This is a genomic window from Streptomyces sp. NPDC059009 (genome assembly GCF_042740175.1).
Classification (GTDB): domain Bacteria; phylum Actinomycetota; class Actinomycetes; order Streptomycetales; family Streptomycetaceae; genus Streptomyces.
The window spans coordinates 56,190-113,276 of sequence record NZ_JBHYJB010000033.1; the positions used below are offsets into that span (position 1 = coordinate 56,190).

A 57,087-nucleotide genomic window follows, 5' to 3' on the forward strand; every position below is an offset into this window, starting at 1 on the left:
TGGCCTGCGCCGTCGCACGACGCTCCTCGGGTCCGAGGGGCGGGCGACCGGCGTCTTCGTCGGCCTTCATGCGGTACGAGAGCTGTGAGGAGAGCTGTTCGCGCAAGCGGAGGCGCAATTGTTCGGCCGGGGAGCCCGCGTCGTCCACGCTGCCCGGTAGGGCCGCCGGGTCGGTCCGGCCGCGGCTCACCCGCATGCCGTCTTGCCCCGTTTCAAGGGCCAGGAGGTCAGGGCTGTCTGTCGTCGCATCCGTCATTTCTGCGGCGCTCCATTGATCGGTCCGGACATCGGCCCGTGGTCCGAACTCGCCCTGAAAGTCTGCTGGTTCGAGAGGGGAACCATCGAGGACTCCAAGACCGCAGGCTTGCGTCGCGCTTGGAGCGCGATACGCGGGGCGATCTTCGCCATGGCCCGGCCCAAAGCCGAGCGGTCCGGCCCCGAGTGCCTCGCAGGCCGTCCACACAGGGCCCCTGCGCCCTTGGGGTCGTCGGGGATCCGTCCCATGATCCGGAGACCCAGGGTGTCCGCGACCTCTCCGGTCGGGTAGCCATCGCCGACGAGCAGGAAGCAGGCGGTCTCCGACCACCGGATCACTGTCTCGATGCGCGCGGCCACATGGGCGAGAGCGTCGTCTCGCGCCCGGGCCAGCAGCACCAGCGCGTCGGCAGCCCGCACCAAGGGCAGAGTCGGGGAGTTTGGTTCGATGCGACCGCAGTCGGCGACGATCACGGTGCGCGGGCGCCTGGCCGCCGTCTGGAGCACGGAGGCTCGCGCATGGAGGAGTTCACCCAAGGCGGCACGGGACTGTTCGGCACCGGGCGGGCCCGCCACGACAGGGAGCCCTCCCGGCAGCAACTGTGTGTGCTGCCGCAGCAGTTCCATTCCTTCCTCCCGGGACCGCCTGGCCGACGCGGCCAGGCTCACGAGTCCCGGCGCCATGTCGAGACGGAAGCGGGCCAGGAGGTCCCCGCCGGCCGGGTCGCACTCCACGACCACCGGTTCCTGCTTCGCGGGCCAGCGTGCGGCAAGTGCCAGCGTCGCCGTGGTCACTCCCGGCGAGCCTTTCAGGCTGCACAGCGCGATCAGAGTCATCGGGCACCTCGGCGCACCAGAACCACCGAGACCTGCCCGGCAGGCGCCGCGGCGAGTCTCCGTGCGTCGTCCTCGATCATGTCCACCGACACGACGGTGGTCCCCTCGCGCTCGTCCCCTCGTACGTCCGCGACGACGCCGCGCAGGGACTCCGTCGGCCGGGGAGATTCGGCCCGGTCTCCGGCTTCAGGAGCGATGACCACGCGTACGGGGTTGCCGCGCTCGAGTCCCGGCGGGTACTGGCCCGGCTTCAGCCCGATCGCGGCAACGGCACGTCCCGGCTTCGGGAGCTTCGCCGCGCCGAGGACGTCCCGCGTCAGCAGGGCCCCCGCCGGAAGGCTGTAGGCGACCGTCCGTCCTGTCACCCTGGAGGCCGAGCCCGCGGGAATGACCGCGAGTCCGGAGTCCTTGGCAAGGGACACCTCTCGGAGGTCCTTCCTCGTCAGCTCCTGGCCGACGTCGACCGGCCGCGCCAGGGCGAGGACCGGCTCTCGATCCCCCAGCCGTGTCCCCGCCACGACTCCCCCGGTCGCGCAGCCGGCCACCAGCAGGACCCCGAGGAGGAGGTGCGGGACGCGACGACGCCGCCGGATGCTCTCCAATCGTGACGGCGCCTCCCCTGCCTTGATCCTCTTGTTACGGGGTGCCGCGTGTCCTGCCGAGCCGGCCTCGGTGGGCACAGGCAAACGCGTACTCACGTACGTCACCTCCACTGGCTTCAGGCCGTGCTCGGCCTCAATCGCCCATCAGGGCAGGGTCATTCACCGGATGTTCAGGGCCTGGCTCTCGGCGACACGGAAGGTTGCGCTCGCCGTCGTCGTGAGTCCGGGGAAGGTTCCCGAGTCCCCCGCGCCTGACCAGGTCACGGTCCAGCTGATGGTCGCCTTCACCGGGAACGCCTCGTCGGGCTGCCCCGCCGAGGAAGAGCGGTAGGTATGTCCGCAGTCGGGCGACGCGGACTTCGGGTTCATGCCCTTCTTGAAGGGCGTCCCGGGCCCCTTGCACGCGACCTTTCGGCCGTCTCCCATCGACCAGGTCACCGAGGTCGGCCGCGCCGTCGCCGTCACGGAAACGCCGGGCACCGACGCGGTCGCCGAGACCGGCTTCCAACTCCCCCGTGTCATCCAGAGCCAGGTCGGCACGCTCACCATCTGCTCGCCCGGCGGGTTGGTCCGGATGGCAGGAGACGGCAGCCTCAACTGGTTGTAGGCGCGCTGCGCCAGTTCAGCGGGCGACGGTGGCGGCGGCCCAGCGGCGTTCGCCACGCCCTCCCCGTCAGGCATCCACACGGGCGGCCGGTAGAACGCGTCACGGATCCCGTTCCCCCGGCACTTGTAGACGTACCAGGCCCCCTTCGCTCCCGGTTGTGGGTCATCAACCGGTGCGACTCCAGCCTCTGTTGCCGCAGGAGTGGTGCGGGACCACACCACCGGAGCCACCGAGGCCGTTCCCCCCACCGGAGCCTGGTACGAGGCGGGGACGGCCGAGGGCGGCGGTTTGTAATTGCTGCGCTGGTACGAGCACTTGGCGAGGTTCGGATTTCGGGCGCCGCCACTCCCACCCCCGCCGCCACCCCCACCCTCGTGGCCGTTACCTCCACCCCTGCCCGGCACACGATGACCTCCTCCTGAGCCCCCGCCACCCCTGTGCCTGTCTTTTCCCGCCCCGAGGTCGCAGCCCGGCTGAGGGTTCTGCTCGCAGTCCACCGAGCCCCACGGGTCATCCGCGAGTGCGGGCAGCGCGGACACGGCAACGACGACACCTGCTGCCGTAAGGACGACCACCAGTCGCTTCAGCACGACCCCACCGCCTCGACCGCGAACCGGGTCACCCTCCAGTCCCCGTCAGTCTGTTTCTTCACCTCCGCGGTGATGGCGCGACGGCCACCAGGCTTGTCGTCGGCACGTTCGCCGTCCTTGGCCCGGTACTTCAGCCACTTCGTGGAGTCGCCGCAATCCGAAATCATGACGGTCGTCGGGCGCGCGGTCGGCTTCGCCGCAGTCACCTCGGGATGGTTCTTCGGCGCCCCTTTGTAGACGAGGCCGTTCAGATGGTCCGCGTACATGCCGCGTGAGATGGCGGAGAGCGCATCCCCCGCCGCGTACTCGCGCAGCTTCTCCGACTTCCAGTCCATCGTGACGCCCGCTTCGGCCATGCTGCGCCACATTCCCAGGTACGCCTGCGTGGCCTCCCCCTTCTCGGAGTCCACCGACGAAGACGAACTGGACGACGGCCCGCCCGACGGACCATCCGTTCTGTGCGGACTCCCCCTTCCAGGCTCCTTGCCTTGGGACGAGTTCCCATCCGAACTGCACGCCGCGGCCAACAGGAGCGCCGTGGCGGTCGCCACCACGCGGACCCTTCGGGCCACAGACGGTCTGTACGTATCTCCGGACACCGCACCCACATCCTCAGACGCGTGAGACAGAACCCTCGGAATGCACAAGCGCGGAATCACATGTACCGCCTCACGCCGCACTGACTGCAAGGTGCGAGCGGCACATTCAGCCGACAGACTTTGGAGCGCAACCGAAGGTTTCGGGCGATACCTGTCGATAGTGCGGCCACTACCGGTGCGAGCTCCAGAGCACCTCGCGTCAACAAGAGCCGGTTCAGCGCCAAGGAACGGCAGAACGGCGACCGTTCATCCACGCCTTCAGCCGCGTTCCGTCCACCAATTCGATCCCCACGTGTTCAGCGAATCTCTGGGCCGCCGAGGTGAAGTGACTCGTGGTGACGAGAGCGGCACGTGTGCAGCGATGGGCGTCTCGGTAGGTGCCGTTGACCATCTGCACGTGTTCGTTGCCCACACTGTTGCGACGCCCATACCGCTTGGCTTGGATGAGGCAGCGGTCGCCACCTGGGGCCCGGTAGAGGATATCTGCGGCATGGTCATTGGGCCCGCCGACCACTCGCACGTCGGAACATCCATCGCGTTCACACAGCAGCGCGAGAAACTGCTCGAACTCCCCCGCCGTCATGTTGTCGACATCGGCCTCGCTCAGGCTTCCGTAGATTCCGGAACGGATCGCCCGGCGACGCGCTCCCCGTACCCCCAGCGTGATTCCGCCGGCACCGATGGCGAAGGTCAGGACGCCTGCCGTGACGGCCACGTGGTCCAGCGCCATACGGACGAGCGCGAAGGCTGCGAGAGCCAGCAGGACCACGAGTGCGACCGAGACGTCGTGCCTTCCTCTGCTGCGACGCAAGCGGCCCCCGCGACGCGAGCGAGCGTTGGAGGCCATCGTTACCTCCTCATGCCCGTGAGCGAGACTGAGTGATGCGCCACGAGCGGCTTACGAACATTGTGCCGGGACCCTCAGTTGCGTGTGGTCGAGTGCCCCCACCACGAGTTGTGGTTGTGGGTGACATAGGTGTTGCCCCCACGGACGATTCGCTGAGCCGACACACGGGTGACAAGCACCAGGACCGCAAGCCAGAAGAGGACTCCCGACCCAAGACCGGCGAGCCCACCGAGGATCTGTCCGATACCCCAGCCCAGTCCCGCGCCGAACGCCCCGCAGCCCGCACCGGTGGCGAGAATCTTCTGCGCGCCAGGGTCGATCAGCGGGACGGGCTTGAGGTCTCGGGGCTGAGTGGCAGCAGGCGCCTGGAGCTGGGAACGGCGCACTGCCACGGAGAGGCGTGGATCGTAGGGGTCGGGCAGGTACACGATCGGGTCGTGCTCGTCATACATCTCGACCGGCCCACCGCGAGGAACGGAGGAGACGTCCCGCTGCCCGGCAGGGACTTGGTCGGGCAAACCACCAAGCAGCGACGCGTCCATCAGGCACAGACCTCCCGACTACCATCCGTAGGGAACGCGAGCGACGCCGCAGTGAGAGCTGCTCCCCTGCCCTCGTACTGAGCAGTGGCGCTGGGGGTGGGGATCATGGCCATCCTCCCTGTAGTCGCGGGGGTCTACTCGTCGTCCGCAGGAGGAGGGAGCTTGCGGGCGAGCCGTTCGAGGTCGTATGCCTCCTTCTCCTGGTCGTCCACGACCTTCATGTACGCGCCGAACTCCGATGTCCGCGGGGTGACGTTGTAGAGCTGCCGGATGAAGGCGATCTGGCGCGCATGCGTTTCGGGCACGTTCAGCTGCACGCAGTGCACCAACTCGTGCACGAGTGTCTCGTCCAGATCCCGTAGGTTCTTCTGCCTCCAGCCGTTGATCAACATGAGGATGCCCCTGCGATCCAAGACCGTCTGCCCCAGAGCCGACGACTGCAGCGCCACAGCAAGACCATCGCAAAGACTGAGCGAGGGCCGGGCTCCTGAGCCCTCCTCCCCTCCGGCAACCTCCCGGTCGGCGCGCTCCTTCAGCCTCGTCATGCCTGCGTGGTCAGTGAGGATGATCCGCACGTTCGGCATGCGGCTGCCCATGTGGTCCGTGACCAACTGGCCCGCAGCATCTGCGACCTGCTCCACGCGGGCCTTGTAGAGGCCCTGCCGTCCACCGGAGCGGTGGACCGTCACGTACATGCCGAGCTCCTCAGATAGTCCAGATCCATCGATCGCTGGATCGTGGGTTGATGCAGTCGGGGTCTGACAGTCAGGTGGAGTCAGACGACGGTGTCAGGAGGTGTCGGTTCGCCCACGCGCGCGCCTCACCTGGGTCGGGTGGGGTGTCACGCCTCTGACTCCCGCTCTGACACGCCAGATCGGTGTCAGTGCAGGTCAGGTGGGCGTCAGCTCCGGATAGAGCAACTTGTAGACGCCAGGTTCGTCGGTCTCCTCCAATTCCTCGGCCTCATCGGCGAGTTCGGTCAGATGCTCACTGATCCACGGGCGGGAGCGGCCGATGCGGCTGTCCTTGCCGAACGGGGCGAAGTCCTTCGGTCCGAGCAACTGGCGGCCCTCGGCACGCCACTCGTGGAGCATCTGGTGGAGTTCGGCGAGCGCCTCCTCCGTGGTGCGCTCGACGTACTGCGCGGGCTGGTTCCCGAAGCGCCACACGGAGTCGCTCGGCACGGGGGCGATCTCCTTGTCCGGGTCGACGTCAGGCTCTGTACCGGCTCGATCGTCGCCGGGCACCATCGCGTTCACGTCCCGCGCCACCTGTCGTTCGAGCAGCGCTTGCTCTGCCCGGTCCTCTTCCTCCTTCGACATGGCGCCGGCTTTGACGTCAAGGCTGGTCAGAGGCTCATCGGGGGTGTAGATGGAGCGCCTGGCGTAGGCATCGCCTGCCGCGGCCGTCGTGGTGGCATCTGCAGGGGTGTGGATCGCGAACCGTTCGAGGACCGCGCGGATCTCGTCATCGCTGACCGGGTTCCAGGTGCGGGCCTTCACGGCGTAGCGCTCTTCCTCGACGCCGGGTGCGACCAGGTAGTTGTAGCCGGGCTTACGGTTCTCCCACGCTTCCGGTCGGGCGCCGGCATCCCGTACGTCGTCGGGGAGGGCCATGTCGGCGGTCGTGGCTCCCTTGACGCCGAAGCACATGATGCCGCCGAGCTGTTCGCGCACGTCCGTGGGCATGGACGTGCGGCTCGGCCGCTGTTGGCTGACGATGACGGTCATCCCGGCGGAGCGGGCGCCTTCGACGACGGGCTCCAGTTCGGAGCCGTTACGGAAGAGCTTCGCGGACTCCTCCATCAGCACGACGATGTAAGGCATGCCGAGCTGCTCGAAAGCAGCGGGGGTCCAGTTCTTGAAGCCGTGACGGCCGAGCTCGTCGGCCCGGGCAGTGATGACGTGCGGGAGCGCGTCGACCATGGCTTCGCATCCGGCCATCGTCATTTCCACCCAGTCCAGATAGGGCAGCAGCGGCCCGAAGGTCTGTATGCCCTTCGCCGGGTCGCACCCCCACACGATGGCATCGTGCCTGGTCAGCACCTCCATCACCGTGAATGTCATGGCGGTGGATTTGGCGGAGCCGTTCATACCGAACACGCCGAAGTGCGTGGCGTTGCGCTTCTGCTTCTCGTCGGCGGGGAACCAGAGCTTCTCGTCCTCACCGTCTTCGTAGATGCCGACATGGATCGGGTCAACGACGGATCCGCCTGGCGCAGAGGGACCGGGATAGTCGGCGCCATCGACGAGCATGTCCTTGGGCACGAACACGAACTCGCCTTCAGCGGCATTCTCAGGGTCGGGGACGACGCGGATGCTGTTGGGGGAAATGCCCAGCTCAGATGCGATGTGGTCGATGCGAGAGCCCAGATCGGCGTTGGTCAGCTCTCCACCCGTCAGCTTGTACTTCGCGGTGACCTTGTTCGGCTCGACCTTCGGCTCGCTCTTCAACGCGGCCTTCGCCTTGCCCAGCGACTTGACGAGCAAGCCGGTGTGGTCCGCCTGGTCGCTCTTGGTGTCCGGGTTGACGCGAAGGATCTGCCGCATGTTCCAGCCGCCCGCCGCAACTGCCCCACCGATCGCCCACGTTGACGTGAGGAACGGGTCGAGCGGGTCGGTGACGGTGGCGAGCACCAGGTAGGTGGTTCCAGCGGCGGTGGACAGGGTGGCGTGCAGGCGCCGTGGTCTCGTCGTGCCGTCGCCGACCCACCACGTCGTCGCGGTCAACAGGCCCGCGGCGACAGTGAGTCCGGACGCGGCCACCGGCGAGTGACCCCATAGGGCATGCATGCCGACGGAGGTGGGCATGGAGGCGGCAGCGGCCAGCCAGGGCCGCATGCGCGGATGCTTCACGGCCTTCCATACGTTGGCCATCAAGCCGTCAGCCACGGCGTCACCTCACGCGTCCGTCCGGGCGTCAGACCCGCGTCCGGGCTGATAGGAGGGCATCAACAAGGCTTCGGCGCGAACGACGAGAGCCATCAGAACTGCTTCCAGAAAGAGCTGTTCCTGCGCCGGGGCTGGTAGCGCGGATCGCCATGACGGCGACCGCTACTGATCTGCGCCAACTCGGCCTCGTACTCACGCGTGAAGGTCGCCCACAAAGCTGAAGCCTGCTTCGCGATCAGCTTCTCCGCAGCGGCGATCCTCTTCAGATGCCGGGTTACCCTCCGAGCGCGAGCGCGCGAACCACTCATCCTGCCCTGCGTGTCTGGGATGTTCCTGAGGCTCGACTCCAACACCTCGGCGTCGAGGGAGCGCTCCACGGCACGCGGCCTGGCTCCCTTGCGCAGCGATTCACAGTAGGCGCGAATGTCCTCGTCACTCGTGAATCCCGAGCCCGGTGTCTGCTTGCCCCCCGCTCCCCCTCGCGCTCCCTGCACGACGGTCGTCCGGTGGTAGTTGAACGACATCGGCGGCAGCGACACATCCGGGACCAGTCCGACCTTGTTGATGTGCACCTTGGAGCCGCCCTTGCGCCTGGGCACTGCTTCGGACCTGTTCGATGGCGGGTATTCAGGTGGCACCGGAACCTGCTGGGGTTCCCCCTTGGGTGTTCCGTTCGTCGCCATCGCGGCGACCTCCTGTCAGTGGAGCGAGACGGCGTGCGGCCCAGAACACAGCACCATCGCGTCAGCCGGTGAGCGCGGACGGCCGGTCCTTCAAGTGCGGCTCACACGCCTCGATGCGGATCCGTGCAGCACGGGCCGTCGACTCTTTGGGCTCAAGTCCCGCGTTCGTCATGGCGGCCGTCATCTGCTTCGTCGTCGGACGAAGACCGCCGTCGTACAGGGGGCGGATCGCGAGATCCACAGCGTTGGTGTAACTGACGGGCGTCGTGGGCGCGTCACTCGGGCGCTCAGGAACAGACGCCACGTCGTCGTCGCCCGTCACGTCGTCCGCCGCGCAGACTTCGCCGCCCGTCACCACCGTCGTCGCAGAAGCCAGCAGGTGGACCCGCCAGAAGACGAGAGGCGCGATCGCCGAAACAGCAACCACGAGCGGCACGTTGACCCGGAGCAAGCCGGTACTCACCAGGTGCGAGAGACCGTTCACCGCGATCATCGCGAAAACAACGGCCATCACATCGCGTCGCACTCGCATCGCCCGCAGCGCGTAGACGTCGAGGGCAGCCGGGATCCCCGCGGCTATCCACGAGCCGAATCCCGCATGGACGCCCAGTTGGTATTCGCCGGAAGCGGTGACGACGATCGCGGCCAACAACGCAGCCCAGGACAGGAGATCGAACCGCGAACTCCTTCGCTGGTCGGCCTTCGTTCCGCCCGCTTCCGCGCGACGCGAAGCGCCAAGTCCCGCCATCCAGCACGGCGCCATCATGACGTCCACCCACCATCCGCGATGGACCACGTCATGACGGAGTACGTCCGCGTCATCGTCAACGCCGCCCCGAGAACCCACACCACCATCGCGACGGGACGAGCGCTGCAATACAGATCCATGGCCACGTCACCTCGGACGCTCTCGACGTCGGATGCACCGACGAGCCTCATGGCACGTATGCATCGAGGTTGCCGGTATACCTACGAAGTGTCAACATACGAAGGTACGGCAGAGCGGGGCCCGAAGGAGCCCCGCTCGGTGACCCGACTGGGGGTCAAAGATGCATCGGCAACTCGTACTTGAGCTTGTGACGGTCCGCCCTCAGGACCATGACACAGCACTCCAACGGCCGTTCGTCCCGCCCATACACTGTGCGGATCAGAGAGATGACCGCCTCTTCCCCGCTCAGGTTCAGCGCGGACCGCTCACCGGACAGTGCCGGCCGGACGCCGATCTCCTCCTCGTACGTCTCAGGCGAAAGACCTGCCTCGGCCATGGCCGCGTACGGACCTCCACGTACGAGCTGATGCTCGGCGAGCGGCGTGCCGCGCGCGACATCCAACGGGTAGTAGGAATCAGCGAGTTCGACAGGTTCACCGTCCGCGAGCATCACGCGCGGCCGCAGGACCACCGGCTCGCCGGGCTCCAGATCCAGGTAGGGAGCGACCTCATCAGGAACCGGGATCTCCCGGATCTGGCCGGTGCGTTGAGCCCCTTCCATCCCGAGCTCCGCGCACTGCCGTTTCCACGTAAGGCACTTGCCACCCACCTCGCGTCGCGCGAACGAGGCGGTATGCGTGAGTATCGGACGCCGCTCACGGACCTTCGACCTGCGCCCTCGGCCGCTGTCGATCAGTCCTTCGCGCTTGAGGAGATCCAGGGCCGCCTGAGCCACGGAGCGGGCGTACCCCCACTCGTCACGGAACTCGTCGTACGTGGGCAGTTCGCGGCCGGGAGGGAACTCCCCGCTCACGATGCCCGACCGGATGCGGTTCGCGAGTTCGATGTACCTGTGAGTCGATGCGTGACGGTCGATCACGGCCATCTCTCCTCTACTTCTCCGGTTCGCAGGTATCCCGGCAACCACCGTAGCGCCGCACCTTCGAGCCGCGTAAGCGCGGAGAGGCCCCGCACCCGCACGCCTCAGTCACACATGACCGGACGACACCATGCACACCTTCGATGACGAATGCCCGCCAACAGCGCGCTGCAACCAGCAACGGCGGAGCGACATGGTCGCCGATCAGGTGCTCGCGCTCATCACCCACGGGCACTACGCGGCCGGTAGCCGAATCCCCAGCGAGAACTCACTCATGAAGCAGTACGCCGTGTCGCGTACCACGGTCCGCACGGCGCTCGCGCGACTACGAGAGGAGGGCTACGTCGAGCCCCGACGCGGTTCCGGCGTCTTCGTACGCCGAGCCGAAAGAGTGGGGGTTCCAGCAGACGATCCGCACGCCGCCGCAGTCATTCTTGCGAGCCGACTCACAGACGAGGCGCTCACGACACTGACCACGGCTCTGGCTCGATTCGCGAAGTCGCCCAGGCCAGGGCAGCCCTGACCGTTTCACTCCAGAAAGCTGTGGCCGAGCAGTCAGCCTCCGCCCGGCCTCAACAACTCAGCGAGTTCGCAGCTCGCCTCGAACGGATCCCTCTCACTCTCCATCGGGACACGCCGTGAATTCTACCGACCGCACCTCCGAACAGCCTTCCCGCGCCTCAGGCCACTTCTGCGAGACTCCCCTGCCTCAGCTGATCTCCGAACTCAACGTCAAGGTCGTCGAGTTGGACCTGCAGGGCACCGGCTTCTGCGGCTTTGCCGCAGTCAGGCAGGACGGACAGCTCATCTTGGCCATGCCCACCAGACAACCGGCACACATCCAGAACTCCCTGGCGCGCCAGCTGTTGCAGAGCGTGCTGCAAGGACGCCACTGAGTGCCCCATAACCTTTTGCGAGGTGGCCAAGGCTCCCAGTACAGCACTGCGGGCCCACTCCACAGGGCGATGGCAATGTCAGTGTGGTCTTGTAGGTGTGCAGGTCACGGCGCTGTGACGATGTCTGGTGGGTGCGTGCTGCACACCACGAGGCCCCGTTGTGCAGGTGCCCCCTCGACGGTGGAAGACTGGCGGCACATCGAGGCTCCGTTGAGCGAGGGCAACTTATCTATCTGCTGGCCCGGTACACCGGGCCTTGAGCGCGAGACTGCTGGCGATGCCGAGGCCCCGAGGGGCGTTGCTGCATGACAGAAGTCGTCAGGCTCCCCTGCCCTGTTGGCCGACAACGATCCGAGGATCACACACCGGGGACGAGACATCCTGCGGCGAAAGACCGCACCTCGGCTCCTTTCAGCGATGCGCGGCGCCGGTGTCAGTGGCGGTGGCGCGCGGCTTCGCGGAGGCGTTGGCCGGCTGACGCTTCGGCGTGCTCCGCAGCATCAACTTTCACTCCACACGGCGCTGGCGCGCCGCGTGCTTCGCCGCCGCGCTGCTGGGCTGTCTGTCGGGGGCGCCCTGCGTCACGCCGAGGGGGTGTCCAACGTCCCCGCCACACCCAGGAGTTCCTGCAGCAGATGGGATGCGGTGATGACGCCGACCAGGTGCGTACCGTCCTTGGCCCACTCGGCGACCGCCACCAGAGGACTGCGCACCTGCGCCATCAGCGCCGCGACTTCGAGCGCGGTGTCGTCCGGGGCCGCGATGGGGGGCGGGGTCGCCTTGCTGGAGAGGCACTCTCCAACGGTGCGGCCCTTGAGGACGTGGCAGAGCCGGTCGGCGTGCCGCTCGTCGACGACCGCCGCGAGCGTCGGGTCCTCTATGACGTACGTGGGGACGATCATCTTGACCAGCTGGGAGGCCGGCAGGATCGCCTTGGGCTCGCCCTTGCCGTCCAGGACGAGGAGGCCGGGCAGCTTCTGCTCGGCCATCAGTCGGGCCGCCGCCATGGCGTCGCTGTCGACACTCACCGATTCGTATTCGATCGCCAGATCCCGTGCGCGCACGACCCGCTCCTCGCCTGGTGGAGAGTTCCTGTCCTCAGCGTCGTACGCGACCGTGACGCGGGCCAGTTCATTGACGCGAAAGATACGCGGCGGCCCGCACAGTGTGCGGGCCGCCATGCGGAGAGTGTGTCGGCTTCAGCCGGTAATCTTGATCTGCCCGTTGTCCGGTGCCGTTGCGGGCGCCGGGTCCGACGGTTCGCCTCCGCCAGTGATGTTCTTGAGGAGTGCGGGGAGGTCGACTCCCGTGGTGGAGTTGAGCAGTTCGACGCCCTGGGCGACGTTGTCGGCGACCGTGCGGGAGAGCCGGCTTGCCCCGTCCGTGGAGATCACCGTCATCTTGTCCACGGCGGACAGCGGCTCCGACGCCTTGGCCACGACCTGCGGCAGCACCTCGACGAGCATCTGCAGGACGGCGGCGTCCCCATACTGCGCGAAGGCGTCGGCCTTCTTCTGCATCGCCTCGGCCTCGGCCGAGCCCTTGGCCCCGATCGCGGCGGCTTCCGCCTCGCCCTCGATCCGTACGGCCTCGGCGAGCGCCGCCCGGTGCGCCTTCTCGCCCTCACCGGTGAGGCGCGAGCGCTCGGCGTCCGCCTCGGCCTGCTTGACCAGGCCGATGCGGCGGGCCTCGGCCTCCTGCTCGGCCTGGTAGCGGGCGGCGTCGGCGGGCTTGCGGATCTTGGTGTCCAACTCGCGGTCCGTCAGGGCCGCTTGGCGCTCGGCCACCTTCTCCTGCTCGGTCAGCACGTCCTGGCTGCGGGCGGCCTCGGCGAGCGGTCCCGCCGCGTTGGCCTGGGCGGCGGCTTGGTCCGTCTCGGCCTTGATCTCGGCCTGCTTGAGCGCGAACGTCCGCTGGGCGACCGCGATCTCCTCCTCGGCTTTGAGACGGGCCTGCTCGGAGGCGCGGCGTGCGACGGCCTCGGCGATGTCGGCCTCCTGCTTGGCGCGGGCCGCCTCCGGGCGCCCCAGGTCCTCCAGGTAGGAGCCCTCGGTGGTGATGTCCTGGATCTGGAAGGCGTCCAGGACCAGGCCCTGCCCAGACAGCGAGGCTTCGGCCTCCTCGGCGACCTGGCCGGCGAACGCCGCCCGGTCACGGATGATGTCCTCCACCGACATACGGCCCACGATGGAGCGCAGCGCTCCGGACAGGACCTCCTGTGTGAAGCCCACGATGCCGTCCTGCTGCATCAGGAAGCGCTGAGCCGCGGCGCGGATGGAGTCCTCGGTGCCGCCGACCTTGACGATCGCGACGCCTTCGAGGTGCGCCTTGACGCCCCTCAGCGTGACCGCACCACGTACGGCGATGGGGATGTGACGGGAGGAGAGGTCGAGCGTGAACCTCTGCTGGACGAAGGGGACGACGAACACGCCGCCGCCGACAACGACCTTCTGGCCGCTGTTGTCGGTGAAGATCCGTCCGGTCTCAGGGTCCGTGGACTTCTTGCCGCGCCGGCCGGTGATGATGAACGCCTCGCTGGGCCCGGCGACCTTGTAGCGGGTGATGACGACGAGCGCCAGGAGCACGAGGAGTACGACGACCCCGGTGACGGCTATGACGACTGGACTCATGATGGATTCCCCCTCTGCCTCCCGGAAGGACGCAGTTGGTTCAGTGATCGGTGTGCGGTTGAGTGGCTTGGTGGTCGATGGGTGGGACCGTCAGCGTTCGACGGAGCGCACCGCGACCGAGGTGGGTGAGAGCACTTCGTCGACCCAGACGTCGGCTCCTCGGGCAAGCGCCACCTCGCTCTTCGCCGCGAACTTCATCGGCTGACCCGCCAGTTGGAGAAGAACCTCTCCGTACCCGTCGGCCGGGATGGCGGTGACGACGTTGCCCGACGTACCCACGAGGTCGTCGCCGCGCGGTGTCGGAGCCGTCTGGTCCCGGATCAGGGCGCGGCTGAGTTTCCATGTCAGCCAGCCCGCCGCGGCACCAGCACCCGCTCCGACGGTGGTGGCAGGCCCGGCGCCGAGCCCGGTGGTGCCGAGCACGATGGCACCGCCGAAGCCGAGCATCGACACGAAGCCCGCGATGACCGGCAGCGACAGGAGGCCGTCGAACAGTCCGTCCAGCACATCGACGCCGCCGAAGAGCCCTTCGAGCACTCCGTCGAAGATCAGGGAGAGCAGCAGCAGGACGACACCTGTGATGCCGAGACCGAGAAACAAGGCCACCGCGGACACCTCCCTCGACTTGACTCTCACCTCGGTGGGTGAGGATCGTCGCACGCGGTGGCCGCCTCGCACATTGCCGTTCTCCGGCAATCTTTACGCGTCTTTAATGCCTGCATGTTCGCTGCGGCCCATCTCCCGCTACGACCCGGCCCGGCCACCTCTGAGCTGTGGTTGGCGGCCGAGGAGTTCGGCGAGGCCCTGTCGCGTCGCGGCGAGGACCACGCGGTCGGTGGGGCGCAGCACGTAGCCGGGGTCCAGGTTCCAGACCAGGCCGGGTGGATGCGCGGGGTCGTCTTCCGCCGGAGAGGCGGCGAGGTCGGGCAGCCGTTCGTCGGGGGCCGTGGAGTCGACTGCGAGCACACGCCAAGCGCCGGCCCGGAACGACTCGGCGACCGTTCGCTCCTCCAGTTGTGGGTGACCGGCGACGTCGAGGGCGGCGAAGAGCAGCACCTTGCGCTCGACGGGGATCGCACCGAGGACCCGGCGGCCCATCATGGCCCCGGCGAAAGCCGGCGCGGCGAGTGTGGAGACGCTGCGGCTGCGGGTGAGGGCGCGGGAGTGGGCGGCACGCAGGCATGGGCGCGGTGGATTTTGGCTGCTTCAGGCGGACGGGGTGCAGCTCGTCGACTCCGGGGTGGCCACGGCGCCGGACCCCGAGGCGGTGCGGCTCGGGCCCGACGACGTGCCGGAGATGCTGAACCTGGTCGCGCGCACCCGGCCGGGCCCGTTCCTCGAGAGCGAGGGCGGCGGCCTCCCGCACCCCGGCCTCGATCAGGGTGCTCTCGTCGGCTTCCGCTGCCTCCAGGACGCGGGGAGCGCGCGCGGAGGCCGCCCCGTCGACGCTGTCCGCCGCTCCGGCGGCCCGCACCATGGCGGCCTGCATCCGGCCGAGCAGGGCCGCGGCCCGGGCCCGGGCCGCCGGCCCGCCGCGGGCACCGTCGGCCGCACGGACGGTGGGCACGATGGCCGTGACCCGCTCGCCGTACACGGAGCGCAGCTCCGCGGCGAGCCGCTCGGCAAGCGCGTCGTCACCGCACACGACCATGTGGCCCTGGGGCAGCGGGTGTTGGGCCTGCTGGGGCAGTGAGGACATGGTCCCTGAAGTGCTCCCGTTCCGTGGCAGGTTCCGCCCGTTCCAGTTCACCCTGGTCACGGGCGCAACCTGTCGCCGAAGGGCGTCGTGGAATGACGAACGGCACCCGCTCCGTACGTCGTGCGGTCGGTACGCGCCTGAGCGCGCCGCTGCTGCTCGATGAGCAGGCCGTCCGCGTTCTCCGTACGCCTGTTGCCTCGGCGCAGCAGGACCACGATAAGGAGCATCGCCACGGCCGCCAGCAGGCCGAAAGGGATCAAGAGGCTGAGCACGGCTGTTTCCTCCGCATGCTGTCGATGGTTCTACTGGTCGTCGGTACGGGCACCGGCCGCGAGCAGCAGCGCGGCGAAGGCGGTCCAGCCACATCGCCATGTACCGACCCGTGTCCCGGGCCGGGCCCCGGTCTGTCGGCTCATCGGGGCGACATGCCGTGGATAACCGCCGTCAGGCCAGGACGAAGTAGCGCAGCCACACGTACAGGGCCGAGGTGGCCACGGTGACAGCGGTGACGACGAGGCCGTACTTGGTGAACTGCCAGAAGGAGATGGGCTGTCGGTTGCGTTCGGCGATACCGAGGACGACGACGTTGGCGCTGGCGCCGATCGCGGTGGCGTTGCCGCCGAGGTCGGCGCCGAGGGCGAGGGCCCACCACATGACGTGGCCCCCGGCGCCACCCATGTCGTGGACGAGGTCAGCGGTGATGGGCGCCATGGTGGCCACGTACGGGATGTTGTCGACGATGCCCGAAAGGACGGACGAGCCACCCAGCAAGACCATGGAGCCACCGAGTTCGCTGCCGCCGATGACCTCCGCAAGGGCCTTGGAGATCTCACCGATGACGCCGGTCTCGATCAGCCCGCCGATCATGACGAACAAGCCCGCGAAGAAGGCCAGGGTCGGCCACTCGACCTCGCCGAGCACCTCACCGGTCTCCACCGTGGAGACAGCGATGAGCAGGCCCGCCCCCAACAGAGCGACGACGCTGGGCTCGTAGTGCAGCACGGGGTGGAGCACGAACCCGACGACGACGAGAGAGAGGACCACGAGCCCCTGAACGAGCAGGCGGGGGTTCTTGATGGCCTCGCGCTCCTCCAGGGACATGACCTCGTCGGCTCGCTCCTCGTCGTACACGAACGCCTTGCGGAACATCACCCGGCACAGCAGCACCAGGACGACGGTCAACACGGCTGACAGCGGGGCGAGATGGACCAGGAAGTCGTTGAAGGTCAGGCCCGCGCGGCTGGCGATGATGATGTTCGGCGGGTCACCGACCAGGGTGGCCGCGCCGCCGATGTTGGACGCGAACACCTCGGCGATCAGGAACGGCGCCACGGGGAGCGAGAGCCGCTCGCACACCAGGAGTGTGACTGGAGCGATGAGCAGCACAGTCGTGACGTTGTCGAGGAGCGCCGATGCCAGCGCTGTGATGACGATGAGCATCACCATCACACGGAATGGTTTCGCACGGGCCCGCTTGACCGCCCAGATCGCCAAGTACTCGAACATGCCGGTCTTCTTGAGCACACCGACGATCATCATCATGCCCATGAGCAGGAAGATGACGTTCCAGTCGATGCCGGACTCCTCGGAGTAGAAGGCCGACGTGTCGTCCGTCGCTCCGATCGCCAGCATCAGGCCGGCGCCGCCGAGCGCCGCGGCGACCCGGTGGATCTTCTCGCTGATGATCAGCGCGTACGCCCCGACGAAAACGGCGATCGCTGCCCAGCTGTGCCAGTCGTTCACAGTCCTCCGGCCTCTTCGGTGAGTCGTCTCGTCAAGCGGGTCCTCCCGCCGTCGTGGTCGTGGTCGCGAACGGCAGGGCCCTCCGGCACGCCGACGAGGTCCTGGACGTCGAAGAGCCGTGAAATAGGCACGTCGGTGCTGCTGCGCGCGATGATCGAGAAGGCGATGCAGACGGCGATGAGTGTGTACGCCTGTTCGCCCTGTGGAATCCCGGCCTGCAGCACCAACAGTCCGTACACCACCGAGGCGAATCCCTTGGGCCCGAACCAGGCCGCCACCAGCTTCTCCTTGCGCTCGAAGCGCGTGCCGAGCAGGGAGAGCACCAGCGACACGGGCCGGATCAGCACGATGGACAGGATCACGGCGATGTACCCGCCGAAGGACAGGTCCCCGAAGAGGCTCGGTGTCAGGAGCGCGCCGAACACCAACAGGGCCGCGAACTTGGCGAGTTCCGCAAGCGCCTCGCCCAGCGGTTCGAACGCCTCCTTCGCCTCCACCGAGCATGCTGTGAGTACCGCGCCGGCGGAGAAGGCAGCAAGGTAGGGGTTGGCGTGTGTCAGATGGCAGATGGCGTACAGGATGACGCCGATCGCGAGGGGCAGCAGCGGCTGGAGCTTGGGTTCGGCGCCGAGGTGGCGAAAGCGGGCAAGTGCGATGACCGCCTTCGGCAGGATGACACCGAAGGCCAGGCCGAGGACCAGTTCCAGGCCGATCTTCGACAGGGACGCCTCAGCGTGGCCCGAGGTGGGGCCTGCCGCCGCGATGAGAACCAGAACGACCGGGAGTGCGAGCCCGTCGTTGATGCCGCTCTCCACATTCAGCAACTGTCGTAGCTTCGCCGGAACTTCCTTGCGGCCGACGATCGCCGAGGCGAACACCGGGTCCGTGGGCGCGAGGACCGCGCCGACAAGGAAGGACGTCGTCCAGTCCAGGCCGACGAGGTAGTGCGTGACCAGGGCCATGCCGATGAACGCGAGCGGCATGCCGAGGCCGAGCGCACGCGCCGGGTTCTTCCAGTTGGCGCGCAGCTTCGGGAAGGAGACGTGCATGCCGTCCGTGAACAGCACCGCGAACAGGGCGAGATCGGCCGTCACGGACACGATCTCGCTGTCCGGCGTGATGTGGATGAGCCCGAGGAAGCCGTCGCTGACGAGTGCGCCACCGATCAGGAAGAGGAAGGAGGTGGAGAGCACGGTGCGGGCCGCCAGGCCGGACAGCAACACCGCGATGAGCAGGGCCACTCCGAATACCGCGATGAGCACCATGGCCGTAATCCCCGTTCGGCGAAGAGACTTGCAGCAAGACCGCCGACCAGGCTTCCCGGCACACCGCGGGGAACCCTACATGTTCTTTACGCGGCGTTGACAGGTTCTTGATGGGCATTCAGGCGGATACGAGACTGCCGGATCCCGGCAGGGAGACTTGTTCGCGACACCCGCCCTCGTCGCCTCCGCGAGGCTGCACACGACGAGGCCGAACTTCACCGGCCCCGGAAGCAGAACGGGAAAACCGTCGGCCGTCAGCCGCCCTCACCCGGCACACCGGCACCACCCCGCCCGTACCGCACCGCGCCAGTGGGGCCACCGGAGTGAGAACGATCCACTCGACCTCGCCACCGGGAAGGCGCACTCCATCTCGTCACCCATCGCGGCGAAGAACGCCCGCCCGCTCGCGGACTGCTGCGAGGTCTCCCACACGTGGCCGGGCGCCCGCTCCATGGCCAGGTGCAGGGCATCCCGGGCCAGGCCCTGCCCCTGCAGCGACGGGGCGACCCAGACCGTGTCGATCCGGCCCGTACAGCACGCGTCGCAGACTCGGTACTCGACGAGGCCGACGAGTACCCCACGTTCGTCCTCGGCCGCCACTCGTCTCGTACCGCCGGGCTTCGCCGGCTCCAGTCGGCGCATGCGGACAGTCGGCGCACCCCGGCGTCGGCCGCCGTGTCCGGGCAGTCCCCACATCACACGATCTCGCCGCCACTGCTGCGCAGGGCCCGATCCAGGCCGATCCTGCGCATCGTGGACCGTGCTCTGTCGTCGGCGTGAGTGAACACCGGCCGGGCGCCGACCGCGCGGGCGGCGGCAAGGCCCCGGAAGAAGGCGACGCAGCCCTCAGCACTGAGATACGTCACTCTCCGTAGCTCCGCCTCGAACGGCCGGGCGGACGGCCGTTGGGGCCAGAAGTTGGGCATCCAGGGCTCCGGGGCAGGGGGAAGCGACCGCCGACCAGACTTCCCGGCACACCTGGCAATGAGGCTATAGGCGGGACGAGAGAGGCGCCTACCGCCCGGTGCTCGCCGATGAGCACGACAAGCGGGGTCGGATTCCAGCGTCAGTGGTCGCCCTTCGGCATTAAGAGAGCGTCAAGACTGCCGGATCCCGGCAGTGCGACACGATGTGGATCCGCGACATGATGACAGCGGCAGAAACGGGGGCGAGATCTCGGTGCCGGGCCCCGCTACGGGTGTCCGGCACCGAGGCAACGGCGGCAAGGGCGAAGAGCCTCGGACGTCGCCAAACTGTGAGCAGGAGCTGCGCACACGTGTTGGCGGCGCCCCGATACCCCCCGTCGGGCTGCCCCCTCCGGTCCCACATGGCAGAAGGCTCAAGGGCCCCGTGCACCGAGCCGCGCGAACTGCCGCTCTCCGGCAACCCACCGACCCCGCCGCCTGCCTTCACCCCGACTTGCGCTAAGAAGGCGTTATCAGCACATCAAGAACCGGGGGCAGGCGTGGCGGCGGCGATAGAGCGGGACATACCCGAGGAGTACTTGGACGGGTACGTCGGCATCCTCGCCGACGCCTGCGCTACCGGGCGCCGACTGACCCGCGATGAACTCGACTCCCGGCGCGCGCTCGGAGAGCTCGCGGCCGACGCGGGCCTGGGCTTGCGCGCCCTGGTCGCCGCACACCTGGCCTCGACCCGCGCGCACCTGCCCGGCGCCGACGCGGACACCGACAGCGTGCTCGCCGTGGCCGCGCAGGCCGTCGACGCGTTCGCCGAGGGCTACGAGCGGGCCCAGCGCCACGCCGTGCGCCAAGAGGAGGTGGCGAGGCGGGAGTTCATCGACGACCTCCTCTACGGCCGCAGCGACCTGGGCCAGCTGGCCGAACGTGCCGAACGGTTCGGCCTGCGCCTCTCCTACGAGCACGCGGTCGCAGTGGCGCAGGGCGAGAACGCGTACGAGGAGAGCGACCCGGCTCCCCGCGAGGTCGAGCGCGCCCTGATCGCCCGCTTCGGCGACCGCAGCATCCTACTCACCACCAAGGACGGCCGCCTGGTCTGTATCGCCCCCGGCGACCAGACCGACGTCCTCACCTTCTTCGCCAAACAGGCCCACGCCGCCACCGACGGCGGCCGGGTCGCCATCGGCCGCCCCCAGCCGGGCCCCGGTGGCGTCGTCCACTCCTACGAGGAAGCCTTGAACGCCCTCGACCTGGCCCAGCGACTGGATCTGGACGCTCCCGTCCTGCACGCCGCCGACCTGCTCGTCTACCCCGTCCTCACCCGAGACCGCCAGGCCATGGCCGACCTCGTCAGCAGTACCCTCGGCCCGCTGCAGAGAGCCCGCGGCGGCGCCCAGCCCCTCATCGACACCCTCACCGCGTTCTTCGACGCGGGGTGCGTCGCCACCGAGGCCGCCCGCCGCCTGACGCTGAGCGTGCGCGCCTTCACATACCGCCTGGACCGCATCCACCAGCTCACCGGAGCCGACCCGTCCGATCCCGTCCAGCGCTACACGCTGCAGACCGCGGTGATCGGCGCCCGGCTTCTGGACTGGCCAACGCAGCAGTTCTGAGACGGATGCAACTACTCCCGCGAGAGTAGCTCAAAGACACGTCGCCCGCCTGATGCCCCCGCCCCTCTCCCGCAGACATCGTCAGGTGAACTCAACGAACCGGCACGGGAGGCGAGTTCACGGTGCTGCTGATCGACGTCTACGTACCCCAAGGCATCTTCGGCGAACAGGAGCGGCAGGCGCTCGGGCGGCGGCTGATCGACGCGGTGATGGTCGAGGACGACAGCCACGCGATCGAGGTCCTCGACGCCGAGCGGCGCCTGGTGCAGGTCCTTGTCCACGAGCCCGCCGGGTGGGTGCTGGGGCAGCGGCCCGAGGCCGATCCGGCGGACCTGCCACGCTACTTCGTACGGGTGAGCGTTCCTGCGCCGTGGCGCAAGGAGGTGAGCACCCACCTTGTGCACACGCTCACCGTCGTACTGGCACAGACCGAGGCCGCCGCCAGGCGCGACCCGGAACGGTTGCGCCGTGAACCGCACGCCCTCGTCCACATCGTCGGGATCTCCGAAGGCAGCATCGGAATCTACGGAAGGTCCGTGGGCGCCCGGGAAGTGGAAGAGCAGGTCACGCGGCCCTACCGGGATGCCGTCGCCCGGGGCGCGGTACTGCAGGCCCCGGAGGGCAAGCTGATCGATCCGGTGTGCGGAATGACGGTGGGACGGGGCCACGCTCACGCTGGAGCACCAGGGGGCCGTGGTCGGGTTCTGTTCCGCCTCCTGTCGCCGCTTCTTCGCGGATGAGCACGGAGTGGCGTTGCGCGACAGGTGACCCGGGGCGAGGCGCGCGGTGGGGGCGCCGCGTCGAGGTCAGGACGTGTGCCGGCGAGAGGGAGGGCGCCGGGGCAAGGCGGCTCTCCTCGTAGCGCCGCAACACCGCCGGTGCCCGGCCGCCCTGAGCAGGCCCCGGCGTTTTCCCGGAGCAGGGTCGCCGAGTGCAGATTCCGAGGGATCGAGACGTACGGTCCCTCGGAGTCCGCGCGGCCGCCGTGCCCGCCACGGAACGGCGGCCGCGCGTACGTCACAGGGCGGCGCCGCCGTCCACGCGGATCACCTGACCTGTGATGTACTCCGCCCGGTCCGAGAGCAGGTAGGAGACCAGTTCCGCGACGTCCTCCGGGCGCCCGAACCGCTTGAGCGGGATGCGCTCCAACATCTTGTCCCGCATCGGCTCGGGGATGTCCTCCATCATCTGTGTCTCCGTTATCCCCGGAGCGACCACGTTGACCCGGACGCCGTGGGCCGCGACTTCCCGCGCGAGCGACTTGCTCATGCCGATGATGCCCGCCTTGCTGGCGGCGTAGTTGCTCATCGTCACGAAGCCGCTCAGGGCAACGATGGACGAGATGTTGACGCAGGTGCCGGACTTGCGCCGCAGAAAGCGGTACAGGACTGACTGGCACACGTTCCACATGCCGGTGAGGTTGGTGTCGATGACGTCGTCCCAAGACTCGCCGGCCAGCAAGGGCATGGGGCCGTTCTTGGTGATTCCGGCGTTGTTCACCAGCGCCGTGATGGGGCCCAGCTCGCTCTCGGCATGAGCCACCATCTCCTCGACGGCGTCGCGGTCGCGCACGTCGCACTCCATGAACAGCGCGCGGGCGCCCAGGGATTCGACCTCCTCCAGGGTCTCCCGCGCCTCCTTGCTCTCGGACCGGTAGCAGCCGATGACGTCATACCCCTCCGTGGCTAGCTTCAGGGCTATGCTCCGGCCGATCCCCCGGGCCGCCCCCGTGACGAGGGCGCGGCGCCGGGTCTCCTGCTCACCTTTCGTGTCGTGAGTGGTGTGCGGTCCGGCCCCAGCGATGTCGTTGGACAAGATCTCTCCCCAGGTGGCTTCACTGTGGCACCCCAGGAAAGCATCAGGCCATAAAGGGCCACTTAAGCCTCCGAGTGATAGCCCGGCATCGGTGCGCTGCCCTGCTCAGGAGGCTGCGTCGGCCGCCATCTCTCGCGGTTCCGGCTGGCCGTCCTGAGGCGTGGCCGAGGTATCGGAGGCGCTGGGCATGAGGCGCCCTTCAGCCGTTGGCGGCATGGCCAGCCGGTAGAGCGGCACGGCTGCGGCTGTGGTCACCACCGCGACGAGCACCAGGATCGAGAAGACGTCCTGGGAGATGATGCGCTGGCTCAGGCCGATGTTGATGAAGATCAGGATCATCAGGCCCCTCGCATTCATGAGTCCGCCCACCGCCCAGGACTCGCGCCAGGAGAAGCCCACCGCCCGCATCGCGAGCCCGCAGCCAACGTACTTGCCGACGAATCCGGCGACCAGCAAGGTCGCGAGGGCAAGCAGCATGGTGGCCCCGGCCACCCCGCCGAGCTTGGTGTTGAGCCCGGAGAACGCGAAGAAGATCGGCAGCAGGAAGACGCTGACGAAGTCCATCATCTTGCCGTGCAGGGCCTCACGGAAAGCGGCGTCTCGCGGCATCGCGAGCCCTGCGACGAACCCGCCGAAGACCGAGTAGATGCCTATGCGGTCCGTGAACCAGCCGGCTCCGAGGACCACGAATGCCACGATGTACATCTGGCCGAGCGTGAGGCTCTTCGTCTGCGCCACCCGTGCTCCGACAGGGCGTAGCAGACGCGCGACGCCGAAGAGCATCACGGCGGTGAAGACTCCGGCCAACAGGATGCTCTGGAGTGCGCTCATCGCGCCCGAGCCTGCGTGCACGGCGGACAGCACCGCGAGGAAGCACCAGGCGGCCACGTCGTCGATGGAGGCAGCGACCAGTGTCAGCTTGCCCAACGGCGAGTTCTCCAGGCCCCGTTCGTACAGGATGCGGGCGAGCATCGGGAACGCCGTGAGGGACAGTGCGCCGCCAATGAAGAGGGCGAATTCCATGCGGGAGACGTCGTCCCTGGAGAGCTGCGAGTACCACAGCAGTCCCGCTGCGGCACCGAGCACCAGTGAGGGAACTATGCCGGACAGGGCCAACAGCGTCGCGTGCCGCCCCTGAACTCCACTGCTCTCGCTGACCGTTCCCTCTGCATGATCGCTCTTCTTGCTCGTCTTTCCGTGATCGAGTCCCGCACCCACCAGGAACATGTAGAGGGTGAGTCCGATGGTACTCAGCACATAGAGGATCGGTTTTACGTCCGAGGGGAAGAGCGACTTCTGCACCCCGGGAAAAAGGAGCCCCAGAAGCGTGGGTCCGAGAAGTACACCGGCTACCATTTCTCCGAGCACTCGCGGCTGCCTGACCATGAGGGCCAGTTTCCCGCAGAGCGCGGACGCGGCAAGAATGGCGAGTATTGCGGGCAGCACTTTGAGGGTGAGTTCGAGATTAGGGTCACTTGGAGAATAGAAGGCGAGATGTCGCACAGCACCCCTTAACTGACTCGTCGGATACGCTGCACGAGCCTGCCATTCGACGCTGAAGGGCCGCCTAAATTTCCCCTAAGCGACGGACGGCCTCTTGCCAGCCTTCACGCCACCACGAGGCCGCACGTACGGATACTCTCCCCTAAAGCCGCCCATAAGGACGACTTAACTGCGACCGTGCCGTCTGACGTGCGGACCGGCGCCGTCACCTGCTCCACTTTGCGAAGATTTGATCTACCGCCGAGTAGTAGCGTCCGATTCCCGAACCCGTACGCAGTCATGCATGACAGCAGCAGGAATTTTTCTTTCCTTGTGCACATGAATGTCGTGACATAGATAGATTTAAGGTCCAGCTAAAGTTTCGACTATACATCACGACCTTCAAGCCGGAATCACCCGGGCGACTCCGTTTACCTTTAAAGGGCTTGACGCCGCGCGGACGTACATCCATGATTCATTTCGCTTGTCGCACCGATGTTCGATCCAGACGGGTACGCCTTCGGGATTTCAAATGGAGGGCATGTGAGATTTAGAATTCTGGGCCCTATCGACGTGGAAAATGACCTCGGCGAAAAGGTCACCCCGCAGGCACTCAAAATCCGGTCGCTCTTGGCCCTGTTCTGTATGCATGCCGGCCACGTGGTCTCCCCGTCACGGCTCATCAGCGCCCTGTGGGCCGGGACACCGCCGAGGACCGCGTCCACAGCACTCCAGGTCTATGTCTCCAAGCTGCGCGGGCAGTTCACCCGGGCAGGTGCAAGCCCCGCTCTCATCACCACCACGTCGTCCGGCTACATGATGCGGCTCGACGAGCACACCCTCGACCTCACCCTTTTCGAATCCAACGCGGTCAAGATCCAACAAGCTATGGACGCCGACCGCACCCAGGACGCTGCCCGACTTCTCTCCGAGTCGCTCACCCTCTGGCGGGGCACCGCACTCGCCGACGTACGCACCACTCCCGCCCTGGACGGCTTCGCCCAGCAGTTGGACGAGCGACGCAATGCCCTGCACGAACAGCGACTCACCCTGGAACTTCGGCTCGGCCGCCACACGCAGCTCCTCGGCGAGCTCTATGGCCTTACGCAAGAACACCCCATGTGGGAGAACATCCATGCCTGCCTGATGATCGCCCTCTACCGCAGCGGTCGCATACCCGAGTGTCTGGCGGCGTACCAGCGCATCCGCCAGACACTCCACGACGAGCTGGGCATGGAACCCTGCAACCGGCTGCGCAATCTGCATCGGGCGATCCTCGCCCGCGAGCCGTGGCTGGACGACCACAGCCGGTTGCTGTCCTCGGCGTACGCCTCGTGAACATCGCTGGGCAGCGAGGCCCTGGGCGGCCTCAGACCTCAGAGCGGCGCGACCGGCAGGGGCGCGGCGGCCGTCTTTCCTTCGCAGCTTCCGCCTACATCCTCTTCGTGCTGACGGTCGGCACCAACATACCGACCCCCCTGTACGCCCGCTACCAAAGCGAGTTCGGGTTCTCCCCGCTCGTGGTCACCCTCGTCTTCGCCGTGTACGCCGGCACTCTGATCCCCACGGCCATGTTCGCCGGAGCACTGACCGACAGCGTCGGGTACCGCCGCGTGGCCGGCCCGGCCGTCGCCCTCGCGGCGATCGCGGCCGTCCTCTTCTGCTGCGCCGACGGCGTGGCCTGGCTCTTCGCGGCTCGCGCACTGCAGGGCATCTCGGTCGGCGCGGCCTCCGGGGCGCTCTCCGCCGCCCTGGTGGAGACGGAGCCATCGGGAGACCGAGCACGCGCTTCCATGCTCGCCGCCGCCACGATCACGGGCGGTGGTGGCATCGGCCCGGTGCTTGCCGGATTCCTCGGTGAGCACGCGCCGCTGCCCCTACTCCTGACCTATCTCGTGGAACTCGCCCTGCTCGCCCTGGCGGCGGTAGCCGTTACCCAGCTGCCCAGGAGGGCACGTCGCGGCATCTGGCGATTCCACCCACCCCGCATCCCGGTCCCCCTGCGGCGGCGCTTCGCGCTGGCTTCGGCTGTGAGCGTTCTGGGGTGGGCCGTGGTCGCGCTCTTCCTCGCCATGGTCCCGTCGTACGCCACAGCCATCCTGCACCGCCACGACCTCTTGCTCGCCGGGACGGCAGCGGGCATGTTCCTGCTGTTCGCCGCGGGAACGCAGTACGCGGTGGCACGCACGGGCATCGCCGGGCGGCCGACCGCGGGGCTGCTGCTGCTCACCGCCGGCCTCGGGATGCTGGCGGGCGCCGGAGGCACCCGCTCGCTGTGGCTCTTTCTCGCCGCCGCCGCGTGCGGCGGGGCGGGTCAAGGAATCACGTTCAAGGCGGCGCTGGCCAGAGTGAACGAGGTGGCGCCGCCTGAGTCCCGCGCCGAGGTCCTCTCCGCCTTCTACATGATCACGTACCTCGGAGTCGGGCTGCCCGTCATCGGCGTCGGCTTCCTTGCCGCAGCCACCGATCTCCTCACCGCCGTCGTCACCTTCTCGGCGGTGACAACCCCGGCCTGCGTCCTTGTCGCCGCCAAGGCTCGCGCCACCTGGGCCGACACCGTTTAAGAGAAGGTAAGTGCCGTTTAAGCGGCCGTCGTTAAGGTCCACCGAGATCACACGCACATCACACCGACTGATCCCCGCGCCGCCCGCTGTACCGGGACGCACCAGCCGAACGAGGCGATCGCCCGTGGACACCATCAGCCGCGACCCCCAACTGCTCGGCGAGTACCATCCTTTCGGCCACCCGGTGAAGGTGTGGGCTGCACAGGCTCCGCTCCCGCATGCTGCGAGCTTCACGGCGTACGCGGCGGAACTGGCCTCGGACGAACGCGCACAGCTCGCGCGCATCGCCACCGGCGCCGCGCGCGCCCGATTCATGACCGGACGCGCGCTGGCTCGGCGGGTACTCGCTCGCGAGCTCCGGACGCCGGCGTCACACATCCGCTTCGCGGCCACCGAGACAGGACGGCCGTTCGTGACCGAACCACCGTGTCCTGGGCTCGACTTCAACCTCTCGCACTCCGGGCGACTGACGCTGCTCGCCGTCACCTGGAGGGGCCGGGTGGGTATCGACGTCGAACAGACCACAGTGGAGCGGGACTTCGCCGGAGTGGCGGCGGGCTTCTTCTCTCCAGCCGAGTACGAGCAGTGGTCCACGGCCGACACCGCGGACAGGACCGTCCTTTGGTACCGCACATGGACCCGTCGTGAGGCGTATGTGAAAGCCACCGGCTTCGGGCTGCGCGACATCGGCGACGACCATCACGGCCGCGGCTCGGCCTGGATCGACATCCCCCTGGCCCCGGCGCCCGGCCATGTCGGCTGCGTCGTGCTGCTCAACCGTCACTGACCTCCCGGAACTTCACTCCGTTCGACGTTCGAGGTGAACACACATGACGCCCGACACCCCGCTGTGGTCCCCGCCGCATGACGTGCTCGACCGCTCTCGTATCGGCGACTACCTGTGTTGGCTCGACCGACACCGCGGGCTCCGGTTCAACGGCTACGCGGACTTGTGGCAGTGGTCGGTGAGCGACTTGGACGCCTTCTGGTCATCGCTGTGGGAGTACTTCGAAGTCACTCCGAAGACCCCTGCTCCCGCGTTCGTCGACGCGCCCGCCATGGCGGACGTCCAGTGGTTCCCAGGTGCTCGGCTCAACTACGCCCGGCGCGTCCTGAGCATGCCGGGCGTCGAAGGCTCGGCTCCCATGGTGATCGGGCACTCGCAGACGCGAGAGCCCGTCGTGCTCAGCGCCGACGAGCTCCGCGACCAGGTCGCGCGCGCCCAGCGCGGTCTCCGCGGTCTCGGGGTCGGGCGCGGCGACCGGGTGGCCGCCTATCTGCCGAACATCCCCGAGGCCCTGGTGCTCCTGCTTGCCTGTGCGGGCCTGGGCGCCGTCTTCTCGTCGTGCGCCCCGGAGTTCGGTGCCCGTTCCGTACAGGACCGCTGGAGCCAGATCGCACCGAAGGTCCTGGTGACCGTCATGGGCTACCGCTCCGGTGACCGGCTCGTCGACCGCGCGCCGGAGGTCGAGGCGATTCGCGCGGCCCTGCCGAGTCTGCGGCACACGGTGACCGTCCCGTACGCGGGTTCTGACGCGGGCTCCGACATGTCCTGGGGCGAACTGCTCGCCGAGACGGGTGAACTCGCCTTTGAGGAGGTCGAGTTCAGCCATCCGCTCTACGTGCTGTACTCGTCGGGGACGACAGGGCTGCCCAAGCCCATCGTGCATGGCCACGGCGGCATCCTGCTGGAGCATCTGAAAATGCTGGCGCTGCACCACGACCTGGGCCCCGGAGACCGGTTCCTGTGGTTCAGCACCACGGGCTGGATGATGTGGAACTACCTCGTCTCCGGACTCGCCGTGGGCAGCGCGGTGGTGCTCTTCGACGGCAACCCGACGCACCCCGACTTCGGCGCCCTGTGGCGCCTGGTCGCGGAATCCGGAACGACGTACTTCGGCACATCGGCGCCGTATCTGATGGCCTGCCGCAAGGCCGGGATCACCCCCTGGCAGGACCTGGACCTCTCGCGGCTGCGCGGCATCGGGTCGACCGGCGCTCCGCTGCCCGCCGAGGGGTTCCGCTGGGTGTACGAGGCGTCGGCCGACAGTGGGGCACCTGCCCCGCTGCTCACGTCGTTGTCGGGCGGCACCGACGTGTGCACCGGCTTCGTCGGCGGAGTTCCGCTGCTCCCCGTCATCGAGGGCGAGATCAGCTGCCGTTGCCTCGGAGCGAGCATCGAGGCGTACGGCCCCGACGGGCAGCCCGTCACCGGCGAGACCGGGGAGCTCGTGGTGACCCGGCCGATGCCGAGCATGCCCGTAGCCCTGTGGGGAGATGCCGATGGATCGCGGCGTCATGCCTCGTACTTCGCCAGATTCCCCGGGGTGTGGCATCACGGCGACTGGATCAGCGTGACCGACCGGGGCACCTGTGTGATCAGTGGTCGCTCGGACGCGACGCTCAAGCGCGGCGGGGTGCGCCTGGGCACCGCCGAGTTCTACACAGTGGTGGAGGAACTCGACGACGTCGCCGACTCCTTGGTCGTGCACGTGGAAGGGGCGGCGGCCGGAGTCGACAAGCTGATGCTCTTCGTCGAGCTGCGGGGTGACACCAGCCTCGACGCCCGGCTGCGCGAACGGATCAGCCACGCGCTGCGCACCGAGCTCTCGGAGCACCATGTCCCGGACCACGTCGTGCACGTCCCAGCCATCCCCCGCACACTGTCGGGCAAGAAGTTGGAGGTCCCGGTCAAACGCATCCTCGCCGGTGCGGAGCCGGAACTCGTGGCGGCACAGGGTGCCTTGGCCAATCCCGGCTCACTCGCGGCCTTCGAGGCGGCAGCGGTCCGCTACCGTACGCATGATCGTGCACGACGGCTCGCCGAACCGAGCCGTGGAACCGCGTGAGAGGGGACCCATGACAACGACCACCCCGGCCACCACCGACAACTTCACCGCCCCCATCGAAGACCGGTATTTCGAGGACTACGTACCGGGCACGGTGCACGTCTTCGGCAGCATCACCCTCACCGAGCAGGAGATCCTCGAGTTCGCCCACCGCTTCGACACCCAGAGCTTCCACACGGATCCCGAGGCGGCGCAGGCCGGGCCGTTTCAGGGACTGATCGCAAGCGGGTGGCACACCACGGCCGTGATGATGCGCCTGTACGCGGACCACTACCTCAGCAAGGTCGCCTCCCTCGCATCCCCCGGCGTCGACGAAGTGCGCTGGCAGCGTCCGGTGCGGCCGGACGACACGCTGTCGGTCCGGGCCACGGTCACCGGGGCCCGCGTCTCCCGCTCCAAGCCGGACCGCGGTCTGGTCCATACCGATGTTGAAGTGCTCAACCAACACGGCGAGACGGTCCTGACGATGACCATCATGAACATGCTGCGGCGCAGGCCGTAGCAGCAACTACGGCCTGCGCGCGGGCTGTTACGCGAACGTCAGCACGATCTTCCCGATGTGCCGTCCGCTCATCATCGTGCGGAACGCCCGATCAGCTCGTGACACCGGGAACGGCGTGTAGGGCAACGCTTCCAAGGTGCCGGAGGCGAACAACGGCGCCAGTTCCGCCAGGAGTTCGCCAATGAGGGCCGGACAACGGTCGACCAGCAGTCTGAGGTCGACGCTGTGCATGCTGAGGCTGTTACGGAAGGGGCCAAGTCCCAGCGCGGCATCGGCCATGATGTCGCGTTTCCCGATCTCGACGAACCTCCCACGGACCCGGAGCAGTTCCAGACTTCTGCGCAGCAGCTCTCCGGTGAGGGAGTTGAGGACGACGTCGACGCCCTCGCCACCCGTGGCTGCCAGTGTCTCGTCACCGAACTTCACACTGTGGGAGTCCATGACGTGCTGGACTCCCTGTTCGTGCAGGTATGTTCGCTTGTCCGCGGTCCCGACCGTCGCGAACACCTCGGCTCCCCGGAGTTTCGCGACAGCCAGTGCCGCCGTACCCACTCCGCCGGCGGCGGAGTGGATGAGGAGCCGCTCCCCGCGGCGGAGGTCGGCCATGCGGACCAGGCCGTACCAGGCGGTGAGGAACGCGACGGGCACCGTGGCAGCCTGCGCGAAGTCCAGGTGATCGGGCAGGGACATGACCGCTGCCGCCGGTACATTGACCTCGGATGCGAAGGCTCCCTCCGCCACGGCAGCGACCCGGTCGCCGATCCGGAACGCGGTTACGTCCGGTCCGATCGCGGTGACGACGCCGGCGCACTCCAGTCCGGGCCGGGGTGCGTCTTCGAAGTACGACGCGGACAGGCCCATCGCCGTCAGTACGTCAGGGAAGTTGAGCCCTGCGGCAAACACCTGGATGGTCACCTCGCCTAGGCGCGGCGGTTCCGACTCGGCTGCGGCCAGCTCGAAAACCAGCTCGCCGGGGCCGCGTTGACGCAGTTCTACGCGGGCGGCCCGGCGGCTGTCGGCCGCGGTCGAATACAGGTGCTCCATGAACCCTCCTGGGAAACGGCGTCACGCGGTGGTGCGGAAGAAGTCGACGAGGATGCGGTTGACCTCCTCGGGGCGCTCCAGGAACCCGAAATGCCCACACCCTTCGAGTAGTTCGAAGCGGCAGTCCGGGATGACATCGGCGACCGCGCGCCCCATGGCGGGCGGCATGACGATGTCGTGGGCGAAGGCGACAACGAGCGCCGGACAGCGGATATCGCGCAGTCCGGGGAGCCGGTCGCCACTGACGGTGGCCTCGTACTGGGCCGCGTACCCCTCTCCCTGCTGGGGGAAGAGGGAGAGGGTCGTCAGCCAGTCACCGGCGAACTTGTCGTCAGCCAGCGTCTCGGGGGCGAACAGCTGGCTCATCGTGGCCACCGCCGCGTACGCCGCGGGCACCGCGTCTCCGGCCCTCATGGCGCTCGCGATGCCCTGCGCCAGCGCGTCGCGGAAGACGTCCGACCGCCCCCGGGTCGCCAGCAGCGCGACCGCTCCGACCAGGCCGGGATGCTCTCTGGCGAGTTCCTGGGCGATCATCGCGCCGATGGAGACGCCCGCCACCCGGCAGCCGGAGATGCTCAGATGGCGGATCAGCTCTGCCGCGTCGCTGACGAGTTCGTCGAGTGCGTAGGGGCCGGGCGGGACGTCCGAAGGGGCGCTCCCGCGCAGGTCGAAGGTGATGACCTGGAATCCCGCGCATACCAGATCCGGAACTTGGTACTTGTCCCAGACCGCTGCCGGTGAAGCGGCCGGGCCGATCAGGAGCAGAGGGTCGCCCTCACCGTGAACGCGGTAGGAGATCCGGACTCCGTTGACTGCGGCGGTGGGCACAGCTCACCCGGTCTCCGCCGCCGAGGCTGAGGCTGTGGCCGACTCAGCGGGCTCGGCGAAGAACTTCTCCTGAATCGTGCGCAGAGTCTGGAAGTCCTCGGTCTTGATCTGCCGTCGGTCGATGACCTGCCCGCTGGCCCTTTCAATGACCACGACGAATTCGATCAGCGAGAGAGAGTTGACCAGTCGTGTGTCGAACAGGTCGAGGTCGGGATCGATGTCCTCGAAGTCCGGGTTCTGCTCGTAGATCCACGTCATTACCTCGGGTGGCAGCGCAGACATGCTCGTTCTCCTTGCCTCTGAATGGTTGAAGCGGAGGGGACCCGCGGGGAGTCGCAGGTTCAGCGGCCGGCTTCCGCACGGTCGCCCACGGGCTCGGCAGCCGGGCGTACACGTTTGACGCCGAGGGCCGGGTGTGTGACCAGATACAGGCCCGAGGCGTCGTCGTAGAGGTCGCTGGGCTCGATGCGCAGAGCGCTGAGATTGGCGGTCTGCCCCTCCGGGGCGTTCTCGTCGGCACGCTGCCGCGCCTGATCCGCCTCCTCGATCAGCTCCGGCATGGCGCTCGTACCCCGCGCGTCGGCCGCGTCCCTGAGGTCGCTGAGCCCTGCGGAGATCTCGGCGAAGGCCCCGTTCGGGCGGTCATACCGCTCCTTCTCCCGGACCAGGCGCTGGGCCAGCCAGAAGTAGCTCTCGGTGCCCGCGTACTGCTCGTACACCCCGGACACCAACACGATGAGGCGGGCGTAGGCGTTGCGGAACAGGGACTCGTAGAACCCCTGCGCCTCACGCTCGTTGATCTGCCCGCCATCGACGCCGATCACGGACGCGGCCGCGAGCACCGCGCTGTACATCGCCAAGTGCACACCGGTGGACAGCAGCGGGTCGAGGAAGCAGGCGGCATCCCCGACCAGGAAATAGCCTGGCCCGCAGAAGCTGTCGGCCACGTAAGAGTAGTCCTGCTCGACACGCGTGGGGCCGATGAATTCGGCGCCCGCCAATTGCTTGCGCACCGTCTCGGATTCATGGACCAGAGTCAGGAGCATTTCGTCATCGGACGAGAATTCCTTGCGCCGTTCAACGAAGCGCGTCTTGTGCGTCACGAATCCGATGCTGAACTTGCCATCCTTCAGCGGAATGACCCAGAACCAACCATCAGGCGTGGAGACGACGTTGAGGCCACCGGAAGGTGTTCCCTCCAACAGTTCACCACCGTCCCAGTAGCCCCAGATCGCGACGTTACGGAAGATCTCGTGGGCCCGGCGATTACGGAAGTGCTGTGCGGCCATCACTCCCGAGCGGCCGGAGGCGTCGACGAGGAAGTCGAACTCGGTGACCCGCTGGGCGTTGTCGTGCTTCGTGTCCACCCACTCCGCGGACACCGGACGGTCTCCGTCGAAGACGACCCTCTTCACGTGGGCGCCCTCGATGACCTCGACGCCCTGTTCCTGTGCATGCCGCAACAGGATCTCGTCGAACTCGGCGCGCTCCACCTGCCATCCACGCACGTCCGGGCCGAAGAGCTCCGCCCAGTCGATGGTCCAGTCCTCGGCGCCCCACCGTAGCAGCGCCCCTCGCCGACTGGTGAATCCGGCGGCGTCCACCTTCTCCAAGACGCCTGCGATATCCATCATGACGCGACAGGACGACGTGAGCGATTCACCGACGTGATACCGAGGGAATGTTTCCCGCTCCAGCAAAGTGACACCGATACCGGCGCGGGCCAGTAGCATCGCCGTCAGTGACCCACCCGGTCCGCCGCCTATCACCAGAACGTTCGACATGTACGATCCCCTCACTTCGCGCGAATTTCGGGAAGGGCCCTCGGAAGGGCCTCAACACCACGAAATCACGCGGCAGTTAACGAGCGGAGTCATCACCCCTAAAGGCACCCTTAACCCCATCCGTTGGAGACGTGGGTCTGTCGGACACCGCGCCTCAACTCGAACCGGTGTCCTTCCGCGCCCGGTCGAGCTGGGCGGCCAGCTCCCGCGCCGTCTGCAGTCGGAAGAGGTCGACCACGGAGACGGAGAGGCCGAGCCGCTCAGCGAGCAGATCCTGCGCCTCGACGGCGTGCAGCGAAGTTCCGCCGATGTCGAAGAAGTTGTCCTCGGCGCCTACCGACTCCAGGTGCAAGACGTCCTCCCAGACCTCGGTGACAAGCTGTTCGGTGGGTGATCCCGGGCGGGTCGGCGCGGCGTCCTGAAGCCTCTCGAAGACGGCGGGCGGAGCGAGCCGGCGTCGGTCCGTCTTCCCACTTGGGGTCAGCGGCATCGCGTCGAGGACCACATACGCCTCCGGCATCATGTGTGGGGGAAGCAGGTCTGCGAGGTGCTGGTGCAGCCGCCGGGCCGCCCCCTCCCGGCGCGCCTCGTCCCGCAGCACGAGGTGCGCCACCAATCGAGGGTGGCCGTCCAGCTCGTGCGCGAGAACCGCGGCCTCGTGGACGTCCGGACGAGCGCTCAGCAGTGCCTCGATCTCGCCGGGCTCGACCCGCATGCCCTGGATCTTGATCTGATCGTCCTTCCTTCCCAGGCACTCGATGGTGCCGTCCTCGGCGGCACGGCCGAGGTCGCCCGTACGGTAGAGCAGGCCGTCCCCGTAGGGGTCCGGGACAAAGCGCTCGGCGGTCAGGTCGGGACTGCCCAGGTAGCCCCGAGCCACGCCCGCACCGGCCACGCACACCTCACCCTCGGCGCCGACCGGTACCTGCCGGAGCTCCGTATCCAGCAGGTAGACCCGGACGTTGTCGATCGGCCTGCCGATGGGGACGCTCCCGGGCCACCTGCCGGGATCGCCGCTGAGGGTGTGGGTGACAGCGTCCTGGAACTCGGTCGCGCCGTAGTGGTTGTGCAGCCGCGCACCGCTACGCCCGAACAGCTCGGCCATCGCCGCCGTGACCCGGAGCCGCTCCCCTGTTGTGACCACATCGGCGAGCACCAGTGGGGCGGTGCCTCCGGTGGCGGCCTCCGCGAGCTGCTTGAGCACGGTCACCGGAGCGAACAGCCGCTCGATGTGCTGCTCGGAAAGGAATCCCGCCAGCGCGACGGGGTTGCGCCGGACCTCGTCGTCGGCGACGACGAGGGTGCCGCCGAAACAGAGCGTGGAGAAGATCTCGTGGAAAGAGAAGTCGAAGCTCACCGTGCAGACCTGGGCGGTCCGGGACCGACAGGTACCGGGACGGGTGCGGTCGTGCCACAGCAGCATGTTGACCAGCGACCGGTGGGACAGCGCGACGCTCTTCGGGCGGCCGGTCGACCCCGACGTGTGGAGGACATAGGCCGCGGCGTCCTGACCGACCACCCGGTCCCTTCCTCCTCCGCCGCCGCTGTCCTCCCCGGCCGCGGCGCGCCACTGCTCGTCCAGGACGAGTACCCGAGCTGTGCCGATGGGAAGGTCGCGGGAGCCGTCGACGACGAAGGCTCGGATACCGCCGGCCTGGCCCGCGACATGACGCAGCCGCTCGTCCGGATCCGCGCTGTCCATCGGCAGGTAGCAGGCGCCCGCCTTGAGGACACCCAGCATCGCGGCGAAGAGCTCGGGGGACCGGCGCAGGCACAGGCCGACCGCATCGCCGCTGGCGACCCCCTCGTCAAGCAGTCGGTCCCGGACCCGGTCGGCCTGCCGGTCGAGTTCGCCATAGGTCACCGAGCGGGATCCGTGGACCACGGCGACTGCCTCGGGACCTGTGCCGTACTCGGTGCCCGTTCCGCGGACCGCGCGCTCGAAGAGTTCGTGGACGGTGAGCGCGGGTATGTCGACGACGTCTCCAGCCCACCCGCTCAGGCGGCCCGCGGCGTCGGCCGACTGGTCACTGACTGCACTGGTCATGGTGCTGTTCCTCCAGAGGGTGTGGCGGTGGGGTGGTGATCGGTGGCAGGGGCCGCGGGTTCGGGCTGGGCGTGGGGCAGTTGACGCACGGCGGCGGAGGCCAGCGGTAGGACGGCCATGAGCGCGTAGACAATGCCGGAGGTCAACGCCACCCGAAACCCGCCGAAGGCGTGGGCGAGCGGACCGACGCAGAGCTGTCCGACCGGGATGGCGATGTACGAGAGCAGGTCGTCATAGGAGGTGACGCGGGAGAGGACATCACCAGGGACGTGCTCCTGAAGAGAGGTGTCCCAGCTGATGCCGGCGATCGAGCCGCCGAGTCCGGCAACGAACGCGGCCCCGACAAGCCATCCGGCGTTCGCCTGCGCGCCCAGGACGAGGAACGGCAGGGCGCCGAGCGCGCCCATGAGCAGGCCCAGCCTAAGGAAGTGACGGACCGTCAGACGGTGTAGGAGCATGCTCATCACCAGCATCCCGGCGCCCTGCGCGCTGAGCACGAAGCCCCATACCGCCTCGCCGCTGAGTTGCTTGGTGAGCGAGGGCCCGAGGACCTGCCAGGTGCCCGTCTGTACCAGGTTGATCACGCAGAAGGAGAGCGTCACCCGCCACACCCAGCGGATGCGGCGGAACTCCGTCCAGCCGGCCCGGATGTCGGCGAGCAGCGGCGTCGAGCGTTTGGCCGGCGCGCTCGCCGGGAGGGTCAGGCGGGCCAGGCAGCCCGCTGCCAGGAGGTAGGTCAACGCGTCGAAGGCGATGGCGGGGCCGCTGCCGACCACGACGACGAGGACGCCCGACAGGCTCGGCCCGAGGAGCTTGGTCGCGTTCCGCACCGATCCCAGGAGGGCGTTGGCCGGGCGGAGTTGGGCCTTGTCGACGAGTTGCGGGACGATGCCACGCAGGGCCGGCGTCATGAACGCGGTGAGGACGCCGTCGAGCACGGAGAGCGTGGCGACGGCCGGCATCGAGAAGTGGCCGCTCAACACGAGTCCGGCAACGGTGCCCTGAGTCAGCGTCAGCCCCAGGTTCGCGCAGACCAGGACTGTCTTCCGGGAGAACCGGTCAGCCGTTGCTCCGCCGAGCAGGAGGAACGCGAGCAGCGGCACCATGCGGGCGGCCAGCACGAGCCCGAGGTCGGTGATGCTCCCCGTGGAGTCGAGGACGCCGAAGGCGAGGGCAACGGGAGCCATCGAGCTGCCGAGGAGTGAGACCAGACGTCCCGAGAAGAACCACCGGAACTCCTTCTGTCCCAAGAGAGATGAGCGCACCTGCCAGAACCTCCGGAAACGTCGGGGGGAATACACCGCAATCCGCCCCGTGACCTACGAGGACTCCGGCACGAAGTCCTCGGCAGGGTTTCCGCGAAGAACGAGCACGCGGCCTTGGTTGTGAGGTATGGGGATCTTTTCGTTCACGCTGACCTCCAGGGCTCGCTGGAATCCTTCGATCTCCGGAGATTCGATCACTGCGTGGTCGAAACCGAGGGCAGCGTTGTCGATGTCCAATGAAACGTCCACGTCCCCCGGAGCCCAGCTCGCCAGGGCCACTACGGCGTAGCCGGCACCAATCCAGGAGGTGGCCAGGACCTCGTCGTGGTCCGTGGCGACGGGCGCGGAGCCGGACCACCAGCCGACCATACGCGTTTCGGGCAGGTCGACCGAGTCCCAGAAGCTCCACAACGGACGAAGATCGACTCTGGGTGCCCGGGCGGTGGCTCCGAAGAGCAGTCCTTTCCACGGGTTTCCCCCGTTCTCCAGCATCTCGCCGAGGAGGCCGAACGGGACGCCGGAGAGCTCGACGAGCCAGCGAACGGGATCGATTTCGTCGTAGTCGACGTACTCCGAGAACCAGAGCCGGTCCACATACGGAAAGTGCTCCATGTAGAGATTCGCCGAGGAGGCGAAACCGTCGGCTTCCCGGTACTGGCTGGCGGAGTGCAGATCGATCAGCGGGTCGCTGCAGTGCCGCTGGAGGACCTTTCGGACGCGTTTCATCGTGGTGCGGTCGAAACCCGCCTCATCGAGATAGATGCCGTCGATCCCGCACTCCCTGGCGAGCCAGTCGAGGGCGCACACGTACACGTTGAGCCACCTCGACTCGCCGCTGGTCACGATGGGAATGTCGTCGACGTTGGAGGAGGCGTACCCCGGGATGAAGCCCCCGGCCAGATGCTCCTGAAGCCACATGTGGCCGACGTTGGGGCCGCTCGGGCCGATCGCCGGACCCCGCGCGTACACCTCCCCGTCCAGCGCCATCAGAGCCTGACACTCAGGGGCGGCGGACGGCAGTTCCCGCACGGTGTGGTAGATCTTCGCCCGAAGCCCGGCCAGATGGGCGCGACGGACGTAGTTTGCCAGGGAATCGGCGCTGAGCATCGGGTCGTTGATGAAGGGCATCACCTCCGTGGCGTGGTGGATGTTGACCACCGTCGCGCCGTACTCCCGAATTTCTTCAGGCAACCCGGGATGGTTGATCGGGACGGGGCGCGTTCCGACTCCGGAGACCTCTTCCTCCCGGTTCGGCGCGTGGTAGTAACGCTCCGTCGTCTGCCGTCGGGTCGAGACCGTCTTGAACGGCGTCACCAGCACCCTGAAGTCGAAGCGACGCGCCTCACCCGCCTCCAGACGGAGAGGACCGGAGTACGCCTCAACCGTCACGGCATGGTCGGTTTTCCGAACCCGCACCCCGCCGAGCCCACCGTTGCCCCAGGACCGGGGCTCCACCAGCGGCAACCCCCGGTACCAGTTGCTGTTCAACGGGCGCCGGTAGGAGTCGTCCTTCCAGGAGATCTGGAGTCCGGCGCTGACGTCGCCCACCCACACCGAGTCCTGGTTCTTCCGCGCCACGTCCCAGGTCCACTCCAACTCCTCAGGGCAGGGCCCGCCCGGCTGGCCGAGGCCCATCAGGTAGCGGGCGACAGTGCGTCGGACGGGTACGACCAGACGGACGTCCGGGAACGTCACCGGGCCTCCCTCCGCCGTCAACTCGCAGCGGTACTCCAGGCATCCGTCGGCCTCGAGGGCGGCCGAGACACGCACCGCACAACCGTCCCCGGTGAGGGTCTGGCACCAGGTGACGGTGGCATCCCCCGGCTGCTGGATCTCCACGGCCTGAGCAGGCTGCAACTCCCTGCCGACCTCGAGCCGGACGGGACCGTCCAGGATGTCGCGCTCCTCGCCGCCGAGCGTGGTCAGCTCCTCGGAGAAGGTGGAGACGATCCGCTCGGGAAACCCGCCTACGTCCAGCACCACCGAGCGCCCGAGGATCTCCATCCGGCGACGCCCGCCGTCCACCGCCACCGGTCGGAACGGGGCCACCAGGCTGTGGTCCTGCGCGTTTCGGGAGTCCAGCCAGCCAAGCCGGGCCATCGACCGGAGCTCTCGCACCCCTCCGTCGACGACCGCTTCGTCGTCGGTCACGCCGAGGGAGGCACACGCGTGCTCGGGCCCGATTCGGATGCTTCCCTCGTGCATGCCCAACAGGGCGTCCCGGGGTACCTCCGTGACGAACCAGAGCGCCCGGACCTCCCCGCCCGGGATCCGGACCGGACGATCCGTGAACTCCGATCCGTCGGCCCGGACCCCTTCGGTCAACAGCGACCGGGTCGGCCAGGGCATCGACCCGGCGTCGACCCGCACTTCGGCGTCCGAGAACGCATAGACACCGACCTGGAAGACGAAGAACTCCCCCCGTCGCACAGCAGCCTTCAGCGGCGCGTACGCTCCCCGCCTGGTCCAAAGCGCCGGAATGCTCCCCGTCATCTCCACCGGATGCGAGCGCGACTCCGGAAAGAGGAGGATGTCCTGCTCCGGGTGCCGTAGACGCAGCGTCCGGAGCTCATCCGGTGAGGCGGGGAAGCCCATCGGGGCGAAGCTCTCCCGCTCCCCTGCGGCGTGGTAAGCCACTGCTTCGGCCCGCACCATGGAGTCCACCGCTCGGGGGTCGTCCGCCCCGACGGCGAACCGCCACTCAGGGCTCTCCAGCGGACGCCACGGCAGGTAGTACGCCTTCGGGTAGTTGCGGGCGCCCAGGAGAGCGTAAGGGAGGTAGTAGACGTAGTAGTCGCCGATGCCGTCGATGGGCTCGAAGACGATCTCGCCGCTGGTGGGGTCGGAACTCAGGCGCACGACGTTGTGCACCCGCTCAGCGGACCTCGCGGACACCACGATCAAGTCGACCTTGTGCGGGTTCTCGTCCTGGCGCCGCCAGGGCAACGCAACGCGCACAGCCCGCGCGTACCGGGCCACGCGCACGACGATCCGGTGGTTTCCGAGCAGTCGCGCGTCCCAGCGACCGACGCCGCAGTCGAGTTCGGGGTGCGGACTCTCCGGCTCGTCGGTACGGACGTCGCCCAGTGGCGAAACCGTGCTCACAAGGTTCCTTTCCGGTGGTCCGGGAGGGACCACACATCGAGCAGGGCGGCTGGGCGCCGACCACTCATCCGCTCAGTTCGGCGTGCAGTTCACGAGTACGCCGACAGGCGTCCTCGATACGCAGTTCCAGGGAGGCCAGATCCGGTGCTTCGATGAGGACCATCGCGACGCATACCGTGCTGGCCACCGGCTCTCCCATGGTCTGGCCGACTTCGATCTTCATCTGCACATGACGCACACCCTCAAGTGCCTCGATGTCCGATTGCCTGATGCCGTTCCTGGCACCGGGCTGCACCGGGAGACAGGCGAAGCCGACCACCGAGTCCGACACGGGAGTTCGCGGGGTCACCTCCTCGCCGGCCAGCAGCCGTGCGTGCGCTTCCCACAGGTTCACCCCGATGGTGTGCAGCGCGGTCAGGCTCGCGAGCGCACCCGAAGGGCGCCACGCCAGCTCCCCGGCGACGAAGTTCCCGGGGCCGCCGAACACCTCCAGGTGGAAGACTCCCCAGGTCCCCCGCAGGGCGTCGACCGCGGACTGGGCGAACGCCCTCGCCTCGGCGTAGAGCCCCGGGTTCTGGAAAACCGGGTACGCGATCGAGCGGTTGGTGCGCCCTGACTTGGTCTCGATCAACGGCGCCAGGTACCGGGAGACCATGAAGCTCTCGATCCGTCCGTCGACCAGCGTCCCGTCGAAGTGCCACTCGTCCCCTGGCTGCCGCTCCTCGATGACGGCATGGCGCAGCTCCGGGGTGTCCCGGAGTACCTGGAAGACCTCGGGGAGACTCGCGCAGGGAGTCACCAGCCGAGTCCCGCCGAGGGCCGGCGGTTTGACGACATAGGGACCGCGGAGATCTCCCATGTCCGCGCAGAGTTCGTCGAGCGACCGCGGTGTGTTCGTGACCGTCGCGCACCGTGCGGTCGGCACCCCCCGTGCGGACCAGAGGGACTTCTGAAACGCCTTGTCCCGTCCGGCCATCGCCGCCCGCGGATCGACGCGTTCGGCGAGGCCGAGGAGGCGGTTGAGGACCGACGCGGAGACCACCGCCATCTCGTGCAGCGGGATCACCGCGTCGACCTCGTCCGCCACGCCGAGGTGGAGCAGCGTCGACCAGGCGAGCTCCGGGCAGTCGTAGGAGGGCACGAACCCCCGGAGCGCAATGCGGTCGGCGGACCGTTCGACCAGGGCCAGGTTCCGCTCCGTGTACAGCACCGTCAGCGTGTGGCCCAGATCTGCGAGTTCGTCGATCGCTTCGGTCTGCGGGCCGAGGAGAACCAGGTGCACGAATCTTCCCTCTCCCTCATCGCCCCTGGGTCTCAGCCCGACACCGCTTGGGCGAAGAACTCCGCCAGTGGTGCGACGTGTACGTCGGGCCGGTCCCACCGGTTCTCCAGATCGTCCGGCAGGTGCACGGTGCCCACGACCTCTCCGCGGCGGTAGTGCCGAACCACCGGGTGCAGGAAGGTATCGATGTGTTCTCTGCCGAGCACCGAGGACGAGAGCCGGGGGACAAACGGGTCCACGGTGTCGTGGTCCGGACCGAACTCCAAGGTGATGGAGAACGTGTCGTCCACCTCCTCGTCGACCATGTCGTCGGCGAGGTACGGCGCCGGAAGCTCCTCGTAGTACCTCGCGGGTCCGTCCGGCGGGAGGACCAGCACGTCGGCCAGGACTCCGAACTGCTGGAAGAGCCCGGAGGACCGGTTGATCCTCTGGACGACCGCCTCCGTGAGCTCCTGGGGCGACCTGCCCACCTGGCGCCGCGGCCACGGCCTGTCGTGGTGGCGGTGAACCAGCACCCGGGCGAGGGCGCGGGCACCGTAGCGGAAGCCGTGGATGAACCCACTGGTGGACTTCTTGAAATCGAGCTGCTGCGTGAGCGTGCCGGCGAAGTACAGGCCGCTGACGTTGCTCGACTCGTAGGTGCTGGTGAGTTCGGGAAAACGCCCATTGATGGCGAGCCGCGGTCGGCAGTTCTCCTCGAATATGGAGGAGTCGAACCGGAACCCGGTGCAGACGATCACTCGGTCGTAGGTGTGTTCCACCGTTGCGCGGGTGAACTTGAACGTCGCCCGGTATCCGTCCGCGTCCTTGTTGAGTTCCACTAGCTCCGCATCGATGACTGCATTCTGCGACTTCAGTTGGTACGTGTCGAGGAAGTTGTTGTTGACCGCGCGAATGTGACCAACGAAGTGGGTTTTCCATGCCATCTTCACGGGGTTGGGTCCCGCGACGTGTATGGCTGCGGTCGTCTCGATCAGGTTGTCGGCGGTCTCCAGGGCCGAGTTCGCCTTACCGAGGATGAGGACGCGCTGGTTGATGAAGTCTTTCGGGTCCACGGAGACGGTTGCGTACTGCTCTGCGAGCTCGATCCCAGGGATGTCCGGAATATTCGACAGGCTCACCCCAGTGGAGATGACCACGCGGCGCGCCCGGTGGATGGCACCGAAATCGTCGACCGCAGCAAAACCCTCATCCGATCGGGAGATCGAGACGATCCGCCGGTTGTAGGTTATGTTCAGTTCGCGTCCGGAGGCGAAGTCTGCAAGATAGCGGACATAGTCTTCGGCGGCCGGAAAGTACCGCTCGCTGTATCGAGTGAACCTGAGGTCAGGATCGTCCGACAGCAGCGAGTTCCAGTCCATCCGCAGATTGAACTCCGGGTCGTCACTGCCGGTGTAGCGCTTGTTGCTCGATATCAGCTGCCGATGCCGGGGATAGGTGGCGAAGAAGGATCCGGGAATATCTCCCTGCTCGACGACCTCGTAAGTCAATCCCTCTTCCCGTAGGCATGCGGCAACCTGGAGGCCGCCGGGTCCGGCACCGACAATCAGGCAGTCGAGAATCTCCGGTGTCACGTCACTCTCCCGATCAAGGCAGCTGCGCGAACCGGGCCGCGGCGGCCAGCATCGCGTCACTGCTCGGCTTCCCCGTGGTGTGTCCGCCGGGGAGTGTCACCAGCTCACCGTCCGGCCAGGCTTCGGCCAGCAGCCACGCCATGTCGTACGGATTCGCCCTGTCCTGCCGGCCATGGATGATCACGCCGGGTATGCCTGTGAGACGGTGGGCGTCCCGGAGGACCTGATTCTCCGTCAGCCAGGCGTCGTTGCTGAAGTAGTGCGTCTCGATCCGCGCGAAGGTCAGGGAGTAGTCCGGATCGGTCAGGCGCGGCGACGGCCGCCAGCCCGGATCCAGGCTCGATACGGTGTCCTCCCAGGCGCACCAGCGTCGCGCGGCCTCCCGCTGAACCGCTTCGTTCCCGCTTTCGTTCAGGAGGCGGTGGTACGCCGCCACCACGTTCTCCTCAGCGCCTTCCCCCGCACCGGAACAGAACTCACGCCACTCCTTGGGAAAGTAGCGACCCATGTCCTGGTACAGCCACCGCAGGTCACCCGGGCGGTTCAGCATCAGGTAGACCAGCAGCAGGGCACGTACCCGCTCCGGATACTTCTGGGCGTACACCAGCGCCAGGGTCGTCCCCCACGAACCTCCCCACAGCACCCACCGGTCGACGCCGAGGTGCTCCCGCAGCCTTTCGACATCGGCGATCAGATCGTGCGTGGTGTTGTGGGTGAGCGCGACAGCCGGATCGGCGGCGGACGGGGTGCTCCGGCCACAGTTCCGCTGGTCCATCTGGACAATGAGGTAGCGCTCCGGATCCCAGATGCTGCGCAGCCCCGGACTGCTGCCCGAGCCGGGGCCGCCATGGAGGACGAGCGCCGGCACTCCGTCCGGATTCCCACTCGTTTCCCAATAGATCTGGTGCCCGTGACCAACATCGAGAAATCCCTGGTCATACGGTTCGATCTTTGGAAACGGACTCACCCGCACACTCCCCGAAGTACGTTCTGCCTGGGACACCCATTACTGCTGCGGGCCCTCAGTGGGCTCCGGAACCCGTTGCCCGGTCCCGGAGCCCACCGAGCGCCGTCGTTGATCAGTGGTCGTAGCTCATGGCCCCTCCCCTCCCTCCGATCTCAGCGCTCCGATTTCACGGGCGGGCGCCCGTGGCTCCATGAGGTAGCGGCAGCGGGTCAGGCCGGCTGCCGGAAGGTGAGCGGAAGGAGGTCGAGGCTGCGCACCGTCGCGGTGGTACGCCGTTTCGGCGTACCCGCCAACCAGAGGTCCGGGGCTTCGGCGAGGCAGTAGATGATCTCTCGGACGGCGATGCGCCCGAACACTGCGCCGAGGCACCCGTGCAGACCCCAGCCGAAGGCAAGGTGGCGATTGGGCGCGCGATCCAGCACCAGTTCCTCAGGGCGCGCGAATTCGCGTGGATCGCGATTGGCCGAGGCCACGAGGGCGAGGACGACGTCACCACGCTCGATCGGCTGGCCGGCAATGGTGGTAGGACGGGCGGCGACCCTGCTGGTCCCCTGCGCGGGCCCCTCGAAGCGGATCAATTCGTCGACCGCGGTCTCCAGCAGCTTCTCGTCCCTGCGCTGGCGAATCGTCTCCAGCGCTTCGGGGTGCTGAACCAGCGCCAGGGCAACATTGCTGATGGTGGCGAACAGCGTGCCATAGCTGGCGTTGAACATGACGCCCGTGGTGTTGCGGATGTAGTGCTCCGGAACACCGGCCTCGCTGCCCGTGCGCCTGATCATGGAGAGCACCCCGGGTCGGTCCTCGGCCGCGTACCACTGGTCGACCAGCTTGTTGAGCTGATTCTTGGCGTCGTTGCCCGAGGCGGCGCGGCCCGGTTCGAGGCCGATGTCCATCCGCCTCGCGATGCTGTCCGAGAGGGGTACGTACAGCTCCTGTGCCGGCTGTTCGACGCCGAACAGCTCCGCGGTGACCGACAGCGCGACGGGGGCCGCGACCTCGTGGATCCAGTCGAACTGCTCGCGTTCGGCCAGAGTGAGGAAGAGGCGTTCGATGCTCCTGCGGGCCCGCTGCCCCATCGCGTCGAGGTCCTGGCTCCGCAGGGCGTCCGAGAGGACGTTCTTGAGTGGAGTCAGCGCGGGCGGATCGAGTGTCTGTATGTTCTGCAGGAATTCGGGAATCTCGACCCCGACTCGGCGGCGGTCCCGAGCAAAGGTTTCGTTATCCCGCAAGACCTCGCGGCATTCGCGGTAGCGCGTCAACGCCCACGAATTCGATTGCTCGTGCCAGAAAATGGGTGTCTGCTCCCGAAGTTCCGCATAGAGCGGATAGGGATCAGCCAACGTGTCGGGATGCAGTGGATTGTAAACGCTGGTACCGGGCATGAGCTATCAAACCCCTCACGCGCGCCCGCCTCTTAACGGCAGAGGGCCACGCAACAGCTGAACCTGCAAGAATGAGGAAATCCGCTTACCAATCTGCGTGCAGTCAGCATGCAGAGCCTCCGGTTGGGTGTCAAGAGGTGCGCACTCAAGGAGACTTGACGGTCCCACGGGTAATCAACAATTCTCTCACGTTGATCGCGTTTGTCCGAGATGGAAGGGTTCGCACCGCCTGCCAGTAATCGCTTTCTAAAACCTCTTGGAAACGTGTTGTGCTGGCCGACTCCGTCTGGCTAGCGTGCACCCGCACAGCCGTTTCACTCAGCGGCTTTCCTGGATATGCAGCCGAAACGGCATGCGCGCCGCCTGGAACAGGAGGTTCCGTGGATCCGTCGGTCGGTTGGCTGTGGGATGCCTGTGACGTGGTCGGCACAATCGCGCTGTACCGATTGGTTATTTCCCCGGCCATGAAATGGGGCGCATACGCTCTCGGGTCCGGGAAGTTTCCCGCCACCGGGTCGAACGGCCTGTACCCGAATGCCGCCATGCCGGGGCACGGTGCCATCCGTACAGCCCTCGCATTTCTCCCACTGACTGCGATCGCACTTACCTTGGGACGGACCCCAGATGCCCCGGCCTCCTGGGTTTCGACCGCTGCCCTGGCGGCCGTCCTGTGGAAGTGCCTGACCTTCGACTACGACGCTTCCCGTGACCTTTCCTGGCAACGCGCCGATCGCGTACTGATTGCGGCGATCGGTGGTGCGGCGCTCTTCTGGCCGCAATATGACATGCTCGCCCTGGTCTTGCTGTGCGGGCGGCTCGGCGCCTGGACGCACCATTCCAAAGCGGCGATCCGCATCCTTAAGATCACGTTCGCCTGGTCGGTGACGGCAGGGATCCACGAGCACCTGGCGCGGCGGGGCGCGCCGACGGATGACTCCGTACTGCTCGTACTGATCGGAGCGGTCTTCCTGTCGCACTACGTGGTCGCCTGCGTGAGCAAGCTGCGACTGGGGCCACGGCCATGGGACTGGGTGACGAAGAACCGGACCGATCACCTGGTCGCCTCGGCCTACTCCTGGGGCTGGGCCCGCTTCCTGACGGAACGGCAGGTCCGCCGGATCCTCCGGCCGCTCGCCGCAGTCGCCGTCTGGCTCAATGCCGGCACCGTCATAGCCGAAGGTCTGGGGTTCGCGGCTTTCCTCTCTCGCGGGCTGACCATCGCGGCAATCTCCATCGCGGTGGTATTCAACCTCGTGGTCTTCGCTACCTCCGGTATTTTCTTCTGGGAGAACATGACGGTCGGCATCGCGCTCATTGCGGCTCTCGCCGCAACGCCCGCCCCGGCATACGGCGTTGAATCCTGGCTGATCACCATGGCGGTCCTTCTTGCCGTGCTCTCCGGCCTGGTGTGGCGGCCGAGCAAGCTCGGCTGGTGGGACACACCATTCGTGGCGAGGGTCTATTGGACCGGACGAACGTCAACTGGCGAGGTCTACGAGATTCACAACGGCTTCATGAGTCCTTTCGATCGAGAGTTCTCCCGAATGCGCGGATACGTGCTCACGGACGAAGAGTTCGTGACGTTTCCCCTGGGCGGCGTGGAGGACGCAGATATCAGAGACCGCCTCAACGGGCTGCGCCTTGACGGAGAGGACCTGGTCGAAATCAAGCGTGAGTACGGCCGGGTCCACCGCAACGACGAGGATCGCGCCCTGCACGTCTCATACCTTCGAAAACTCTTTGCACGCCTGAACGAAGGGGTCCCGAAGAGCCCGCTCCCACGCTTCCTGCGGTGGCTCAAGGCACCTGGGGGACATCTGTACTACTGGGGCGAACTGCCCGCTTACCGACTGGATCGCGGCCCGCTGGAAGCAGTACAGATCCGCTATCAGGAGATTTACTACCAGAGCGGGCGACAGTCCTGGGTCCGGCTGCGTGACGAGCTGGTCCTCGACGTGAACGTCTGATTCCCCACCGCTGAACCGGTCGTGGCGAGAGCCCGACCGCTTTCCCCTGCATGCGCACAAGGTGATCTGGAGGATTTTCCATGGACAGTCCCAGGCCGGATGTCATCGTAGTCGGCAATGGTGCCGTCGGCTCCTCCGTCGCCTTCGAACTGGTGCGAAAAGGGCACGCAGTGACCCGAATCGGAGCCTCGGCCCGCCCGCTCGCCGCCTCGGCGGCCGCCGGCGCGATGCTGGGGTGCTTCGGAGAGGTCACCTCGTCGATGCTGGCCACCCCGAGCGGCCGGGCGAAGCTGGCGACGGACTACCGGGCCCGCGCGGAATGGCCGGACTGGGACCGCGAACTCACAGCCGCGTCCGGATCCGAGGAGACCCTGTTCACCGCGGACGGCACCGTGGTGGTGCTCAACACCGCCGGAACCGCTGCCGTCGACTCGGCCAACTTCCGGGCCATCGAGGCTGCCCTCCGCGAGTACCAGGAACCCCACGAGCTGGTCGACCCCGAGGAGTTGGACTGGTTCTCCCCCGACGAGCTGGCCCGCGCGCTGCGCGGCATCCACATCCCCGGGGAACATGCGGTCGATGCCCACCGGCTGCTGACCAAGCTCGACCAGGCGTTCACCGCGCTGGGCGGCGAGGCGATCGACGCCGAAGCGGACGCGGTCGAAGTGCAGCGTGGCCGGGTCCGCGGGGTACGCCTCACCGACGGTCGGCTGCTGGAGTCAGGCCAGGTGGTGGTGGCCGCGGGGGCGCGCTCGCTGGACCTCCTGGGTCAGGTCGAGGACCTTCGCCGGCAAATACCCCCGATGGTGAGCGGATACGGGGTCTCGGCACTCGTCGAGACCGCGGACAGAAGTCTTCCGCGCAGCGTCCTGCGCAGCCCCAACCGGGCGTTCGCCTGCGGCATCCACTGCGTTCCGCGGGGTGAGGGGACGCTGTACGTGGGTGGCACCAATGTCCTGTGCGAACAGCCTCGGATGTACGCCACCGTGCGCGACCTCCAATTCCTCCTGGAGTGCGCGGTGGACCAGCTCTACTCGGAACTGCCGCGCGGAGGCGTCCGCGCCGTTCAGGTCGGCAACCGCCCGGTCCCGGTTGACGGATTCCCACTCGTCGGCTCGGCAGGCATGGACGGCCTCTGGCTGGCAACCGGGACCTACCGCGACGGGCTGCATCAATCACCGCTGCTGGCCAAGCACATGGCGACGTTGATCGAGGACAACCGGCCCCTCGTAACGGAGTTGGCCGCCTTCACCCCGGTCCGCGCCCCGCTGCCCTCCGGCACCCGGGCGGAGATCCTCGACGCGGTGGTCGACCAGATGATGGCGTCGGGCTACGAGACCCGGTGGCGGGTGACGCCGGAGTGGCCTGAGCGCATCGAAGGGCACTTGCGCCGCAGCTACGCCGAGACGATCGACGCGCTGCACCCCTCCTTCACACCCCCCGCCGAATTCATCCCCAAGCTCGACGACACCCTGCGGGCCACGCTGAGCGCCTACTACAAAGCGTGGAGCTGATCAGGGTCGGGGACTGCCGCGGTGGCTCATGGCTCCCTCGCCAGTCCCTGCCGCTTCAAATCGTGTATGCATCGGGCCCAGTTCTAGCCCGCTCGGCCGTGCTTCCAGCTGGTGAGAGCCGTCAGCCGCACCGATCTCCCGCGGTCCGCCAGGTAAGCCAGGGGTGAGGAGGCGGCAGCGCTCGGGCCGACGACCTGGCGCTGCCGATGTGGCCTTCCGTGCCTTGCCGGGGAAGGAGCCTTCAGCAGGTCCACCCCGTCGGTGTTCTCGCCTCAGCCCTCCGCCAGCGCCCCGGGCATGCACCAGCAGTGCCACAAACGCCTCACGCCATCCACTCGGCAACGATCCTGTCCATGATCGGTGTGAGATCTCCGGGCTACAGAACACAGCCGAGCGACATCGTCAACTCCCTCCACGCTTCCGCATGCGCCTCGCCATCAGCGAAGAAGATCGACAGGCCGGCTTCTCGTTCAAGTTCCGCCGCCTCGATCTCGAGCGAGTCGTGACCGATGTCTGGTCGGCCGAGAGCTCCTTGAACCGCTTCTCGGCCAAGGCCGCCTCTCCCATCCTCCTCGTCGTCCCCACTCTCGTCACTCCGGACCAACACCCGCCGAGCGGGCGAGGACTCACCCCGACAGCCACGCTCGACGGTCGGCTGACACAGAAGGCACCTTGGAGCACCCCCCACCCCTCGGCTCTTGCTCTCGAATCCCTTCGCTGTAGCGACAGAGCACCAGCTTCCGAGCCCACCTCCCCCCTTTCACGGCCAGCCAAGTCCCACACCAGACTCACACTGGCCTCCCAGGCCCGACCTGGAGGTCCGATGCCCCTGCAGTTCATGGATAGCAAGCAGAGCGCTGAATACCTCAACGTGTCCATCACCTGGACCTATCGCGACGGGCCTCAACTGGGCCTGGCCGCCTACAAGTTCGGTACCGACCGGAACGCAAAGTTGCAGTTCATGATCTCGACGTGGACGCGTGGAATCGACAGCAACGTCTCAGCTGACACGGCGGCCCGGAACAGGGGCCTGGTTCTTGCCTGAAGACTCTCGCCTTTATGGGCGTTGCTACACAACTTCGCCATTCGTGGCGCCGTGATCCATATCTGCAGACCGACCAGATGCCGCGCATGCTTAATTGCAGCTACCACACCCGGAAACCTCCGTGATCACGCGCGCGCTTAAGGAAGTCGATCCAGGAGGGCCACCACGCCAAACCGTCCGTGGCCTGACGACGCCGCTCTCGGCTCGCAGAGGCCCACCAGCCGAAGGCGGCCGAGATTTCGCGTGGGGTAACGAGCCAACCACGGTTGCTGGTCAGCTTGTAGCAGGGGATCCCATCGGGGTGCTCAGCCTCGGACTCAGCCATGGCCACAAGCGCCTTAGCGAAGGTCCGCACATGATCCGGCAGATCAGGGATACGTGTCCCCCTCCATCGCTCCGTCTCGGCCTCGGTGACTCCGAAGTCTTCCGGGCGCGGAGGGTCCGGCCTTGCGGAACTGTGGCTGATCATGCCCAGTGCGTCCAACGCGTCCACGGCCGCTGCCATGGTGCCGATGCCCATGTGCACGTGGGGGTTCGGTTCGCCGGACGATGGCTCTTGGATGATGAGAGTGAAGTCCATGAGTTTCTCCGTGAGTTGTCAGGACCAGGTCGACTGACGAGCCCGGAACGGCTTGTCCGGTCGGCCGCGGAGCGCGAACCCAGGGGTAGCCAGAGGCCGACTTCCTAGACGGCACGGCCGCGGAGGGGCGCTGGAACGTCGCGTAGGACATCGCGGGTTTCTCACATCTGCCGAGGAATCACGAGGGCTGCGTTACGCGGACGTCGCGCCCATGAGGCGTCGAGGACAAGCACCTCATGGGCGCGGTAGGCCATCACGCGCTGGAGGTGACCATTGGTCACTCGCAAGACACATGACGGCCCTCGGCGGCAGCTCACGCCGCTGCGGTTGGGAGGCATGCCCCTGAACGGATACTCGCGGCGCCACCTGGTGCCGGGATCACTTCGCGCCCAGGAGACCGATGCGGTCGCGGGGCGGGCCGTTCCCCCATGCCATGTGGTTCCAATTCTGGTGTTCATGGCACACCCCCTCGGGCCAACTTCCTTGCCCTGCTTCCATCTTCAGGGCAACTGGTAGCCCTGTCAATAGGGCTACCAGTTGCCCTACTATCGTCGACGGTTGGGCCAACATTCCGGCCTACCGACAGGCCAACCTCTTGTGCAACCATGGCCGTCATGGCCCGCACGGACTACACGCCCCCTCAGGACACCAGCCGACTTTTCGCCCGCTACAAGCGCATTCGGGAGCAGGAGGCCGAACTGCGCCCAGAAGTCCATGACATGGCCGTACGAGAGCTCCGCGGCGGCGCCACCGTGGGGCAGCTCGCCAGGCTCTCCGGACTCACCCCCGAATACTTCCGGCGCATCGCCCGCGAGGAGGGCATCGAGCGACTACGGCCGCCGACGGTGCGCCCGCTGAAGGACGACACCGACGCCGATGGCGCCTGAGGGGAATGGGATCCGCCCAGAACACCCAGCTGCCAGGCAAGAGCGACCATGTGGGCGCGGCCATGGCCGCGCAGCTTCCGCATCAGCCGTGCGACGTGCTCCTGGACGGTTCCCGGGTGCAGGAGCAGCATGCGGGCGAGCTCCCGGTTCGACCGTCCGTCCGCGAGCCCCTGCAGGACTTGGCGCTCGAAGGCGGTACACAAGATGGGCTGTCGTGTCTCAGGGACCAGCCCCGTCAAGTACCCGTAACGGTAGGCCCGGTCCACGATCGCGGCCCTGGAGAGGGCACCGGTGACGCGGGCCAGACGCTGCAGATGCGTCTTCACAGTGTAGGGGGACAAGTTCAGTTCCTCGGCGATCTGCGCGTTGGAGTGACCACGCGCGAGACCTGCCACGATCTGCACTTCACGGATGGTCAGACGACGATGTGGGGCAGCAGGTGAACAAGGCATGCCATCTCCTCCTTGAGGAAGTTGGGGGTGTCGTGGTCAAAGCCCACCGGGGAGCGCGGCTTCGCGCTCGCGCTCAGGGTGTATCCCGAGGAGCTCACGCCCGCCGTCGTGGCAGGGGACGCCTGGTGTGACCTGGCAGAAAGGGCAGCAGGCGATCGCTCGCACCCATGCTGTGATCCGTTGCGGATGGGGCATCTGAAGGATGCGTCGGCGCGAGGGCGTCGTGCACGGGCGGTCCGGATGGGCACCGCAGCGGGGGCAGGCGACGGCACGCGCCGGGTGCTGGCGGCACGTGAGCCAGTGGCGCACTTCCGGGGGCATGGGAGCGCCTCGTCCGTGGCAGCTGCTGTTCATTGTTCCGTTCCTTCCTCCTCCATGAGCTCGGTCTCGTGCGGGGGTTCGTCCGAGGCCGCGGTCGCCACCTCGTCCTTCGTCTTGTTCGGGGGCTGCGCGGCCTTGGAGTCCGCCAAGCCCTCCTCTCGTTCGTCTCGTTCGGCGTCCGGACCGAGGGGCTCCATACCGGCTGCGACACGAGGCGCACTTTCGATGCGGCTGGGGTGAAACCCCGTGAGGCGGCGACCGCTCGGGCTTCGGCACACGCGCATGGCCCCGGCCCCGCAATGCGGGCAGGCGACCGATGTCGGGCCTTGGAGCGGTGGTGGTCGGCCGCTCGGGACGGGACGGCCCACCGCTGACGTGAGTTCGTTCACCGGGCGTGGGGCGGCTTCACTTCCTGCTGCCGCTCGTGTGCACTGCGCCCGCACCGCCGCCAGGTACGCGGTTACGTCGTCGGGGTCGGCGTCGGGCACCTGTGCAGCCAGTCCCGGACCCTGCACGTCGCGGGCCACATCGGCGCGCTGTTTCCGGATGGCGGTGATGATCTCCGCAGGGCTCACGAACGGCTGCCGGCGCGCGACCCTCATCGCGGCCTGTCGTGCTTCATCAAGCCCGAACGGTGCAAGGAGGTCGTGCCATGCGTCCGGGGTGTACTCGTCGAAGCGCTGTTGCGGGCAGAGCGCACGCACGTAGCGGGCGAGGACGACGGCCTCCTCGGGGTTCATGAACTCGCCTGTTTCATACGGGCACTGGCGCGGCTCATCGCCCGGTCGAAGAGGTCGGTGGTCGCCTGCTGCCGGCGGCCGCACAGGTCGACGACTTGTGCGACGGGTCCGCCGCGCCGAATCTCGGAGAGCGCGAACTGGAGGGTGGTACCGGTGACGGGCTTGCTGAGGTCGCCGAGACGACTCAGAGCCACCCACAGCTCGTCGACGTCCAGGCCATTGGCGAGGGCTTGTCCGACGGCCTGATGTATAGAGCGCCTGCTCTGGGCCGTTCTCCGGCCGAACCGGTCCCACCAAGCAGCAGTGAATCTCTCGGCTGTCCGGTCCGGGGCACGGACGCCGCGTTGCCCCTGGATGGGCTCCTCGGGTGCCGAGGACAGGGCGGGGAGTGGGGGCTCGGGGAACGAGATGTTGGAGGCAGGGGCAGGGGGATGCACGTGTGACGCACTCGCGCGGGCGCGCGTCATGGATACGCCAGGACTATCGGGAAGGGCATCCGTACCCGTCGCCGAGACGTGCTCCGGGGTATCCGGGAGTCCTGGTGAGGGCGCGGCACGCGCCAAGGTCTGATCCGGGCCTTGGAGTTCCTGGCGCAGGCGATCCACATGGGCACAGACCTGCTGACGGACCGATGGTCCGCGTGCCCCCGGGTCGTCCACGAGCTGTTCGAGCGGCAGCCGGTCCATTTCCACGAGGAGCGTCCGGCGCAACTTCGCGGAGGAGATCTCTTCGGCACCGGAGACCATGGCGGCCATGACCTTCGGCTGCTTCCACACTCCGTCGTTCCGGACGAAGGTGCGGATGAGCAACTCCTCCGTGTCCCGGTCCACGACCACGAAGCGCCGCTGCTCAAGTTCGGCCAGGAGCCGCTCCAGCTCACCGACGGTCAGTCCGGCCGCCTTGCGCGCCCACCGGCGCAGAGTGAGGGGCAACAGCCCGGCGTGGTTGAGGTTCGGCTGGGAGATCAGGAAGAGATAGAGGCGCTGCTCTTCCTGTTCGAGCGTGAGGAAATCGGCGTCTTCCCAGATGGAGGTGAGGATTCTGCCGTGACCGCGTGCCATGGCTGGGTCTCTTTCGTGTGGGTGAGTCCGTTGCGGGCGCAGATCCACCAGGCGTGGCGCAGGGTGCAGCCCGTACGCTCGGCGATCAGCGAGTACGTGAGGCCGTGCAGTCGGAGCTGGATGACTGCGGCTTCGAGTTCGGCGGCGCTGACTCGTTCAGGTCGGTCGCCGGAGACGGTGCGCTCGATCGCGACTTCGTCGATGTCGTGATCGCCGCGGTTGCAGGTGCGGCAGTACCGGCGACCGTCGCGGGTGGGAATGACGTCATGACCGGCGTGTCGATACCTGAACTTCCGCTCATGGTTAGCCCGTTCAGTATCACGTCGGCAGGATCGGCAGTAGCGAACGCGGCTTGCCGTGAAGCGCAGATTCGTCTTATCAAGCCGGTGTCCGTGACTGCAGTGCGAGGGGATGGACCGAACACGTCGGTTCGTGATCCGCCGGGGGGCTTCGCCTGGCGATGGTGGACCGTTGGTGGGGCGTCCGTGGTAAACCCACCGCTGATAGCAGGCCACGCAGTAGCCGTGACCTCGGTGGGCCGCCTGCCTTCCGCACGATGCGCAGGTGACGGTGCGCCGCCGGGCGCGGTCGTTCATCGCCCCACCGCCTCAAAGATGACTCTCATGCGGCCCGCGCCCCCGTCCTGCTGCACCCCTTACGTCGTTGTGCCGCCCGTGCCGCCCGGCACGCAGGGCAGGGTCTTGTCCCCGATCGCGAATGTGCCGCGAAGCCCTGCGGCGTACCGCACATCCCTGTCGAGTCAGGGAGGGAGTTCGGGTCATCAATGGTGTCGTCGTCCCACGCCCCGACGGGCGCCCAGCCGAGTCCGCGGGCGTGATGGCGCGCCCGGCTCGCGGCGTATTGGCTCACGCCGCGGCTCAGCGGATCGGTGCACCACAGCTCGTTGTACACATCCCGCACCGCCCTCTCCGTACGGACCAGGACATGCTCGCGACGGAGCATCGCCGAGAAGCCCGCGTCCGACATGCCAAGGAGCGTGGCCAGACGCGACTGCGGCCACCCTGCGAAGACGAGTGCCTGCAGACGACGGTGGGTCCCGACGGCATCGACCGTCGCGTGCAACGCCTGCTTGCCCTCAGTAACCGAGATAGCGAGCACGGAAGCCGCGAGCGCGGGCCGTACGAACCGCTGCGGATGCCCGCCACGCTCGGCACACCCCTTCAGGATCACCTGGAGACGCTTGCGGTCGACGCCCGCGAGCTCCGCGATGCGCCGCAGCCCCAATCCGGAGCTCTGCAGGTCACGAAGGTGGCGGCGGACCGGCTCGGCATCGGTGTACGGATGCCACTGTCCACGGCGGAGCGCGTATTCACGGGCGTCGTTGTAACGGGCGACAGCGAACGCGCATACGTAGCAACGGCACCCGTCGAGCTTGTAGCGGGCGTATCCGTGAGGACGCGAACTCATGCGACCACCCCCTCCATCCGCGGCGCACCCTTGTTCAGCGCACGGTCGATATAGAAACGTGAGACACCGATCCGGGCGGCTGCCTGATCACGGCTGAGTCCGAAGCCGACCAGCCACTGGGCGTCCTCAGCGACGATCCGAATGCGTGACGTCTTGTCCAGGGCACCTTGGGGGTCTGAGCTCGATTCCGGGACGGCACGCGGATCGTCTATACAGGCATCCCAAGCGCCTGGTGGAGCCCAACCCCTCCTGCTCGCACGTGACTTGGCCCTGCCGTTCGTGCCGGGCCTCGCCACCAGGCCCCGGTAGGCCGCTCGCACGACGAAGTACGTAGCCGCAGTGACGTGCTCCACCCGCTCATGCACGATGTTCTGGATGGCGGCCGAGGACAGGCCGGTGGCGCGCGATATCGCCGAGGCTCCGTGTCCGATCGCGTAGAGCGCCTGGAGACGGCGGCGTGTTCCGTGCGCCGGGAGTCGGTCTGTTCGGCGAACGACCCTCGGTCGTACGGACAGGATCCGCGCGGCCGTACGCCGATTGAAGCTCGCGTTCTTTGCACGTACGGCGTTGGCGACGGAGGAGGTCGACACTCCAGCCGCAAGAGCGATCTGGGTGCAGCTCATGCCAACAGCCACCAGCGTTGCCACATGACCGTGCACCATTGCCGTCGGCACACGGACCCTGATCCCGTTGAGGTGCGCCAGCTCGCGCTCGGCGCAGGCTCGGGAGTGGGCGTCGGTGCAGGCCCGACAGCGGCAGGGGGCGCGACTGCCGGTACGGGTGCCTCGGTAGCGCGCCGGAGTTCCGTGTTCGGGGTGGGGCGCGGAGCGGGTCATCTCTGCTCCTGAGTACGGGCTTTACGCAGGGCGGGGAACGCTCGCGAGCGAGAAAGGGGCGGACCCGCTCTCCCATCGGGGGAGGGAGCTCGGAGAGCGGGCCCTCCGGCGGCGCGGGAAGGGCAGCCCAGCGCCGCGTCCAGGAGGGGCCTTTATCAGCACCCGGGTAAGCCGCTCCCCCACCCATGCTCGAGTCCGTCGGAGCTCGCGAAGCCGGTGGCGGCTTGGTGCCGGACGGCCAGCTGGTTGGTTGCGACACACCACATCTGCGGCCGGTCCCAGTCGGCGTTCGGATAGGCCCCTTGCACCAAGGCCGTCAAGCGGCCCGCTGTACCGGGCGGCGGCGTGATTCGTCGTCCGCTCTGTGCTTGGACGGTGACCACGTACTCGTAACCCAGCGCCTGCCCGCCGCCCCTTGCCCCTGCGGGTTCCACCAGGAGCGTCTGCGCGTTGGGCATGATCTGGCCTATGCGGTAAGGCAGTTGCTTGCGGTGCCGTCGCCGTCGAGACGCCGAGGCCCGCCTGGGGCGCGTGCCGTTCGCTGCCCGGCACGCGGCGCCTTCGGCCACGCTGGTCACTGGGTCGCCTTCGCCGCTCATCGCCATCAGCTCCCGAAGCGCACCATCAGGAACGGGTCGAACGCTGCGATGACCTTGTTCGCCGCGGCGAGGTCCGTCAGGGCATCCTCCCGCTCCGCGCAGTACGCCCCGAACGGGCAGCGCACAAGGTTGAACAGGGC

Annotated in this window: 53 protein-coding genes and 2 pseudogenes (2 of these 55 running past the window's edge); 14 read left to right on the top strand and 41 right to left on the bottom strand. The window is 67.6% G+C overall.

Annotated elements, in window-relative coordinates; translation table 11 throughout:
- From ACFWYM_RS29675 to ACFWYM_RS29730, 12 genes are all read right to left on the bottom strand, one after another.
- A protein-coding gene (locus tag ACFWYM_RS29675) for a CpaF family protein (RefSeq protein WP_384843956.1) crosses the window boundary here: on the bottom strand, positions 1–256 show its 5' end (the start). The gene continues 1,184 nt to the left of window position 1, outside the view; 256 of the gene's 1,440 nt are visible here — the first part of the coding sequence; its start codon is at positions 254–256; its stop codon lies beyond the left edge, outside the window.
- Positions 253–1,092 (bottom strand): MinD/ParA family protein, encoded by an 840-nt coding sequence (locus ACFWYM_RS29680; RefSeq protein WP_384843959.1) that lies wholly within the window; start codon positions 1,090–1,092, stop codon positions 253–255. Before ACFWYM_RS29680 ends, ACFWYM_RS29675 begins: the two co-directional genes overlap by 4 nt.
- Entirely contained in the window at positions 1,089–1,694 is a 606-nt protein-coding gene (locus tag ACFWYM_RS29685; protein WP_384843962.1) for an SAF domain-containing protein, read from the bottom strand. Before ACFWYM_RS29685 ends, ACFWYM_RS29680 begins: the two co-directional genes overlap by 4 nt.
- A gap of 159 nt (positions 1,695–1,853) precedes the next feature.
- On the bottom strand, positions 1,854–2,357 hold the full coding sequence (locus ACFWYM_RS29690; protein WP_384843965.1) for a hypothetical protein: 504 nt from the start codon (positions 2,355–2,357) through the stop codon (positions 1,854–1,856).
- A 527-nt stretch (positions 2,358–2,884) separates the two neighbouring features.
- Complete coding sequence (locus ACFWYM_RS29695) at positions 2,885–3,301, bottom strand: hypothetical protein (protein WP_384843968.1); 417 nt, start codon at positions 3,299–3,301, stop codon at positions 2,885–2,887.
- Between the two features lie 403 nt (positions 3,302–3,704).
- Positions 3,705–4,337: a restriction endonuclease gene (locus ACFWYM_RS29700; RefSeq protein WP_384843971.1), complete on the bottom strand. Its 633-nt coding sequence runs from the start codon at positions 4,335–4,337 to the stop codon at positions 3,705–3,707.
- A gap of 74 nt (positions 4,338–4,411) precedes the next feature.
- Positions 4,412–4,879 (bottom strand): hypothetical protein, encoded by a 468-nt coding sequence (locus ACFWYM_RS29705; RefSeq protein ID WP_384843974.1) that lies wholly within the window; start codon positions 4,877–4,879, stop codon positions 4,412–4,414.
- 134 nt (positions 4,880–5,013) lie between these two features.
- Positions 5,014–5,574 (bottom strand): hypothetical protein, encoded by a 561-nt coding sequence (locus tag ACFWYM_RS29710; protein ID WP_384843976.1) that lies wholly within the window; start codon positions 5,572–5,574, stop codon positions 5,014–5,016.
- A 195-nt stretch (positions 5,575–5,769) separates the two neighbouring features.
- Positions 5,770–7,770, bottom strand: a complete 2,001-nt coding sequence (gene traB, locus ACFWYM_RS29715; RefSeq protein WP_384843979.1) for a plasmid transfer protein TraB — start codon at positions 7,768–7,770, stop codon at positions 5,770–5,772.
- A gap of 92 nt (positions 7,771–7,862) precedes the next feature.
- Positions 7,863–8,453 carry a plasmid transfer protein TraA gene (gene traA / locus ACFWYM_RS29720; protein ID WP_384843982.1) on the bottom strand — a complete coding sequence of 197 codons (591 nt, stop codon included), beginning with the start codon at positions 8,451–8,453 and terminating at the stop codon, positions 7,863–7,865.
- Positions 8,454–8,514: 61 nt separating this feature from the next.
- Complete coding sequence (locus tag ACFWYM_RS29725; RefSeq protein WP_384844124.1) at positions 8,515–9,219, bottom strand: hypothetical protein; 705 nt, start codon at positions 9,217–9,219, stop codon at positions 8,515–8,517.
- 277 nt (positions 9,220–9,496) lie between these two features.
- Positions 9,497–10,267, bottom strand: a complete 771-nt coding sequence (locus tag ACFWYM_RS29730) for a GntR family transcriptional regulator (RefSeq protein ID WP_384843984.1) — start codon at positions 10,265–10,267, stop codon at positions 9,497–9,499.
- A gap of 187 nt (positions 10,268–10,454) precedes the next feature.
- Here ACFWYM_RS29730 and ACFWYM_RS29735 point away from each other — a divergent pair, with 187 nt between their 5' ends.
- Both ACFWYM_RS29735 and ACFWYM_RS29740 read left to right on the top strand, forming a co-directional pair.
- Positions 10,455–10,784, top strand: coding sequence for a winged helix-turn-helix domain-containing protein (locus ACFWYM_RS29735; RefSeq protein WP_384844127.1), 330 nt, complete (start codon positions 10,455–10,457; stop codon positions 10,782–10,784).
- Between the two features lie 115 nt (positions 10,785–10,899).
- Positions 10,900–11,157, top strand: a complete 258-nt coding sequence (locus ACFWYM_RS29740; RefSeq protein WP_384843987.1) for a hypothetical protein — start codon at positions 10,900–10,902, stop codon at positions 11,155–11,157.
- A 581-nt stretch (positions 11,158–11,738) separates the two neighbouring features.
- Here ACFWYM_RS29740 and ACFWYM_RS29745 read toward each other — a convergent pair.
- From ACFWYM_RS29745 to ACFWYM_RS29760, 4 genes and pseudogenes are all read right to left on the bottom strand, one after another.
- Positions 11,739–12,221 (bottom strand): CBS domain-containing protein, encoded by a 483-nt coding sequence (locus ACFWYM_RS29745; protein ID WP_384844130.1) that lies wholly within the window; start codon positions 12,219–12,221, stop codon positions 11,739–11,741.
- A gap of 135 nt (positions 12,222–12,356) precedes the next feature.
- Positions 12,357–13,787 carry a flotillin family protein gene (locus ACFWYM_RS29750; protein WP_384843989.1) on the bottom strand — a complete coding sequence of 477 codons (1,431 nt, stop codon included), beginning with the start codon at positions 13,785–13,787 and terminating at the stop codon, positions 12,357–12,359.
- Between the two features lie 90 nt (positions 13,788–13,877).
- Positions 13,878–14,393: a hypothetical protein gene (locus ACFWYM_RS29755; protein ID WP_384843992.1), complete on the bottom strand. Its 516-nt coding sequence runs from the start codon at positions 14,391–14,393 to the stop codon at positions 13,878–13,880.
- A 138-nt stretch (positions 14,394–14,531) separates the two neighbouring features.
- A pseudogene (locus ACFWYM_RS29760) lies at positions 14,532–14,966 on the bottom strand (potassium transporter TrkA); the annotation flags it as partial.
- Between ACFWYM_RS29760 and ACFWYM_RS29765 the strand changes: the two are divergent.
- On the top strand, positions 14,887–15,480 hold the full coding sequence (locus ACFWYM_RS29765) for a hypothetical protein (protein WP_384843995.1): 594 nt from the start codon (positions 14,887–14,889) through the stop codon (positions 15,478–15,480). The pseudogene ACFWYM_RS29760 and the gene ACFWYM_RS29765 overlap by 80 nt on opposite strands.
- A gap of 62 nt (positions 15,481–15,542) precedes the next feature.
- Here ACFWYM_RS29765 and ACFWYM_RS29770 read toward each other — a convergent pair whose 3' ends face one another.
- The 5 genes from ACFWYM_RS29770 to ACFWYM_RS29790 all read right to left on the bottom strand — a co-directional run bounded on the left by ACFWYM_RS29770 (position 15,543) and on the right by ACFWYM_RS29790 (position 19,360).
- Complete coding sequence (locus ACFWYM_RS29770; RefSeq protein WP_384843998.1) at positions 15,543–15,758, bottom strand: hypothetical protein; 216 nt, start codon at positions 15,756–15,758, stop codon at positions 15,543–15,545.
- A 172-nt stretch (positions 15,759–15,930) separates the two neighbouring features.
- On the bottom strand, positions 15,931–17,229 hold the full coding sequence (locus tag ACFWYM_RS29775; protein ID WP_384844001.1) for an SLC13 family permease: 1,299 nt from the start codon (positions 17,227–17,229) through the stop codon (positions 15,931–15,933).
- Positions 17,226–18,494 (bottom strand): cation:proton antiporter, encoded by a 1,269-nt coding sequence (locus ACFWYM_RS29780; protein WP_384844004.1) that lies wholly within the window; start codon positions 18,492–18,494, stop codon positions 17,226–17,228. Before ACFWYM_RS29780 ends, ACFWYM_RS29775 begins: the two co-directional genes overlap by 4 nt.
- Before the next feature lie 264 nt (positions 18,495–18,758).
- Positions 18,759–19,136: a GNAT family N-acetyltransferase gene (locus ACFWYM_RS29785; RefSeq protein ID WP_384844007.1), complete on the bottom strand. Its 378-nt coding sequence runs from the start codon at positions 19,134–19,136 to the stop codon at positions 18,759–18,761.
- A gap of 53 nt (positions 19,137–19,189) precedes the next feature.
- The gene (locus tag ACFWYM_RS29790) at positions 19,190–19,360 is read right to left on the bottom strand and encodes a hypothetical protein (protein WP_384844010.1); all 171 of its coding nucleotides are present in this window, start codon (positions 19,358–19,360) and stop codon (positions 19,190–19,192) included.
- Between the two features lie 599 nt (positions 19,361–19,959).
- Between ACFWYM_RS29790 and ACFWYM_RS29795 the strand changes: the two genes are divergently transcribed.
- Together ACFWYM_RS29795 and ACFWYM_RS29800 are read left to right on the top strand one after the other, a co-directional pair.
- Positions 19,960–21,027 (top strand): PucR family transcriptional regulator, encoded by a 1,068-nt coding sequence (locus tag ACFWYM_RS29795; protein ID WP_384844013.1) that lies wholly within the window; start codon positions 19,960–19,962, stop codon positions 21,025–21,027.
- 122 nt (positions 21,028–21,149) lie between these two features.
- Entirely contained in the window at positions 21,150–21,767 is a 618-nt protein-coding gene (locus tag ACFWYM_RS29800; RefSeq protein ID WP_384844016.1) for a hypothetical protein, read from the top strand.
- Between the two features lie 277 nt (positions 21,768–22,044).
- Here ACFWYM_RS29800 and fabG read toward each other — a convergent pair whose 3' ends face one another.
- Together fabG and ACFWYM_RS29810 are read right to left on the bottom strand one after the other, a co-directional pair.
- A complete protein-coding gene (gene fabG / locus ACFWYM_RS29805) occupies positions 22,045–22,842 on the bottom strand; it encodes a 3-oxoacyl-ACP reductase FabG (protein WP_384844019.1) in 798 nt (265 codons plus the stop codon).
- Between the two features lie 105 nt (positions 22,843–22,947).
- On the bottom strand, positions 22,948–24,345 hold the full coding sequence (locus tag ACFWYM_RS29810; protein ID WP_384844022.1) for a cation:proton antiporter: 1,398 nt from the start codon (positions 24,343–24,345) through the stop codon (positions 22,948–22,950).
- A gap of 474 nt (positions 24,346–24,819) precedes the next feature.
- Between ACFWYM_RS29810 and ACFWYM_RS29815 the strand changes: the two genes are divergently transcribed.
- The 5 genes from ACFWYM_RS29815 (at position 24,820) to ACFWYM_RS29835 (ending at position 30,239) form a co-directional block, all read left to right on the top strand.
- The gene (locus tag ACFWYM_RS29815) at positions 24,820–25,662 is read left to right on the top strand and encodes a BTAD domain-containing putative transcriptional regulator (protein WP_384844024.1); all 843 of its coding nucleotides are present in this window, start codon (positions 24,820–24,822) and stop codon (positions 25,660–25,662) included.
- Between the two features lie 107 nt (positions 25,663–25,769).
- Positions 25,770–26,888 carry an MFS transporter gene (locus tag ACFWYM_RS29820; RefSeq protein ID WP_384844027.1) on the top strand — a complete coding sequence of 373 codons (1,119 nt, stop codon included), beginning with the start codon at positions 25,770–25,772 and terminating at the stop codon, positions 26,886–26,888.
- Positions 26,889–27,012: 124 nt separating this feature from the next.
- A complete protein-coding gene (locus tag ACFWYM_RS29825) occupies positions 27,013–27,675 on the top strand; it encodes a 4'-phosphopantetheinyl transferase family protein (RefSeq protein ID WP_384844030.1) in 663 nt (220 codons plus the stop codon).
- 43 nt (positions 27,676–27,718) lie between these two features.
- Positions 27,719–29,737, top strand: coding sequence for an acetoacetate--CoA ligase (locus tag ACFWYM_RS29830; RefSeq protein WP_384844033.1), 2,019 nt, complete (start codon positions 27,719–27,721; stop codon positions 29,735–29,737).
- A 10-nt stretch (positions 29,738–29,747) separates the two neighbouring features.
- Positions 29,748–30,239 carry a MaoC family dehydratase gene (locus ACFWYM_RS29835; protein ID WP_384844036.1) on the top strand — a complete coding sequence of 164 codons (492 nt, stop codon included), beginning with the start codon at positions 29,748–29,750 and terminating at the stop codon, positions 30,237–30,239.
- Positions 30,240–30,266: 27 nt separating this feature from the next.
- Here the strand turns inward: ACFWYM_RS29835 and ACFWYM_RS29840 are convergent, their stop codons facing one another.
- The 11 genes from ACFWYM_RS29840 to ACFWYM_RS29890 form a co-directional block, all read right to left on the bottom strand.
- A complete protein-coding gene (locus ACFWYM_RS29840) occupies positions 30,267–31,283 on the bottom strand; it encodes a zinc-binding dehydrogenase (protein ID WP_384844039.1) in 1,017 nt (338 codons plus the stop codon).
- Between the two features lie 21 nt (positions 31,284–31,304).
- Positions 31,305–32,111: an alpha/beta fold hydrolase gene (locus ACFWYM_RS29845; RefSeq protein ID WP_384844040.1), complete on the bottom strand. Its 807-nt coding sequence runs from the start codon at positions 32,109–32,111 to the stop codon at positions 31,305–31,307.
- A gap of 3 nt (positions 32,112–32,114) precedes the next feature.
- A complete protein-coding gene (locus ACFWYM_RS29850; RefSeq protein ID WP_384844043.1) occupies positions 32,115–32,393 on the bottom strand; it encodes an acyl carrier protein in 279 nt (92 codons plus the stop codon).
- A gap of 59 nt (positions 32,394–32,452) precedes the next feature.
- Positions 32,453–33,895 (bottom strand): NAD(P)/FAD-dependent oxidoreductase, encoded by a 1,443-nt coding sequence (locus ACFWYM_RS29855; RefSeq protein WP_384844046.1) that lies wholly within the window; start codon positions 33,893–33,895, stop codon positions 32,453–32,455.
- Between the two features lie 154 nt (positions 33,896–34,049).
- Positions 34,050–35,942: an amino acid adenylation domain-containing protein gene (locus ACFWYM_RS29860; RefSeq protein WP_384844049.1), complete on the bottom strand. Its 1,893-nt coding sequence runs from the start codon at positions 35,940–35,942 to the stop codon at positions 34,050–34,052.
- On the bottom strand, positions 35,939–37,207 hold the full coding sequence (locus ACFWYM_RS29865) for an MFS transporter (RefSeq protein ID WP_384844052.1): 1,269 nt from the start codon (positions 37,205–37,207) through the stop codon (positions 35,939–35,941). Before ACFWYM_RS29865 ends, ACFWYM_RS29860 begins: the two co-directional genes overlap by 4 nt.
- Positions 37,208–37,261: 54 nt before the next feature.
- A complete protein-coding gene (locus ACFWYM_RS29870) occupies positions 37,262–40,345 on the bottom strand; it encodes a glycoside hydrolase domain-containing protein (protein WP_384844055.1) in 3,084 nt (1,027 codons plus the stop codon).
- Between the two features lie 31 nt (positions 40,346–40,376).
- On the bottom strand, positions 40,377–41,594 hold the full coding sequence (locus ACFWYM_RS29875; RefSeq protein ID WP_384844058.1) for an acetyl-CoA carboxylase biotin carboxylase subunit family protein: 1,218 nt from the start codon (positions 41,592–41,594) through the stop codon (positions 40,377–40,379).
- 32 nt (positions 41,595–41,626) lie between these two features.
- Positions 41,627–43,168: an NAD(P)-binding domain-containing protein gene (locus ACFWYM_RS29880; protein ID WP_384844061.1), complete on the bottom strand. Its 1,542-nt coding sequence runs from the start codon at positions 43,166–43,168 to the stop codon at positions 41,627–41,629.
- A gap of 13 nt (positions 43,169–43,181) precedes the next feature.
- Positions 43,182–44,135, bottom strand: coding sequence for a prolyl aminopeptidase (gene pip / locus ACFWYM_RS29885; RefSeq protein ID WP_384844064.1), 954 nt, complete (start codon positions 44,133–44,135; stop codon positions 43,182–43,184).
- A gap of 209 nt (positions 44,136–44,344) precedes the next feature.
- Positions 44,345–45,517: a cytochrome P450 gene (locus tag ACFWYM_RS29890; RefSeq protein ID WP_384844067.1), complete on the bottom strand. Its 1,173-nt coding sequence runs from the start codon at positions 45,515–45,517 to the stop codon at positions 44,345–44,347.
- A 380-nt stretch (positions 45,518–45,897) separates the two neighbouring features.
- Here ACFWYM_RS29890 and ACFWYM_RS29895 point away from each other — a divergent pair, with 380 nt between their 5' ends.
- The 3 genes from ACFWYM_RS29895 (at position 45,898) to ACFWYM_RS29905 (ending at position 50,043) form a co-directional block, all read left to right on the top strand.
- On the top strand, positions 45,898–47,484 hold the full coding sequence (locus tag ACFWYM_RS29895; protein WP_384844070.1) for a hypothetical protein: 1,587 nt from the start codon (positions 45,898–45,900) through the stop codon (positions 47,482–47,484).
- A gap of 80 nt (positions 47,485–47,564) precedes the next feature.
- Positions 47,565–48,998 (top strand): NAD(P)/FAD-dependent oxidoreductase, encoded by a 1,434-nt coding sequence (locus ACFWYM_RS29900; RefSeq protein WP_384844073.1) that lies wholly within the window; start codon positions 47,565–47,567, stop codon positions 48,996–48,998.
- An 823-nt stretch (positions 48,999–49,821) separates the two neighbouring features.
- The gene (locus ACFWYM_RS29905) at positions 49,822–50,043 is read left to right on the top strand and encodes a hypothetical protein (protein ID WP_384844076.1); all 222 of its coding nucleotides are present in this window, start codon (positions 49,822–49,824) and stop codon (positions 50,041–50,043) included.
- A gap of 100 nt (positions 50,044–50,143) precedes the next feature.
- On the opposite strand, the gene ACFWYM_RS29910 is transcribed toward ACFWYM_RS29905, so the two are convergent.
- On the bottom strand, positions 50,144–50,623 hold the full coding sequence (locus tag ACFWYM_RS29910; RefSeq protein WP_384844079.1) for a hypothetical protein: 480 nt from the start codon (positions 50,621–50,623) through the stop codon (positions 50,144–50,146).
- Between the two features lie 614 nt (positions 50,624–51,237).
- Between ACFWYM_RS29910 and ACFWYM_RS29915 the strand changes: the two genes are divergently transcribed.
- Positions 51,238–51,510 carry a hypothetical protein gene (locus ACFWYM_RS29915; RefSeq protein WP_384844139.1) on the top strand — a complete coding sequence of 91 codons (273 nt, stop codon included), beginning with the start codon at positions 51,238–51,240 and terminating at the stop codon, positions 51,508–51,510.
- Positions 51,511–51,557: 47 nt separating this feature from the next.
- Here ACFWYM_RS29915 and ACFWYM_RS29920 read toward each other — a convergent pair.
- From ACFWYM_RS29920 to ACFWYM_RS29945, 6 genes and pseudogenes are all read right to left on the bottom strand, one after another.
- Positions 51,558–51,962, bottom strand: a pseudogene (locus ACFWYM_RS29920) (response regulator transcription factor); the annotation flags it as partial.
- Positions 51,926–52,060, bottom strand: coding sequence for a hypothetical protein (locus ACFWYM_RS29925; protein WP_384844082.1), 135 nt, complete (start codon positions 52,058–52,060; stop codon positions 51,926–51,928). The gene ACFWYM_RS29925 and the pseudogene ACFWYM_RS29920, both read right to left, overlap by 37 nt.
- Before the next feature lie 252 nt (positions 52,061–52,312).
- Positions 52,313–53,023 carry a hypothetical protein gene (locus ACFWYM_RS29930; protein WP_384844085.1) on the bottom strand — a complete coding sequence of 237 codons (711 nt, stop codon included), beginning with the start codon at positions 53,021–53,023 and terminating at the stop codon, positions 52,313–52,315.
- Positions 53,020–54,084, bottom strand: coding sequence for a hypothetical protein (locus ACFWYM_RS29935; RefSeq protein WP_384844088.1), 1,065 nt, complete (start codon positions 54,082–54,084; stop codon positions 53,020–53,022). The genes ACFWYM_RS29930 and ACFWYM_RS29935 overlap by 4 nt, the downstream gene beginning before the upstream one ends.
- Positions 54,085–54,705: 621 nt before the next feature.
- A complete protein-coding gene (locus ACFWYM_RS29940) occupies positions 54,706–55,512 on the bottom strand; it encodes a hypothetical protein (RefSeq protein ID WP_384844091.1) in 807 nt (268 codons plus the stop codon).
- A 1,440-nt stretch (positions 55,513–56,952) separates the two neighbouring features.
- A protein-coding gene (locus ACFWYM_RS29945) for a hypothetical protein (RefSeq protein WP_384844093.1) crosses the window boundary here: on the bottom strand, positions 56,953–57,087 show its 3' portion. The gene runs 108 nt beyond the window's last position; the window shows 135 of its 243 coding nt (coding positions 109–243); its start codon lies beyond the right edge, outside the window; its stop codon occupies positions 56,953–56,955.

What these genes read in the sequence shown, in the direction of transcription:
- ACFWYM_RS29785 (WP_384844007.1), bottom strand. Translation starts at nt 19,136, where the DNA reads ATGCGCCGACTGGAGCCGGCGAAGCCCGGCGGTACGAGACGAGTGGCG.
- ACFWYM_RS29765 (WP_384843995.1), top strand. Translation starts at nt 14,887, where the DNA reads ATGGCCCCGGCGAAAGCCGGCGCGGCGAGTGTGGAGACGCTGCGGCTG.
- ACFWYM_RS29735 (WP_384844127.1), top strand. Translation starts at nt 10,455, where the DNA reads ATGGTCGCCGATCAGGTGCTCGCGCTCATCACCCACGGGCACTACGCG.
- ACFWYM_RS29705 (WP_384843974.1), bottom strand. Translation starts at nt 4,879, where the DNA reads ATGGACGCGTCGCTGCTTGGTGGTTTGCCCGACCAAGTCCCTGCCGGG.
- ACFWYM_RS29830 (WP_384844033.1), top strand. Translation starts at nt 27,719, where the DNA reads ATGACGCCCGACACCCCGCTGTGGTCCCCGCCGCATGACGTGCTCGAC.
- ACFWYM_RS29890 (WP_384844067.1), bottom strand. Translation starts at nt 45,517, where the DNA reads ATGCCCGGTACCAGCGTTTACAATCCACTGCATCCCGACACGTTGGCT.
- traA (WP_384843982.1), bottom strand. Translation starts at nt 8,453, where the DNA reads ATGGCGACGAACGGAACACCCAAGGGGGAACCCCAGCAGGTTCCGGTG.
- ACFWYM_RS29855 (WP_384844046.1), bottom strand. Translation starts at nt 33,895, where the DNA reads ATGTCGAACGTTCTGGTGATAGGCGGCGGACCGGGTGGGTCACTGACG.
- ACFWYM_RS29840 (WP_384844039.1), bottom strand. Translation starts at nt 31,283, where the DNA reads ATGGAGCACCTGTATTCGACCGCGGCCGACAGCCGCCGGGCCGCCCGC.
- ACFWYM_RS29915 (WP_384844139.1), top strand. Translation starts at nt 51,238, where the DNA reads ATGGCCCGCACGGACTACACGCCCCCTCAGGACACCAGCCGACTTTTC.
- ACFWYM_RS29710 (WP_384843976.1), bottom strand. Translation starts at nt 5,574, where the DNA reads ATGTACGTGACGGTCCACCGCTCCGGTGGACGGCAGGGCCTCTACAAG.
- ACFWYM_RS29680 (WP_384843959.1), bottom strand. Translation starts at nt 1,092, where the DNA reads ATGACTCTGATCGCGCTGTGCAGCCTGAAAGGCTCGCCGGGAGTGACC.
- ACFWYM_RS29910 (WP_384844079.1), bottom strand. Translation starts at nt 50,623, where the DNA reads ATGGACTTCACTCTCATCATCCAAGAGCCATCGTCCGGCGAACCGAAC.
- ACFWYM_RS29780 (WP_384844004.1), bottom strand. Translation starts at nt 18,494, where the DNA reads ATGGTGCTCATCGCGGTATTCGGAGTGGCCCTGCTCATCGCGGTGTTG.
- ACFWYM_RS29725 (WP_384844124.1), bottom strand. Translation starts at nt 9,219, where the DNA reads ATGATGGCGCCGTGCTGGATGGCGGGACTTGGCGCTTCGCGTCGCGCG.
- ACFWYM_RS29835 (WP_384844036.1), top strand. Translation starts at nt 29,748, where the DNA reads ATGACAACGACCACCCCGGCCACCACCGACAACTTCACCGCCCCCATC.
- ACFWYM_RS29815 (WP_384844024.1), top strand. Translation starts at nt 24,820, where the DNA reads ATGTTCGATCCAGACGGGTACGCCTTCGGGATTTCAAATGGAGGGCAT.
- ACFWYM_RS29850 (WP_384844043.1), bottom strand. Translation starts at nt 32,393, where the DNA reads ATGTCTGCGCTGCCACCCGAGGTAATGACGTGGATCTACGAGCAGAAC.
- ACFWYM_RS29750 (WP_384843989.1), bottom strand. Translation starts at nt 13,787, where the DNA reads ATGAGTCCAGTCGTCATAGCCGTCACCGGGGTCGTCGTACTCCTCGTG.
- ACFWYM_RS29905 (WP_384844076.1), top strand. Translation starts at nt 49,822, where the DNA reads ATGCCCCTGCAGTTCATGGATAGCAAGCAGAGCGCTGAATACCTCAAC.
- ACFWYM_RS29860 (WP_384844049.1), bottom strand. Translation starts at nt 35,942, where the DNA reads ATGACCAGTGCAGTCAGTGACCAGTCGGCCGACGCCGCGGGCCGCCTG.
- ACFWYM_RS29700 (WP_384843971.1), bottom strand. Translation starts at nt 4,337, where the DNA reads ATGGCCTCCAACGCTCGCTCGCGTCGCGGGGGCCGCTTGCGTCGCAGC.
- ACFWYM_RS29940 (WP_384844091.1), bottom strand. Translation starts at nt 55,512, where the DNA reads ATGAGTTCGCGTCCTCACGGATACGCCCGCTACAAGCTCGACGGGTGC.
- ACFWYM_RS29900 (WP_384844073.1), top strand. Translation starts at nt 47,565, where the DNA reads ATGGACAGTCCCAGGCCGGATGTCATCGTAGTCGGCAATGGTGCCGTC.
- ACFWYM_RS29935 (WP_384844088.1), bottom strand. Translation starts at nt 54,084, where the DNA reads ATGGCACGCGGTCACGGCAGAATCCTCACCTCCATCTGGGAAGACGCC.
- ACFWYM_RS29930 (WP_384844085.1), bottom strand. Translation starts at nt 53,023, where the DNA reads ATGAACCCCGAGGAGGCCGTCGTCCTCGCCCGCTACGTGCGTGCGCTC.
- ACFWYM_RS29730 (WP_384843984.1), bottom strand. Translation starts at nt 10,267, where the DNA reads ATGGCCGTGATCGACCGTCACGCATCGACTCACAGGTACATCGAACTC.